The sequence below is a fragment of the Streptomyces bungoensis genome (assembly GCF_001514215.1).
GTDB lineage: Bacteria > Actinomycetota > Actinomycetes > Streptomycetales > Streptomycetaceae > Streptomyces > Streptomyces bungoensis.
Genome location: NZ_KQ948857.1, coordinates 84953 through 141153, shown reverse-complemented (window position 1 = coordinate 141153; position 56201 = coordinate 84953). Strand labels below are relative to the sequence as shown.

At 72.5% G+C, this 56201-nt stretch carries 51 protein-coding genes, 4 tRNA genes and 1 pseudogene (1 of these 56 cut by a window edge); 26 read left to right on the top strand and 30 right to left on the bottom strand.

The features are described 5' to 3' along the window. Both AQJ66_RS16790 and AQJ66_RS16785 read right to left on the bottom strand, forming a co-directional pair. Window positions 1–1438, bottom strand: partial view of an aminopeptidase P family protein gene (locus tag AQJ66_RS16790; RefSeq protein ID WP_061922023.1) — the 5' portion only. 47 nt of this gene lie to the left of the window's left edge; only the first 1438 of its 1485 coding nucleotides appear in the window; the start codon lies at window positions 1436–1438; its stop codon lies beyond the left edge, outside the window. A 159-nt stretch (window positions 1439–1597) separates the two neighbouring features. Then, window positions 1598–3127, bottom strand: coding sequence for a SpoIIE family protein phosphatase (locus tag AQJ66_RS16785; RefSeq protein WP_208611385.1), 1530 nt, complete (start codon window positions 3125–3127; stop codon window positions 1598–1600). A gap of 483 nt (window positions 3128–3610) precedes the next feature. On the opposite strand from AQJ66_RS16785, the gene AQJ66_RS16780 reads away from it, so the two are divergent. Both AQJ66_RS16780 and AQJ66_RS16775 read left to right on the top strand, forming a co-directional pair. After that, complete coding sequence (locus AQJ66_RS16780) at window positions 3611–4276, top strand: bifunctional DNA primase/polymerase (RefSeq protein WP_061922016.1); 666 nt, start codon at window positions 3611–3613, stop codon at window positions 4274–4276. Between the two features lie 56 nt (window positions 4277–4332). After that, window positions 4333–4941 carry a hypothetical protein gene (locus tag AQJ66_RS16775; RefSeq protein ID WP_244162843.1) on the top strand — a complete coding sequence of 203 codons (609 nt, stop codon included), beginning with the start codon at window positions 4333–4335 and terminating at the stop codon, window positions 4939–4941. 244 nt (window positions 4942–5185) lie between these two features. On the opposite strand, the gene AQJ66_RS16770 is transcribed toward AQJ66_RS16775, so the two are convergent. The 3 genes from AQJ66_RS16770 to AQJ66_RS16760 all read right to left on the bottom strand — a co-directional run bounded on the left by AQJ66_RS16770 (window position 5186) and on the right by AQJ66_RS16760 (window position 8040). Further along, a complete protein-coding gene (locus tag AQJ66_RS16770) occupies window positions 5186–6148 on the bottom strand; it encodes a DUF5926 family protein (RefSeq protein WP_061922014.1) in 963 nt (320 codons plus the stop codon). Between the two features lie 174 nt (window positions 6149–6322). After that, complete coding sequence (locus tag AQJ66_RS16765) at window positions 6323–6961, bottom strand: ATP-binding protein (RefSeq protein ID WP_061922557.1); 639 nt, start codon at window positions 6959–6961, stop codon at window positions 6323–6325. A 218-nt stretch (window positions 6962–7179) separates the two neighbouring features. Beyond that, window positions 7180–8040, bottom strand: coding sequence for a glycerophosphodiester phosphodiesterase (locus AQJ66_RS16760; protein WP_107118954.1), 861 nt, complete (start codon window positions 8038–8040; stop codon window positions 7180–7182). Between the two features lie 326 nt (window positions 8041–8366). Between AQJ66_RS16760 and AQJ66_RS16755 the strand changes: the two genes are divergently transcribed. Together AQJ66_RS16755 and AQJ66_RS16750 are read left to right on the top strand one after the other, a co-directional pair. Then, the gene (locus tag AQJ66_RS16755; RefSeq protein ID WP_061922012.1) at window positions 8367–9851 is read left to right on the top strand and encodes a trypsin-like peptidase domain-containing protein; all 1485 of its coding nucleotides are present in this window, start codon (window positions 8367–8369) and stop codon (window positions 9849–9851) included. A gap of 122 nt (window positions 9852–9973) precedes the next feature. After that, window positions 9974–10060, top strand: a tRNA-Ser gene (locus tag AQJ66_RS16750). 232 nt (window positions 10061–10292) lie between these two features. Here AQJ66_RS16750 and AQJ66_RS16745 read toward each other — a convergent pair. Then, complete coding sequence (locus AQJ66_RS16745; protein WP_208611378.1) at window positions 10293–10712, bottom strand: MerR family transcriptional regulator; 420 nt, start codon at window positions 10710–10712, stop codon at window positions 10293–10295. A gap of 394 nt (window positions 10713–11106) precedes the next feature. Between AQJ66_RS16745 and AQJ66_RS16740 the strand changes: the two genes are divergently transcribed. Continuing rightward, a complete protein-coding gene (locus AQJ66_RS16740) occupies window positions 11107–12612 on the top strand; it encodes a SulP family inorganic anion transporter (protein ID WP_061922010.1) in 1506 nt (501 codons plus the stop codon). 408 nt (window positions 12613–13020) lie between these two features. Here AQJ66_RS16740 and AQJ66_RS16735 read toward each other — a convergent pair whose 3' ends face one another. Both AQJ66_RS16735 and AQJ66_RS16730 read right to left on the bottom strand, forming a co-directional pair. Continuing rightward, window positions 13021–13218 carry a hypothetical protein gene (locus AQJ66_RS16735; protein ID WP_061922007.1) on the bottom strand — a complete coding sequence of 66 codons (198 nt, stop codon included), beginning with the start codon at window positions 13216–13218 and terminating at the stop codon, window positions 13021–13023. Window positions 13219–13336: 118 nt separating this feature from the next. After that, entirely contained in the window at window positions 13337–14335 is a 999-nt protein-coding gene (locus AQJ66_RS16730; RefSeq protein ID WP_079060266.1) for an IS481 family transposase, read from the bottom strand. A gap of 15 nt (window positions 14336–14350) precedes the next feature. Here AQJ66_RS16730 and AQJ66_RS16725 point away from each other — a divergent pair. The 4 genes and pseudogenes from AQJ66_RS16725 to AQJ66_RS16710 all read left to right on the top strand — a co-directional run. Beyond that, window positions 14351–15052 (top strand): annotated as a pseudogene (locus tag AQJ66_RS16725) (tyrosine-type recombinase/integrase); the annotation flags it as partial. A 624-nt stretch (window positions 15053–15676) separates the two neighbouring features. Then, window positions 15677–16900, top strand: a complete 1224-nt coding sequence (locus tag AQJ66_RS16720) for an ice-binding family protein (protein WP_061922005.1) — start codon at window positions 15677–15679, stop codon at window positions 16898–16900. A 192-nt stretch (window positions 16901–17092) separates the two neighbouring features. Further along, window positions 17093–17803, top strand: a complete 711-nt coding sequence (locus AQJ66_RS16715) for a DUF5819 family protein (protein WP_425264283.1) — start codon at window positions 17093–17095, stop codon at window positions 17801–17803. Between the two features lie 79 nt (window positions 17804–17882). Next, complete coding sequence (locus AQJ66_RS16710; protein ID WP_061922542.1) at window positions 17883–18941, top strand: HTTM domain-containing protein; 1059 nt, start codon at window positions 17883–17885, stop codon at window positions 18939–18941. Window positions 18942–19022: 81 nt separating this feature from the next. Here the strand turns inward: AQJ66_RS16710 and AQJ66_RS16705 are convergent, their stop codons facing one another. Next, a complete protein-coding gene (locus tag AQJ66_RS16705; protein ID WP_079060254.1) occupies window positions 19023–19964 on the bottom strand; it encodes a bifunctional DNA primase/polymerase in 942 nt (313 codons plus the stop codon). A gap of 536 nt (window positions 19965–20500) precedes the next feature. Between AQJ66_RS16705 and AQJ66_RS16700 the strand changes: the two genes are divergently transcribed. Continuing rightward, complete coding sequence (locus tag AQJ66_RS16700) at window positions 20501–21058, top strand: SigE family RNA polymerase sigma factor (RefSeq protein ID WP_061922002.1); 558 nt, start codon at window positions 20501–20503, stop codon at window positions 21056–21058. 179 nt (window positions 21059–21237) lie between these two features. Next, window positions 21238–22893 carry a long-chain fatty acid--CoA ligase gene (locus tag AQJ66_RS16695; RefSeq protein ID WP_061921999.1) on the top strand — a complete coding sequence of 552 codons (1656 nt, stop codon included), beginning with the start codon at window positions 21238–21240 and terminating at the stop codon, window positions 22891–22893. Between the two features lie 81 nt (window positions 22894–22974). On the opposite strand, the gene AQJ66_RS16690 is transcribed toward AQJ66_RS16695, so the two are convergent. Further along, complete coding sequence (locus AQJ66_RS16690) at window positions 22975–27387, bottom strand: response regulator (RefSeq protein ID WP_079060253.1); 4413 nt, start codon at window positions 27385–27387, stop codon at window positions 22975–22977. A gap of 231 nt (window positions 27388–27618) precedes the next feature. Further along, window positions 27619–28122 (bottom strand): SSI family serine proteinase inhibitor, encoded by a 504-nt coding sequence (locus AQJ66_RS16685; RefSeq protein ID WP_061921993.1) that lies wholly within the window; start codon window positions 28120–28122, stop codon window positions 27619–27621. A 202-nt stretch (window positions 28123–28324) separates the two neighbouring features. On the opposite strand from AQJ66_RS16685, the gene AQJ66_RS16680 reads away from it, so the two are divergent. The 10 genes from AQJ66_RS16680 to AQJ66_RS16635 all read left to right on the top strand — a co-directional run bounded on the left by AQJ66_RS16680 (window position 28325) and on the right by AQJ66_RS16635 (window position 38350). Then, window positions 28325–28415, top strand: a tRNA-Ser gene (locus AQJ66_RS16680). Window positions 28416–28605: 190 nt separating this feature from the next. After that, a tRNA-Arg gene (locus tag AQJ66_RS16675) sits at window positions 28606–28678 on the top strand. A gap of 245 nt (window positions 28679–28923) precedes the next feature. After that, window positions 28924–29145, top strand: coding sequence for a hypothetical protein (locus tag AQJ66_RS16670; protein WP_061921991.1), 222 nt, complete (start codon window positions 28924–28926; stop codon window positions 29143–29145). A 573-nt stretch (window positions 29146–29718) separates the two neighbouring features. Then, window positions 29719–30366 carry a serine hydrolase gene (locus AQJ66_RS37310; protein WP_079060252.1) on the top strand — a complete coding sequence of 216 codons (648 nt, stop codon included), beginning with the start codon at window positions 29719–29721 and terminating at the stop codon, window positions 30364–30366. A gap of 70 nt (window positions 30367–30436) precedes the next feature. Beyond that, entirely contained in the window at window positions 30437–31312 is an 876-nt protein-coding gene (locus AQJ66_RS16660; protein WP_061921989.1) for a DUF2797 domain-containing protein, read from the top strand. A 118-nt stretch (window positions 31313–31430) separates the two neighbouring features. Continuing rightward, window positions 31431–32171 (top strand): response regulator transcription factor, encoded by a 741-nt coding sequence (locus AQJ66_RS16655; protein ID WP_208611377.1) that lies wholly within the window; start codon window positions 31431–31433, stop codon window positions 32169–32171. Then, entirely contained in the window at window positions 32168–33799 is a 1632-nt protein-coding gene (locus AQJ66_RS16650; RefSeq protein WP_061921986.1) for a sensor histidine kinase, read from the top strand. The genes AQJ66_RS16655 and AQJ66_RS16650 overlap by 4 nt, the downstream gene beginning before the upstream one ends. Before the next feature lie 14 nt (window positions 33800–33813). Beyond that, the gene (locus AQJ66_RS16645) at window positions 33814–35250 is read left to right on the top strand and encodes a bifunctional glycosyltransferase family 2/GtrA family protein (RefSeq protein ID WP_061921983.1); all 1437 of its coding nucleotides are present in this window, start codon (window positions 33814–33816) and stop codon (window positions 35248–35250) included. After that, window positions 35247–37472, top strand: a complete 2226-nt coding sequence (locus AQJ66_RS16640; RefSeq protein WP_107118952.1) for an ArnT family glycosyltransferase — start codon at window positions 35247–35249, stop codon at window positions 37470–37472. Before AQJ66_RS16645 ends, AQJ66_RS16640 begins: the two co-directional genes overlap by 4 nt. A 128-nt stretch (window positions 37473–37600) precedes the next feature. After that, window positions 37601–38350: a TetR/AcrR family transcriptional regulator gene (locus AQJ66_RS16635; RefSeq protein WP_061921982.1), complete on the top strand. Its 750-nt coding sequence runs from the start codon at window positions 37601–37603 to the stop codon at window positions 38348–38350. Between the two features lie 6 nt (window positions 38351–38356). On the opposite strand, the gene AQJ66_RS16630 is transcribed toward AQJ66_RS16635, so the two are convergent. Further along, the gene (locus AQJ66_RS16630; RefSeq protein WP_061921979.1) at window positions 38357–38827 is read right to left on the bottom strand and encodes a PPOX class F420-dependent oxidoreductase; all 471 of its coding nucleotides are present in this window, start codon (window positions 38825–38827) and stop codon (window positions 38357–38359) included. Between the two features lie 230 nt (window positions 38828–39057). Here AQJ66_RS16630 and AQJ66_RS16625 point away from each other — a divergent pair, with 230 nt between their 5' ends. After that, window positions 39058–39720 carry a GAF and ANTAR domain-containing protein gene (locus AQJ66_RS16625; protein WP_061921976.1) on the top strand — a complete coding sequence of 221 codons (663 nt, stop codon included), beginning with the start codon at window positions 39058–39060 and terminating at the stop codon, window positions 39718–39720. On the opposite strand, the gene AQJ66_RS16620 is transcribed toward AQJ66_RS16625, so the two are convergent. The 3 genes from AQJ66_RS16620 to AQJ66_RS16610 form a co-directional block, all read right to left on the bottom strand. Further along, on the bottom strand, window positions 39721–40542 hold the full coding sequence (locus tag AQJ66_RS16620; RefSeq protein ID WP_061921973.1) for a YceI family protein: 822 nt from the start codon (window positions 40540–40542) through the stop codon (window positions 39721–39723). A gap of 94 nt (window positions 40543–40636) precedes the next feature. Further along, window positions 40637–43111 (bottom strand): MFS transporter, encoded by a 2475-nt coding sequence (locus AQJ66_RS16615; protein ID WP_061921970.1) that lies wholly within the window; start codon window positions 43109–43111, stop codon window positions 40637–40639. An 87-nt stretch (window positions 43112–43198) separates the two neighbouring features. Continuing rightward, the gene (locus AQJ66_RS16610; RefSeq protein ID WP_061921967.1) at window positions 43199–43702 is read right to left on the bottom strand and encodes a MarR family winged helix-turn-helix transcriptional regulator; all 504 of its coding nucleotides are present in this window, start codon (window positions 43700–43702) and stop codon (window positions 43199–43201) included. A gap of 205 nt (window positions 43703–43907) precedes the next feature. Here AQJ66_RS16610 and AQJ66_RS16605 point away from each other — a divergent pair, with 205 nt between their 5' ends. Then, window positions 43908–44105 carry a hypothetical protein gene (locus AQJ66_RS16605; RefSeq protein ID WP_061921964.1) on the top strand — a complete coding sequence of 66 codons (198 nt, stop codon included), beginning with the start codon at window positions 43908–43910 and terminating at the stop codon, window positions 44103–44105. On the opposite strand, the gene AQJ66_RS16600 is transcribed toward AQJ66_RS16605, so the two are convergent. The 9 genes from AQJ66_RS16600 to AQJ66_RS16560 form a co-directional block, all read right to left on the bottom strand. Beyond that, complete coding sequence (locus tag AQJ66_RS16600; protein ID WP_061921958.1) at window positions 44098–44394, bottom strand: hypothetical protein; 297 nt, start codon at window positions 44392–44394, stop codon at window positions 44098–44100. The genes AQJ66_RS16605 and AQJ66_RS16600 overlap by 8 nt on opposite strands. Window positions 44395–44894: 500 nt before the next feature. Next, window positions 44895–45830 carry an RNA polymerase sigma factor SigF gene (locus tag AQJ66_RS16595; protein ID WP_061921955.1) on the bottom strand — a complete coding sequence of 312 codons (936 nt, stop codon included), beginning with the start codon at window positions 45828–45830 and terminating at the stop codon, window positions 44895–44897. A gap of 311 nt (window positions 45831–46141) precedes the next feature. After that, window positions 46142–46981, bottom strand: a complete 840-nt coding sequence (locus tag AQJ66_RS16590) for an RNA polymerase sigma factor SigF (protein WP_079060264.1) — start codon at window positions 46979–46981, stop codon at window positions 46142–46144. A 168-nt stretch (window positions 46982–47149) separates the two neighbouring features. Beyond that, entirely contained in the window at window positions 47150–47443 is a 294-nt protein-coding gene (locus AQJ66_RS16585) for a Dabb family protein (protein WP_061921949.1), read from the bottom strand. 26 nt (window positions 47444–47469) lie between these two features. Then, window positions 47470–47649 (bottom strand): hypothetical protein, encoded by a 180-nt coding sequence (locus tag AQJ66_RS16580; RefSeq protein ID WP_061921946.1) that lies wholly within the window; start codon window positions 47647–47649, stop codon window positions 47470–47472. Between the two features lie 148 nt (window positions 47650–47797). After that, window positions 47798–47882 (bottom strand) — tRNA-Ser (locus tag AQJ66_RS16575). A 45-nt stretch (window positions 47883–47927) separates the two neighbouring features. After that, complete coding sequence (gene tadA / locus AQJ66_RS16570; RefSeq protein WP_061921943.1) at window positions 47928–48359, bottom strand: tRNA adenosine(34) deaminase TadA; 432 nt, start codon at window positions 48357–48359, stop codon at window positions 47928–47930. Window positions 48360–48418: 59 nt separating this feature from the next. Beyond that, window positions 48419–48955: a tRNA adenosine deaminase-associated protein gene (locus AQJ66_RS16565; RefSeq protein ID WP_061921940.1), complete on the bottom strand. Its 537-nt coding sequence runs from the start codon at window positions 48953–48955 to the stop codon at window positions 48419–48421. A gap of 313 nt (window positions 48956–49268) precedes the next feature. Beyond that, on the bottom strand, window positions 49269–49475 hold the full coding sequence (locus tag AQJ66_RS16560; RefSeq protein ID WP_061921937.1) for a hypothetical protein: 207 nt from the start codon (window positions 49473–49475) through the stop codon (window positions 49269–49271). Window positions 49476–49586: 111 nt separating this feature from the next. Here AQJ66_RS16560 and upp point away from each other — a divergent pair, with 111 nt between their 5' ends. After that, entirely contained in the window at window positions 49587–50222 is a 636-nt protein-coding gene (gene upp, locus AQJ66_RS16555) for a uracil phosphoribosyltransferase (RefSeq protein ID WP_061921934.1), read from the top strand. A gap of 12 nt (window positions 50223–50234) precedes the next feature. Here the strand turns inward: upp and AQJ66_RS16550 are convergent, their stop codons facing one another. Next, on the bottom strand, window positions 50235–50870 hold the full coding sequence (locus tag AQJ66_RS16550) for a LytR C-terminal domain-containing protein (protein WP_244162842.1): 636 nt from the start codon (window positions 50868–50870) through the stop codon (window positions 50235–50237). 99 nt (window positions 50871–50969) lie between these two features. Then, window positions 50970–51266 carry a type II toxin-antitoxin system VapB family antitoxin gene (locus AQJ66_RS16545; RefSeq protein WP_004943146.1) on the bottom strand — a complete coding sequence of 99 codons (297 nt, stop codon included), beginning with the start codon at window positions 51264–51266 and terminating at the stop codon, window positions 50970–50972. Between the two features lie 115 nt (window positions 51267–51381). Here AQJ66_RS16545 and AQJ66_RS16540 point away from each other — a divergent pair, with 115 nt between their 5' ends. Beyond that, a complete protein-coding gene (locus tag AQJ66_RS16540) occupies window positions 51382–52920 on the top strand; it encodes a helicase HerA-like domain-containing protein (RefSeq protein WP_061921929.1) in 1539 nt (512 codons plus the stop codon). A 20-nt stretch (window positions 52921–52940) separates the two neighbouring features. On the opposite strand, the gene AQJ66_RS40635 is transcribed toward AQJ66_RS16540, so the two are convergent. From AQJ66_RS40635 to AQJ66_RS16525, 4 genes are all read right to left on the bottom strand, one after another. Continuing rightward, window positions 52941–53066 (bottom strand): hypothetical protein, encoded by a 126-nt coding sequence (locus AQJ66_RS40635; protein ID WP_279617325.1) that lies wholly within the window; start codon window positions 53064–53066, stop codon window positions 52941–52943. Window positions 53067–53122: 56 nt separating this feature from the next. Further along, a complete protein-coding gene (locus AQJ66_RS39710; protein WP_063804048.1) occupies window positions 53123–53452 on the bottom strand; it encodes a hypothetical protein in 330 nt (109 codons plus the stop codon). A 94-nt stretch (window positions 53453–53546) separates the two neighbouring features. Next, window positions 53547–54215 carry an HdeD family acid-resistance protein gene (locus AQJ66_RS16530; protein WP_061921926.1) on the bottom strand — a complete coding sequence of 223 codons (669 nt, stop codon included), beginning with the start codon at window positions 54213–54215 and terminating at the stop codon, window positions 53547–53549. A 61-nt stretch (window positions 54216–54276) separates the two neighbouring features. Continuing rightward, a complete protein-coding gene (locus tag AQJ66_RS16525; RefSeq protein WP_061921923.1) occupies window positions 54277–54864 on the bottom strand; it encodes an HhH-GPD-type base excision DNA repair protein in 588 nt (195 codons plus the stop codon). 140 nt (window positions 54865–55004) lie between these two features. Between AQJ66_RS16525 and AQJ66_RS16520 the strand changes: the two genes are divergently transcribed. Then, a partial coding sequence (locus AQJ66_RS16520) for a copper resistance CopC/CopD family protein (protein ID WP_244162841.1) occupies window positions 55005–56201 on the top strand: 1197 nt, incomplete at its 3' end.

Genomic DNA, 56201 nt, shown 5'->3' with positions numbered 1-56201 from the left:
GCGGCAGGCCCGCCGAGAGGTTCCGGTTGCCGTCCTCGGTGACGAGGATGTCGTCCTCGATGCGGACGCCGATGCCCCGGTACTCCTCGGGGACCGTCAGGTCGTCGGCCTGGAAGTACAGGCCCGGCTCGACCGTGAGCACCATGCCCGGCTCCAGCGTGCCGTCCACGTACGTCTCCGTCCGGGCGGCCGCGCAGTCGTGGACGTCCAGGCCGAGCATGTGACCGGTGCCGTGGAGGGTCCAGCGGCGCTGCAGGCCCAGCTCCAGGACCCGCTCGACGGGGCCCTCGACCAGGCCCCAGGCGACGAGCCGCTCGGCGAGCACGCGCTGGGCGGCGTCGTGGAAGTCGCGGTACTTGGCGCCCGGCCTCACCGCCGCGATGCCGGCCTCCTGGGCGTCGTACACGGCGTCGTAGATCCTCTTCTGGATCTCGCTGTAGGTGCCGTTGATCGGCAGCGTGCGGGTGACGTCGGCGGTGTACAGGGTGTGCGTCTCCACGCCCGCGTCCAGCAGCAGCAGTTCGCCGGAGCGGACCGGGCCGTCGTTGCGCACCCAGTGCAGCGTGCACGCGTGCGGGCCGGCCGCGCAGATGGACCCGTAGCCGATGTCGTTGCCCTCCACGCGCGCGCGGAGGAAGAACGTGCCCTCGATGTAGCGCTCGCTCGTGGCCTCGGCCCTGTCGAGGACCTTCACCACGTCCTCGAAGCCGCGCACGGTGGAGTCGACGGCCTTCTGCAGCTCGCCGATCTCGAACGCGTCCTTGACCAGCCGCATCTCGGAGAGGAAGACGCGCAGCTCCTCGTCGCGCTCGCCGGTGACCTTGTCGGTCAGGGCGGCCTCGATGCCGGCGTCGTGGCCGCGCACGACCCGCACGGGGCCGGTGGCCTCGCGCAGGGCGTCCGGCAGTTCGCGCACGTCGGCGGCGGGGATGCCGTACAGCGTCTCGGACTCGGCGAGGGAGTGGCGGCGGCCGACCCACAGCTCGCCGTGGCCGGAGAGCCAGAACTCGCCGTTCTCCCGGTCGGAGCGGGGCAGGAGGTAGATCGTCTCCGTGTGGCCGTCCGCGGTGGGCTCCAGGACGAGGACGCCGTCCTCGGTCTGGTCGCCGGTGAGGTAGGCGTACTCGACGGAGGCGCGGAAGGGGTACTCCGTGTCGTTCGAACGGGTCTTCAGGTTGCCCGCGGGGACGACGAGCCGCTCGCCGGGGAAGCGGGCGGAGAGCGCCGCACGGCGGCGGGCGGTCTCGGCGGCCTGCGGGATCGGCGTCAGGTCGCGCAGCTCGGTGTCGGCCCAACCGGACTTCATGTTCTCGGCCAGCTCGTCGGAGACGCCCGGGTACAGGCCGTTCTTGCGCTGCTTGACGGTCTCCTCCGACTCGGTCTCGGGGCCCTCCGCGGTGGCGGAGTCGGGCACAGCCGGGTTGAGCTCGTCGGACACGTGATCCTCCTCGGTACGCAGGTGACATCTCCCCCGGGCCCGCGACGCTCCTGCTTGTGGCCGAGCGGGGACCTCCATCATCGTACGGTCGCACCGGATCCGGTCCGGGGCGGCGCCCGCTGTTATGCCCGGTCATGCCAGGTGCCGGCGCCGGTGCCCTCAGTCGAAGCGGGCCGCCAGCAGCACCACGTCCTCCGGGCCCTCCGCCGCGTCCAGGCCGTCCGGCAGGACGGTGCGCAGCACGTGGTCGGCGATCGCTCCCGGGTCGTGGCGCAGGGTGCGCGGGATGCTCGCGGCGGCCGCGTGCAGCCGGGCGAAGGCGCGGTCCAGCGGGTCGCCGGTGCGGTGCAGCAGCCCGTCGGTGTAGAGCAGGACCGTCTCGCCCGCCTCGGCCTGGATCTCCACGCTCGGCGCCTCCCAGCAGGCGAGCATCCCGAGCGGTGCGGAGACGGAGGTCTCGGCGAACTCGGTGCGCCGCTCGCCGATCAGCAGGGGCGGGCTGTGCCCGGCACCGGCCAGGGTGACCTTGCGCAGCGCGGGCTCGCAGTAGGCGAACAGGGCGGTGGCGGAGCGGGCCGGCTCGGTCAGCCGCAGCAGCAGCTCCAGGTCGGACAGGACGGCGACCGGGTCCTCGCCCTCCATCACCGCGTAGGCGCGCAGCGAGGCGCGCAGCCGGCCCATGGCGGCCACCGCGCTCGGCCCGGAGCCGGTGACCGAGCCGACGGACAGGCCGAGCGCGGCGTCGGGCAGGGGCAGCGCGTCGTACCAGTCGCCGCCGCCGCGCGGGCCGGTGCGGTGCCGGGCGGCGAGCTGGACGCCGGGCACCCGGGGCAGCCGGGACGGCAGCAGCTCCTCGGCGAGGGTCGCCGCACGCGCGCGCGTGCGCTCCACCTCCAGCAGCAGGGCGAGGTGTTCGGCGGCGTGGCGGACGTACAGGCCGGCGAGGTGGCGGCGGCGCTCGTCCGGCGCGGCGGGCTCGTCGTAGAGCCAGACGGCGGCTCCGAGGCGGCCGGCGGACTCGGTGCTCAGGGGGAGCGCGTAGCTGGCGGCGTAGCCGAGCCGGGCGGCCACCTCGCGGTGGCGGGGGTCGAGGCCGTCCTCGGCGAGCAGGTCGGGGTGGAGGATCTCGGCGGCCGCGCCCGGGTCGTAGGGCAGGGCGCCGCGTGGCACGGTCTCGAGGTGGCCGAGGTCGGCGCGGCCGAGGCCGAGGCCGGTGGTGGTGCGGGGGCCGAGCCCGTCGGCGGGTTCCAGGACCACCAGGCCGCGGCGGGCGCCGACGAGGGCGGACCCGGCGCGCAGCACCTCCTGCAGGGCGTTCTCCAGGCCGTGCGTGCAGGAGAGGCGCTCGGTGAGTTCGTGGAGGGTCGTGAGGTCCGAGACCCAGCCGGCCAGCCGGTCCTGGAGCAGGGCGCCGGGTGCGGGTCCGGTGGGGACGGGCGCGGCGGTGACGGGGGCGACGAGGCCCGGCGAGGGGCCGGCGCCCGGGACGGGGGAGGCGGGTGCGACAGTGTGGGCGGAAGGGGAAACCGAGGGATCGATTCCGGCCACTTTCGGGGGGTGCGGGGCGTTCATGGCGTCCGGCTTTCGGACCGGTGCGTATTGCTCAAAAGCATCGCAAACCCCCATGTCATTCTGCGCCGCCAGCAGTGTCTCCACATGTACACGCACTCGTGAGGGGATGTCCAGCATTGTCCTGCGGGGATTCCTGGTGTCCATGGGTCGCGTGTGGGTTTTTCCCGAAACCCTTGCCTTACTGCCAAGTTGGCTTGAAACTGCCTCGGGTAATGGTTCACTGCGGTCGACTGGCCTTGCTCCACGGAGCGTCACAGCGGTCGTGATGGGTACGTACTCGGTGAAGGCCAGGGGTGGTTGGGGGCCACCCGGAACCTGGCGACGGACCCGGGCGTCATAACCACCGACGGCCGAGCCCCATCCTCCCGTGGCGGAGGCGAAGAGAAATACGCGCGACGTAAAACGCCATACTTCGCCACCCCCACGCCGCACCCGTGCTTTTGACAGACGCACCAAGGACGCGGCCCACGCTCGACCCCCTGGGGTACCCCTTGCCGTACGCAGGGGTGTGATGCGCCAACAGGTACGCACAGTGAAGTGATCGACACATGATGTGATCCACGGTGTTGCCAGCGGTGCAACGGAAAGGAGCGAGCGCTGATGCGCGAGATCCTCGGAAGGCGACGCAGGCTCCTGTCCAAGCGGAACGACGGGAGGCCTGAGCTGATCAGCGCGGCCCTGACCTTCGCCACGGAATGGCAGTGGCCCGTACTCCCGGGCGTGGCCCCGGACCCGCAGGGGCGGGCCCGCTGCGCCTGCCCGGACCCGGAGTGCACGGTGCCCGGTGCCCACCCCTTCGACCCCGGCCTGCTCGCGGCCACCACCGATGCGCGCATGGTGCGCTGGTGGTGGACCAACCGGCCGGCCGCGCCCGTCGTGCTGGCCACCGGGGGCAGTGCGCCCTGCGCGGTCAGCCTGCCGGCGCCCGCCGCCGCCCGCGCCCTCGACCTGCTCGACCGGCGGGGCATGCGGCTCGGCCCGGTGATCGCCTCGCCGGAGCGCTGGGCGGTGCTCGTCAAGCCGTACTCCCTGGAGCAGCTCGGCGAACTGCTCTACGCCAAGGACCACGTGCCCGGCTCGCTCCGCTTCCACGGCGAGGGCGGCTATCTCGCCCTGCCCCCGTCCGAGACCGGCCAGGGCTCCGTCCGCTGGGAGCGCGCCCCGCTGCCCGGCTCGGCCGCCCCCTGGGTGCCCGACGTGGAGGCCGTGGTGGACGGCGTGGTCGACGCCCTCACTCGTACGGGTGTGAGCGCGCCCGAGTTGTAGGGCCGCCCGGCGCGGGGCCGGCCCGATGCCCGCTCACGGTCGTTATCTTCCGTGGCATGCTGCGCATCCCTGGCGGTCACCGCACCCGGACGTCGCACCGGGGCGCCCCGGACCCCGGACGGCTCCGCCTGCTCGCCCTGGTGAGTGTCGTGGCGGCCGCGGTCGCGCTGCCCTGGGCCGTGGCGTCCGCGGGGCAGGTCGGCGACTCCCCGGGGCTCGCCGAGAAGAACGGCCGGGGAACCGCCGGGGTGAAGCCGTCGGCCGCCCCGCCGTCCGGCGCCCGGCCCTCCGGCTCCCCGCTGCTGCTCGGCCTGGGCCTGGCCACCGCCGCCCGCTGCGGACCCGCCCTGTCCTCCCCGGACGGCGTCGAGGCGCAGACGTGTGTGATGGCCCAGGGCGAGGACACCTGGGCGCGCACCTACTACCGCAACGCCACCGGCGAGGCCGTGGACGCCGTGCTGAGCCTCATGGGAGCGGGCGGCCGGACCGTGCAGATCCACTGCCCCGCGGGCACCGACGACGAGCCGGCCACCTGCGAGACGCCCCGCGGGCACACCCGGGGCCCGATGGACGCCTACACGGCCGTCGCCGAGTTCTCCCGGCACGGCGGCGGGCCGCTGCTGCTGCACTCCGGCAGCAACTCCGCGCAAGAACAGGGGAGTTGACGCATCGCCTCGTCGCGTACACCGCGTCCGGGCATGGAAAGGCCCGGTTGCTGGCGACGGGGGATGCACCAGCAACCGGGCTACTGGAACGGTAACAAGAGATCGGCGGTTCGCAAATTCGATCTCGGCTATTCGGACACCGAATTCCCTGCCCCGGCGGGGAGTTGTGACAGGAGTCACCTGATTCGGGTGGATTCGTCGCGGCTGACCGACCGGTCAGCCGCGAGCCGCGCGCGAGCCTGCCTCAGCTGAGCGTGACCTGCCGGTTCGTCAGCCCGCCGCGCGCCCGGCGCTCCTCGGGCGTGAGCGGTTCGGTGACCGCGAGGGCGGCGGCGAGCCGCTCGGCGAACTCGGCGGCCGGCTTCTCCACCTCCTCGGCCGTGACCCCGCTCGGCAGGTCCCAGACCGGCACGGTGAGCCCGTGAGCACGGAAGGAACCCACCAGCCGGGTGCCCTCGCCGAGGCTGGACCGGCCCGCAGCGTGCAGCCGGGCGAGCGCGTCCAGAAGCCGCTCCTCCTCGTGCGGCATGACCCAGCGCAGGTGGTTCTTCTCCGGGGTCTCGCACCAGTACGCGGCGTCCACGCCCGACAGCTTCACCGTCGGGATGGCGGCGGCGTTGGCGCGCTCCAGGGAGGCGGTCACCTCCGGGGTGGCGTTCTCCGCGTCCGGCACCCAGAACTCGAAGCCGCTGTGCACAACTGGCTCGAAGGCGCCCTCCGGGTCGAGCAGGTCCTGCAGCCGCTGACCGTCGGCGGGGGCGCGGCGGCCCTGCACCGGCGTGCCGGGCTCGGCCGCGAGCGCGCGCCGCAGGGTGTCGGCGAGGTCGCGGCTGATGTCCCCGGAGGACGTGTCGTTCTGCAGGCCGAGCAGGACCGAGCCGTCGTCCCGGCGCAGCGCCGGCCAGGCCATCGGCAGCACCGTCGCGAGCGTGACCGAGGGAACCCCCTCCGGCAGACCGCCCTTGAGGGGCAGCTCCACCGTGGCGGCCGGCACCAGTTCGCGCAGCGCGACCCAGTCGCACTCGCCGGGCAGCCCCTCGAACGGGCGGTGCACCAGCTCGGCCACGGCCTGCGCGGCGGCCCGGCCGTGACACGCCTTGTAGCGCCGGCCGCTGCCGCAGGGGCAGGGTTCGCGGGCCCCGACGACCGGGATCTCCTCGCCGGGCTGCGGGCGCTTGGCCTTCGTCTGGGGTCGCTTCTTGGCCATCGTGGGGTCTCCCGGTTACGGCTCGTCTCGTACGGGCGGGAGCCTAGCCGCTCGTGCCACGAGCGACGGGAACCTGTGGACAACGGACACGCGGGGACGCCGGGGCGGTGCGCCGGGACGCCGGCCGGCGCGCGCACCCGCCCCGGGTCCCGCCCGGAAAGACTCGGCCGATCCTCAGCCCAGTTCGTCCAGCACGTCCGCGAGGTCCAGTCCGGCCAGGGCCGGGACCGCGGCGGACGTGACGCGCGTAGCGAAACCCCCGCGGTGACGCCCGGCATCCGGATCATGAACGTCCTCGTGGACCACGACCCAGACCGTCACCTCGCCCTGGACGTCGTCCCGCACGCCCCAGTCGTCGGCGAGCGCCGTGATGATGTTCAGCCCCCGGCCGCCGTGCGCGGTGACCGAGGGAGTGGCCGGAGCCGGGCGGGTCGGGCCGCCGCCGTCCGTCACCTCCACGACGAGCCGCCCGCGCGGGTCCACCCGCCATGCGGCCCGCACGTCGCCGTCCCCGGCCGGAGCGTCGCCCAGGGGTCGCCCGTGTTTGCAGGCATTGCTCAAAAGTTCGGAAAGGATCAGTACGGCATCGTCGATGACCGTTTCCGACACCCCACCGCTGCGCAGTTGCGCCCGCATGCGGTGCCTCGCCTTCCCCACGCCCGCAGGGCCATGGGGTACGGCCATGCACGACGACGTGGGCACCTCCTGTGCCACCACCAACGCCACCCCCGAGACCTCCTTCGCCCCACGCCACGGTGTGGATGCCCCAACGGCCTGTACCGGAAACCGGCCAATCCCCTTCCGCTGGCGCAGGGGCAACGACCGCGTACGGAGCGAACGCGCCGGAGCACTCCCTGTGACGGGCCGGTCACTGGTCTGTCATCGTGTGGCTGGATTTCGTTGGTGTGGCCGCAAGGAGGATGCGGGAACCCGGCGCCGGGGGTCAAGAGGGGCGACACGGTCCTTACGCGCCTCTTCCCGTCGGTCGCGCTGTCGACTGCTCCCCTTCCGTCCCCCTGGCGTCCCTCGTGTCAGTCCACGCGGCCGAGCTGCCGCAGTACCGCGCGCGGCCGGTTGGTGATGATGGCGTCGACGCCCAGGCCGACGCAGAGGGCGACGTCCTCGGGCTCGTTCACGGTCCAGACGTGGACCTGGTGACCGGCGTCTTTCAGCCGTTCCACATATGCCGGGTGGTTGCGCACGATGCGGATCGAGGGCCCCGCGATCCGCACGCCCGCCGGCAGCCGCCCGTCGCGCAGCCGGGGCGAGGCGAACTGCGTCAGGTGGACCGTCGGCAGCGCGGGCGCGGCCGCGTGCACGCGCTGCAGCGAGCGCGCCGAGAAGCTCATGATCCGCACCGGCGAATCGGCCGCCGACCCGGGCGCGGCCAGGCCGAAGCGCTGCAGCAGGAGCAGCAGCCGCTCCTCGACCTGCCCGGCCCAGCGCGTGGGGTGCTTGGTCTCGATGGCCAGCTCCACCCGCCGCCCGGCGTCCGCGACCAGGGACAGCAGCCGCTCCAGGGTGAGCACCGAGGTGGCCGCCGGGTCCTCCGGCGGGTGCTCCCAGTCGGGCTCCTCATCGCGTCCGCGCCAGGCCTCGCGCGTCTTCCACGACCCGAAGTCCAGGGCGGCGAGGTCGGCCAGCTCCAGGGCGGAGACCGCTCCGCGGCCGTTGGAGGTACGGTTCACACGGCGGTCGTGGACGCAGACCAGATGGCCGTCGGCGGTCAGCCGTACGTCACACTCGAGGGCGTCCGCGCCGTCCTCGATCGCCTTCCGGTACGCGGCGAGCGTGTGCTCGGGGGCGTCCTCCGAGGCTCCCCGGTGGGCGACGACCTGGAGGGCGTGCTCGGCCTGGATGGGGTGCTGTGGTGCGTGGGTCACCCACGTCATGGTGCCACCGTCGACGGGTACCCGGGGCGCCGCGGGGCGTCCGTGCGGCGGGCGGGGTACCCGTGCTGTTCCTTCGGGTAACGTTTGTCAGAAAGATCCTATATAAAGAATGGTCCCGGACCCACAGCCACCGCTTATGGTGCTCTGACGGCCCGTGGGAAAAGCTGACTGCATACAACAGGAACACCGAAACCATGCACAGCTGTACCGCGCGGGGCCCACGCCGCACGGGCGACGAACTGCACGCCGTGACGAGCGTGAGCGAGCATGAGCGAGTGTGACCGAGTGCGATCGAGGACAACAGCCGTGGATCGAGGAGAAGAGCTGTGAGCACCGAGAACGAGGGCAACGCGGTACCCCCGGCCCCGTCCGCACCTCCCGTGCCGGTGGACTCTCCCACTGCCTCCCCGCAGGGACCGGCGCCCGACGGGAGCGCGCCGACGGCACAGCTCCCGCCGGTGCCCTCCACCCCGGACCAGGGCCCGGCGCCCGCGGCGCAGGCCTCCGGCCCGGCCGGCGCGCACCAGCCCTACGGCGGGTCCGCCCCCGAGGGGCACCAGCCGTACGGCGGCCCGGCTCCCGACGGCTCCTGGCCGCCTCCGCCCCCGGGAACGGCGTCCTACGGTGACGGCGCCGGCGGCGCGGGCGGCGGCTGGGGTGCCGCGTACCAGCAGCCCGCCCCCAAGCCGCGCAACGGGCGCGGCGGGCTGGTCGCCGCCGTGCTGGTGGCCGCGCTGGTCGCGGGCGGCCTGGGCGGCGGCCTCGGCTACACGCTGGCCAAGGACAACGACAGCAGCGGCTCCACCACCGTCTCCGCCTCCGACAGCGGCGCCTCCCAGGTCAAGCGCGACCCGGGCACGATCGCCAACGTGGCCGCCCGCTCGCTGCCCAGCACGGTCACCATCGAGGCGGAGAGCACCAGCGGCGAGGGCGGCACGGGCACCGGGTTCGTCTTCGACACCCAGGGCCACATCGTCACCAACAACCACGTGGTGGCCGACGCGGTCGACGGCGGCAAGCTCACGGCCACCTTCCCAAACGGCAAGAAGTACGACGCCGAGATCGTCGGCCACGCGCAGGGCTACGACGTCGCCGTCATCAAGCTCAAGAACGCCCCGTCGGACCTCAAGCCGCTCGCCCTCGGCGACTCCGACAAGGTGGCCGTGGGTGACGAGACGATCGCCATCGGCGCCCCCTTCGGGCTGTCCAACACCGTCACCACGGGCATCATCAGCGCCAAGAACCGTCCCGTGGCCTCCAGCGACGGCAGCTCCAGCAGCAAGGCGTCCTACATGAGCGCCCTGCAGACCGACGCGTCGATCAACCCCGGCAACTCGGGCGGCCCGCTGCTGGACGCCGCCGGCGCGGTGATCGGCATCAACTCGGCGATCCAGTCCACCGGCAGCGGCGGCTTCGGCTCGGGCCAGTCCGGGTCGATCGGCCTCGGCTTCGCCATCCCGATCAACCAGGCGAAGTACGTCGCCCAGCAGCTGATCAAGACGGGCAAGCCGGTGTACGCCAAGATCGGGGCGTCCGTCTCGCTGGAGGACACCACCTCGGGCGCCAAGATCACCGACACGGGCGCGGCCGGCGCCTCCGCGGTCGAGTCGGGCGGCCCGGCCGACAAGGCGGGCCTCAAGCCCGGCGACGTCATCACCAAGCTCGACGACTCGGTGATCGACAGCGGGCCCACCCTGATCGGTGAGATCTGGACCCACAAGCCCGGCGACAAGGTCACGATCACCTACAAGCGCGGCGGCCAGGAGCACACGGTCACCCTCACCCTGGGCGCCCGCGCGGGCGACAGCTGACCGGCACACCCACGGCAAGGGGTGCCTCCGGCGGGGGCACCCCCGACGGCCGGACCGCGCCCCACGACCGGGCACCGTCCCGGTAATGTGTACGCGCGCCGCCCCTCTCGGGCGGGCAGCGGGGAGGCGTGCCCGAGCGGCCTAAGGGAACGGTCTTGAAAACCGTCGTGGCAGCGATGTCACCGTGGGTTCAAATCCCACCGCCTCCGCGTGGTGAGCAGTGAGAACGGCCCCTGACCCGGGTGTTGGTCGGGGGTCGTTTCGCTTGCCCGGACTCCTGGACTTCCCGCCGTTCTCCGCGGTTCCCCGCTTGATCGGGCACGGATAGGGCACGGTCGCGGCGACGATTGGAGCAACCACCCCTGGAGTGTCTTGCCTGTAGTACGTAAGTCGGGAGAGGCGCCCAAGGAGAACACAGAAGCGCTCTGAACTGCCGCTTTCTCACCTCGCCGGGCTAGAGGTGGTCACTTTCCCCTCCAGTCGGGCGCCCAGGGTGGCAGCGAAGTCCTCGGCGCGGGCCAGCTGTCCCCTCAGCTTCTCCACTTGCTCGGCAGCAGCTTGCTGGTAGGTCCGCACGCACTCCAGGAGGGCTTCGCGCTCGTCGGCGTCGAGCGCGTCGTCGCCGTCGAGGCGGTCGGTGGCGTCCAGCAGGTCGCGCATCTGTTCCAGGGTGAAGCCCAGCGGCTTCATTCGGCGGATCACCATGAGCCGGGCGACGTCGCTCTCGGTGTAGAGGCGAAAGCCGCCCTGGGAGCGGGCGGAGGGGATGACCAGACCGGTTTCCTCGTAGTGCCGGATGGTGCGCAGGGACAGTTCCGTCCGCGCGGCGACCTCGCCGATCTGCATGTGCTTGTCGTCCACGCCCTTGCTCCTGACACTTCCCGTCGTGGCGAGCCGCGTCCCGTGCGACCACACCGACCACTACTCTAACGTTAGGGTAGAGTTCAGAGAGGTGAGGGTGGTTCGACTGCCCCGCCACTGCCGTTCCGGGGCCGATGACGCCCCCGGCGAAGATCCGATTCTTGCAGGAGTAGAGCGTGCGCGAGCCCTTGACGCCGATCGCCGCCGCCTGCCCGCCGTGACTCTTCGCCCCCGGATGTGAGCCGTCCGGCCGTCAGTGCGCGCCCATCCGCCTCGCGTCCCCTTTCGACTTCCGGCCCGCTCTTGGGCTATCCGCGGGGAGCCGACTTGGCCCCTGCGCGTCCTCTCCGCACGCCCCGAGGGGTGTGCCCGAGCACGACAGGTACGCATCTCCTTGTCTTCTGCTGCTGTCACTCCCGCCGTGCGGCTGCGCGGTCTCAAGCCTGACTGGATCTCCGACCCGAAGGTCTGGCGCACCGAGGTCCTGGCCGGCCTCGTCGTCGCCCTGGCCCTGATCCCTGAGGCGATCTCGTTTTCGATCATCGCCGGGGTCGACCCGGCGGTCGGCCTGTTCGCCTCGTTCACCATGGCCGTGACGATCTCGATCGTCGGCGGCCGCCGCGCCATGATCTCCGCCGCGACCGGAGCGGTCGCCCTCGTGATCGCGCCCCTGAACCGGGAGCATGGCTTCGGCTACCTGGTCGCCGCCGTCATCCTGGCCGGCGTCTTCCAGGTCGTCCTCGGCGCGGTCGGGGTGGCCAAGCTGATGCGGTTTGTGCCGCGCTCGGTGATGGTCGGCTTCGTCAACGCCCTGGCGGTTCTCATCTTCATGGCCCAGGTGCCGGAGATGCATGATGTGCCCTGGGCCGTCTATCCGCTGATCCTCGGCGGCCTGGCGCTGATGGTGCTCTTCCCGAAGGTCACCACGGTGATCCCGGCCCCGCTCGTCTCGATCATCATCCTCACCGTCATCACGGTGGCCGCCGGCATCGCGGTGCCGACCGTGGGCGACAAGGGCAAGCTGCCGTCCTCGCTGCCGGTGCCGGGTCTGCCGGACGTACCGTTCACCCTGGACACCCTGACCACCATCGCCCCCTACGCCCTGGCGATGGCGCTGGTCGGCCTGATGGAGTCCCTGATGACGGCCAAACTGGTCGACGACATCACCGACACCCACTCGTCCAAGAGCCGTGAGTCCATCGGGCAGGGCATCGCCAACATCGTCACCGGCTTCTTCGGCGGCATGGGTGGCTGCGCCATGATCGGTCAGACGATGATCAACGTGAGGGTCTCCGGTGCCCGCACCCGCCTCTCCACGTTCCTCGCCGGCACGTTCCTCATGGTGCTGTGCGTCGTCTTCGGCCCGGTCGTCTCCGACATTCCCATGGCCGCCCTGGTCGCCGTCATGGTCATGGTCGCCTTCGGCACCTTCGACTGGCACTCCATCGCCCCCAAGACCCTCAAGCGGATGCCCGCCGGGGAGATCACCGTCATGGTCATCACCGTGATCGTCGTGGTCGCCACCTCCAACCTGGCCATCGGCGTCGTCGTCGGCTCCCTCACCGCCATGGTCATCTTCGCCAAGCGCGTCGCCCACCTCGCCCACGTCACCGCCGTCACCGACCCCGACGGCACCAGCGTGGTGTACTCCGTGACCGGCGAACTGTTCTTCGCCTCCTCCAACGACCTCGTCGGCCAGTTCAACTACGCCACCGACCCGGACAAGGTCGTCATCGACATGTCCGCCGCGCACATCTGGGACGCCTCCTCCGTGGCTGCCCTGGACGCCATCGAGACCAAGTACGGCCAGCGCGGCAAGACGGTCGAGATAATCGGACTGAACAACCCCAGTGCCGACCTCCACGGCAAGCTCAGCGGCGAACTCGCCGGCAGCCACTGACGCGCGTCTCAGACGCCTACGAGGACCCCGGCACCGACTGCCGGGGTCCTCCATCGTTTAGGGCGACACTCCGTCGGCGTGACTGGCTTGAGCCTCATCCTTATCAGGTCGATCACAGGGGATTGGAGTTCTCGGTCAACCGGCCGTGGTCCGCGAGGGATCGTCCGCCGGGGTTCGGCGCTGACCGCCCGTGTACGGGGCTGTTGGTGTCAGGCGTGGGTGTCAGGAAAAGGGGCGGACTTGACAAGTTCGCCGTCGCCGCTCGAACGGTCGCATGCCCCCGACTCTGTGGCTGCCCGGTGTTCCCCGTGGCTTACCGCTCGGTCGGGCACGGCTGGGGCACGGGGGCTGATCCGTAGCTCTACACAGATCGGTCTCATCAGCCAGTCAAAGCGGGTTCCGCTGCACTCAGGGCTGCTTAGGTGGCAACGACTTATCCGGCGTCGAGGAACGATTCGCCGTCCCCTTGAAGCACCCGTAAAAACAGCCGTAGGCAAACAGCGCCAGCACCGCGGCCGAGGGCGCGTAGGTGAGGCCCATGCCGAACAGGCAGGCCAAAGACAGGCTGCTCAACACCAAGCCGAGCAGGCCCAAGAACACCCTCAACAGTTCGCTCCTTCCGGCCAGCGCGAGGGTAGCGCTGGCCTCGGGCGGGCGGAAGACCCAAGAGAGCGGATCAGAACCCTGAACCTGCCCACCCACCTGTGCCACTGACGAAGATCGATTACGTCTGGGTCGTGGTCTTCTGCTTGAGCCGTTCGTAGGGTGTCTGGCCGCCGAGGCCGCCGTGGGGGCGATGGTAGTTGTAGTAGTCCTCCCACTCACGCAGCTTGTCGTTGAAGACCTCGGCGTCGTCGATGACGACGCCGTCCAGGAGCCGGTAGAACTCCTCGGCGTCGATGCGGTGGGAGCGTTCGACCTTCCCGTTCAGCCGCGGCGTGCGGGGCTTGATGTAGGTGTGGGCGATGCCCTTGTCGAGCACGTGCCAGTGGAAGGCGGACTGGAACTCGGCGCCGTTGTCGGTCTGGATGACTTCGACCTGGAACGGCAGGCGTTGGATGACGTAGTCGAGGAACTGGATGGCGGTGTTCTGGTTCAGCGTCGGGTAGATGCGCAGGACCCGCAGCCGGGTGCAGTCGTCGATGGCGGTGAACTGGTAGTACTTGTTGCGGCCGCCGCGGCGGCCCTGTGGCATCGAGGCGAGGGGCTCTATGAACTTCACGTCGATCTGCACCCGGTGGCCGGGCAGCTGCTTCTCGTACCGTTTCCATCTGCGGTCGTGGCGCTTGTAGTGCTGGGAGGCCGGCAGGCGGCCCATGTCCAAGCGATCGAGGATGCGCCACACGCCCGACTTGCTGATGGTGACGTCGTGGTACCGCTTGAGGTACATGGCGATCTTCTCGGGGCCGAAGTGGTAGTTCTGCCGCAGGTAGATGATCTTCCCGACCACTTCGACGTGGGTCGCGTTCGGGGACGTCTTCGGGGCCTTGGAGCGGGTGCGCAGGCCCTCGATGCCCTCGGCCTGGTAGCGGCGGTACCAGGTGTAGTACGCCTGCCGGCTGATCCCGAAGTACCGGCAGGACATCGCGACGTTCCCGCTGACCTCTTCGACGTGGCGTATGACGGCCAGGCGCCGCTTGGCCTCACGGTCAAGCGGCGGGGCGGTGGGGGGGACTTCGGCATGGGCATCTCCGTAGTGATCGGAGACCCAGGTGTCAACGATGATCGTCAGTTTTAGACTCCGTGCCGTGGCGTGCGGCTGCCGCGTATGCCGCAGACTGAGCCGCACATCGTCACGCCGCTCGAAGCCTCGCGCATCGTGGGGCATGCCGAGAAGCCGCACGACCTGCTGACTGCGCTGCTTGCCTTCGCAGGCCTCCGTGTCGGCGAAGCGTTTGCCCTGCGGCGCTCCGACGTCGACTTGGCCGGCTGCTTGCTCCTGGTGGACGAGAACCTGGCCGAAGCGAACGGCGCCCTGGTCTTCGACACCCCGAAGTCGCACCAGAAGCGAGTCTTGCGGCTGGCACCCTCGCTGGCCAAGAGGCTCGGGGCCTACCTCGACCAGCTGCCCGGTGGGGACGACGCGCTGTTGTTCACCATGGCCGCGGGCAAGCCGCTGCGCTACAACCAGTGGCGCAAGGCCTTCTTCGACCCTGCGGTCTCTGTGGCCGGGCTCACCGACGTGACGCCGCACGACCTTCGGGCCTCGCACGGAACGTGGGTCGCCGACCGGTACGGCGTCATGACCGCCGCACACCGGCTCGGGCACTCGAACGCGAGCGTGACGACCCTGCACTACGCCCGCCCGGTCGCCGGCCGCGACGCCCAGGTGGCCGAGGCCTCCGACGCATGGTTCAGCGGGCACGACGACGCCCCTGGGGCACGTAGGGGGCACGATGACGACGGTGACGGCTCGGTGGGCGCGGTCGTAAGCGTCTGACCTGCGGCGGAACGGCTGACGTCCGCGACCGCAGAAAGGTCTTGAAAACCGTCGTGGCAGCGATGTCACCGTGGGTTCAAATCCCACCGCCTCCGCAGGTCATGACGTGCTGGTCGGAAGGGGTGCCCCTCAGCGAGGGGCACCCCTTCCGCCTGAGTGGGGGTGCCTCACCCCGATGATCGAGGCCAAGGCGGCACAGGGACGACCGTAGCCGGGCGGCGTTGCGGTACCGGTCCGACGCCGTCGCGGAGCAGGCGTCCCTGACGCGGGTGTGCGCCGTATCAGGCTCCCAGCGCGTTCCCTCCTGAATACGAGGGATTCCCGCTCCTCTTCGGCATCTTTCCGAGAAGCTGAGTGCCGCTGGAACCGAAGACGCCTCTCCCGGAGCCCGGTCCTCTTTGGTGATGTGGTTCTCACCCGTCCGGGCGGGCAATTGACGCCATCCGGCCCACTAAGCATTTCTATGATTTCCGCGATTCGCTCGTCAGGTGCGGCGAAACCACTCAAATGAACCGTAACCCGATCCGTGGTTCTGATTAATATTCCAGCGACAGAAACCCGGCGATTCTGTGCGGCTGAGAACCGCCGAATACGTCACCACCCCTCACAGGAGTTGGCCCCTCCATGACGCTGAATATTCCTGTCGCGCCGCTACGACGCACGTTGACGGTCTGGATCGCGGCGGTACTGACCGTGGTGATCGCCGCCGTCGTAGTCGCTGTGACGCCGACGCAGGCAAACGCCATCGCCACACCTGTGCCTCTGGGTACGGCGGACAGCTTTGCGGTACTGGCCGGTTCGGCCGTCACCAACACCGGTCCCTCGGTGGTCACCGGTGATCTCGGAGTGAGTCCGGGGACGTCCATCACCGGCTTCCCACCCGGCCTGGTGAACGGGGCGCAGCATTCTGCGGACGCCGTGGCCGCCCAGGCCCAGACCGACCTGGTCACGGCGTACAACGACGCTGCCGGACAGGCCACCAACGGTGCCCTTCCTGCGGACGCTGGTGGCCTGACGCTGGTTCCGGGCGTCTACACCGCTTCCTCCGCTCTCGGGCTCACCGGCACCCTCACCCTGGACGCCCAGGGGGACCCCAACGCCGTCTGGGTGTTCCAGGTCGGTTCGGGCCTGACGACGGCGTCTGCCAGCCGGGTGCTCCTCGTCAACGGTGCCTCGCCGTGCAATGTGTTCTGGAAGATCGGCAGTTCGGCCACCCTCGGCACCGACTCCACCTTCGTGGGAAACATCCTGGCCCTGACGTCGATCACTGCCACGACGGGCGCGACCATCGACGGGCGGGCGTTGGCCCGTAACGGTGCCGTGACGCTGGACACCAACACGATCACCCGGCCGCAGTGCGCGGGAGGCACCACTGGTGGGACTACCGGTGGCACCACGACGGCCGGGACCACGGGAACCACGACGGCCGGGACGACCGGCGGGACCACGGGTACCACGACCGCCGGCACCACGGGTGGGACCACGGGTACCACGACCGCCGGCACCACGGGTGGGACCACGGGTACCACGACCGCCGGGACGACCGGTGGGACCACGGGCACCACGACCGCCGGCACCACGGGCGGGACCACGGGTACCACGACCGCCGGGACGACCGGTGGGACTACGGGTACCACGACCGCCGGCACCACGGGCGGGACTACGGGTACCACGACCGCCGGCACCACCGGTGGGACCACGACCGGTGGCACCACTGGTGGCAACGGCCATGGCTGCAAGCCCGGTAAGCCTGGCAAGCCCGGCGACTACGGCGACCAGTCCGGCAAGCCCGGCGACTACGGCGACCAGTCCGGCACGGGCTACGGCTACGACTGTGATCTTTCCTAGCGCGATCGTCAGCGCGGCCCGCAGCGATTCCCGCGCGTCCTCGGGAATTGCGACGCCGTAGTAGGACGGATGACGTGCGGCGCCGATCGTCACTGATTTCGCCGCACGTCGCCGGCCGGACCTCAGGAGAACCAGGTGAGAGAACTCGGGCCGAAAGAGCCGGATCGGACCGTGCGGGGTGCCGTCGCATCAGTGGATTCCGACGAATTCGACCGGACCGGTGCTGGGAGAGCGGCACAGAACGGGTGCGGCAGATTCCTTTCCGGCGCAGCACCTTCGGGGCCGCCGGTCGCCGTGAAGGCCGGTGTGCAAGTCGCCGTGGTCCTGTGCCTGGCGACGGTCCTGGTGCACGTGCTCCTGGTATTCCTTGAGGTGGCACCCCCCAATCCCATTTCCCGGCAGTACAGCCGGCAGGTCAACGCCTGGGTCTTTCCCTTGTTCGAGCAGAACTGGCGGCTCTTCGCTCCGGACCCGGAGTCGGTCAACCGGCAGATCTCGGCGCGGACCATGCACACCGCTGCGGACGGCACCGTCCAGGTCAGCGGCTGGTTCGACCTGACCGCCGTCGACACGGCCGCGGTGAGACACGAGCCCTTCCCGAGCCACACAGCGCAGAACATGCTGCGCCGGGCTTGGACTTCCTACCTTGAGACGCACGGCGGTGACGACCGGCAGCGCTCGCAGCGCGCTCTGATGATCCAGCGGTATCTGCGCAACATCGCGGTGGATCGTGTCGCCGCCCGTCGCCACGGCGCATTCGAGTCCATCCAGCTTCGAGTGATCACCCTGCCCATCGCCGCGCCGCCCGCAGCGGACGGCCCCGGTCACGTCGCGGCCGCACCGAGGTCCGCCGACACCCGGTACCTGCCCTGGTGGAAGGTGGCCCGCCGTGCATCGGACTGAGCAGACATCGGTGGCGGCGGCCACGCCGCCGGGGCCGGGGCACGGCACCGAGCGGGCGAGCGCACGCACGTCGCAGCACATGCCCGCCCGCGTCTCCGCGCTGCTCACCCTCCTGCTGGAGCAGCCGGTCTCCCTGTACGCCGCGGCGGTCCTGCGCATCGGGTACGGGTTCCTCTACCTCGCCTTCCTGCTGCGCGAATTTCCCCACCGCGACGAGATCTGGGGTCCCGATTCGCCGTGGACGCCGGCACTGGCCAGGCAGCTCTTCGACCAGACCGGCTGGGCCAGCGTCCTCACCCTGTCCGACAGCCGCGCCTACTTCGAGGTCTGCTACGCCGCCGCGCTGATCACCTCCGCACTGTTCATGCTGGGCTGGCGGACCAGAGCGGTGTCCGTGCTCTTCGCGGTCGTAGTGACGTCGTTCCATGCCAGGGCGATCTTCATGACGGACGGAGGGGACAACCTCATCCTCCTCATGGCCCTCTACCTCGTCGTCACCGCATGCGGCCGGCGCTGGTCCCTCGACGCGCGCAGAACCCGGATCCGAGCCTCAGCCGGCGGGACTCCCCGGTTTCCGCTGGACCGGCCATCCCGCGAGCTGCGACGCCACCTCCGCGACGCGCGTCTGACAGTGATCACCGTGCTGCACAACTGCGGCATGCTCGCCATCGCCGCCCAGGTCTGCTTCCTCTACGGATCCGCGGGCCTGTACAAGGTGCAGGGCGCCACCTGGGGCAACGGAACCGCCCTGCACTACGCCCTGAGCCTCGACCTGTTCCGGCCCTGGCCCGAACTCTCCCGTGCGGCGGACGGACACGAGGTACTGATCGCCCTCGCCTGCTATCTGACGGTACTGCTGCAGGTGGCCTTCCCGTTCGTCCTGTTCGGCAGGCTCAAGTACCCCGTCCTGGGGATGCTGCTGGGCATGCATCTGGGTATCGCCGTGTTCCTGGGACTGCCGCTCTTCTCCGGCGCCATGATTGCCGCGGACGCCGTGTTCCTTCCGGACCGCTTCTACCGGTTCCTCGGACAGCTGTGGCGGGGCACCATCCGGCGGACAGACGTTCGTCAGGCGGGGACCGCATCCTGCGGAGAGCCGGCACTCGTGCCCCCGCAGCACACACCGTCGAGCCCGTGAGGGGGCCCGTTCTGCGGGGGTGACGGTCAGCGGATGACCAGTGTCCGGGGTACCGGAGCCGGGCAACGGTTGCCAGGATGGTCAAGCCTCGGCGTCGGGCGCTTCGACCGGCCGGGTCGGCGGCGGGCCGTTCCGGTTGCGCCGTCCGCCCGACGGCCGTGTCCCCGTCATCCTGGCCGCCGAGGCGATCGTCGCGCGGGCCTCGTGTTCGGTCAGGCCGGTGCTGCGGGCCGCCTCGACGAGGGGGGTGAGGAGGGCGGGGCCGATGCCGTTCTCGTAGGCGCGGCAGGCCGCCCAGAACAGGCGGGTGTTGCGCTGGCCCTCGTGCGCGGTGAGGACGAAGTGGACCAGGCCGCGGCCGTGTTCCCCGTGCGGCGGCGGGGCCGGGTGCGCGCTGGGCGGTGGGGGGAGCAGGAGGCGCAGGAGGGCCGGCGGGCAGGCGGCCGGCGGGAGGTGGGCGGTGCCGGGTGCGGTCGCGTAGACGCCGTGGTCGGTGCGGGAGCCGGGCCCCACCAGGTAGCCGCCGGCCCCGCGGATGTCGATGCCGGGGGCGAGCCGGCTCGCCGAGTTGGGCACGACCACGTCCGGCGGGCCGGTCAGCCACAGGTGGCGCCCGCCGCTCGGGGTGAGGACGACGACCGTCTCGGGGATCGTGAACAGGTGCCGTAAGGCCAGTTCGCGCAGTGCGGCCGGGGAGTCGGTGCCGGACTTGGTGTCGAGGTCGACGCCGATGAGGTGGTGCGGGGACAGGCCGCAGGCGATGCCGTAACCGGTGGCCCAGGGGGCGGCGGCGAACAGCTCACGGATGCGGGCCGGGTCGGTGGAGGCGTCGTACACGCCGTGGCCGGGGCGCCCGCACGCGCCGTGGCAGGGCGGTCCGGCCGGGGCGGGGTCGTCGCGGTGCGGGGAGCGCAGGGCCGGGAGCTTGGTCCGGGACAGGGGGATGACGGCCAGACCGCGTTCGGCGGCTGACAGGGCGTGCGCGAGGGCCAGCGTGGTGGCCTGCCGGTCGGTGGTGGCCATGCCTCTATGTTCGTACGCCTGTTCGAAAAAGGGAAGGGTGTCCGGCCGCGACACCCGCCTGGGAAGGGGTTTATCTACATGTCGTCACGCTTGCGTGCGAATCGGTCCTTCCGGGGTGGTTCGCCGGGGATTCGGTGGGCAACTTGGAGGTGCGACGCCGTTGGACGACGGCAGCCGAGGTGGCCGGCCAACCGCCTCGGTCCGCAAGCGCTCGGGTTTCGGAGGGAAGGGACGACATGGGAGATCTGTGGTGAGCCGGAACCGGGGCCCCTCGTGACGAGGGTCCCCGGGGGGTGTGCTTCGGGGTCATGACACGCCCGCGCGGCGGTGCTTCGGTACCGCCGCGCGGACGTGTGTCCGGGGTGGCCCGCGCAGGGGGCGCCGACGGCCGACCTCGGGGGCGAACCCGCAGGCGGAGTCGTCCTCCGGTCCACCTACAGGAGGTGGAGCCCGCACCACCCCTACAACCTGAGGGGGACACGCCATCGGGACCTGGGGCCGATCCGCCGCGGCGGACGCGCTCCTAGCGTGGAGCCATGACCACTCCCGTCTGCACCAGCGCCTCCGAGGCCGCCGCACCGCCGGCGCGGACCCCGGCGCACCCGTCGTTCTCGTCGTACGTGCGGGCGCGCCGGCCGGTCCTGCTGCGCACCGCGCGCTCGCTGACCGCGGACCCCAGCGACGCCGAGGACCTGCTGCAGACCGCGCTGGCCAAGACCTACGTGGCCTGGGAGCGGATCGAGGACCACCGGGCGGTCGACGGCTACGTGCGCCGGGCACTGGTGAACACGCGGACCTCGCAGTGGCGCCGGCGCAGGGTCGACGAGTACGTGTGCGACGAGCTGCCCGAGCCGGAGGCCGCCCCTCAGGACGCGGATCCGGCCGAGCGGCAGGCGCTGCACGACGCCATGTGGCGGGCGATCACCCGGCTGCCCGCGCGGCAGCGGGCGATGGTCGTCCTGCGCTACTACGAGGACCTCAGCGAGGCCCAGACCGCCGAGGTGCTCGGCGTCTCGGTGGGCACGGTGAAGTCGGCGGTCTCCCGCGCCCTGGGCAAGCTGCGCGAGGACCCGGGGCTGGAGCTGGTGCGCTAGGCCTGCCGGGTCCGCACCCGGTGCGCCAGTTCTCCCTGGCCCGCACCCGGTGCGCCGGGTCTCCCGCTTCTGGTGACCCGGGCCTCGTTTTTCCGCAGGCTAGTGACATACCGCGCGGTATGTGCGCAGAATCAGCGCAACCTCTACTCCCGCGTAGGCAATGTCGCCAGGAGGACCCCGTGCTGAGCACCATGCAGGACGTACCGCTGACCGTCACCCGCATCCTCGAGCACGGTGTGCGGGTGCACGGGCGGTCCCAGATCATCACCTGGACCGGCGAGCCCGAGCCGACGCGGCGCAGCTTCGCCGAGGCGGGAACGCGCACGGTGCAGCTGGCGAACGCCCTGCGGGACGAGCTCGGCGTCCGGGCCGACGACCGGGTCGCGACCCTGATGTGGAACAACGCCGAGCACGTGGAGGCCTACTTCGCCATCCCGTCCATGGGCGCGGTGCTGCACACCCTCAACCTGCGGCTGCCCGTCGAGCAGCTGGTGTGGATCGTCAACCACGCGGCCGACAAGGTCGTCATCGTCAACGGCAGCCTGATCCCGCTGATCGCGCCGCTGCTGCCGCAGCTGCCGACGGTGGAGCACATCGTCGTCTCCGGGCCCGGCGACCGTTCCCCGCTCGCCGGCGCGACCGCGCGGGTGCACGAGTACGAGGAGCTGATCGCGGGCCGGCCGACCACGTACGACTGGCCGGAGCTGGACGAGCGCCAGGCCGCCGCCATGTGCTACACCTCCGGCACCACCGGCGACCCCAAGGGCGTGGTGTACAGCCACCGTTCGATCTACCTGCACTCCATGCAGGTCAACATGACCCAGTCGATGGGCCTGACCGACCAGGACACCTCGCTGGTCGTCGTCCCCCAGTTCCACGTCAACGCCTGGGGCCTGCCGCACGCCACCTTCATGACCGGTGTGAACCTGCTGATGCCGGACCGCTTCCTGCAGCCCGCGCCGCTCGCCGAGATGATCGAGCGGGAGCGGCCGACGCACGCGGCCGCCGTCCCGACCATCTGGCAGGGCCTGCTCGGCGAGCTGACCGCGCGCCCCCGGGACGTGTCCTCCCTGACCCAGGTCACCATCGGCGGCTCGGCCTGTCCGCCCTCCCTCATGGAGGCCTTCGACCGGCTCGGCATGCGCGTCTGCCACGCCTGGGGCATGACGGAGACCTCCCCGCTCGGCACGGTCGCCCGTCCCCCGGCGCACGCGATCGGCACCGACCAGGAGTTCGCCTACCGCCTCACCCAGGGCCGCTTCCCGGCCGGCGTCGAGGCCCGCCTCAGCGGCCCCGGCGGCGAACGCCTCCCGTGGGACGGCGAGTCGGCGGGCGAGCTGGAGGTGCGCGGCAACTGGATCGCCGGCGCCTACTACAACGGCCCCGACGCCGAACCGCTGCGCCCCGCCGACAAGTTCAGCGAGGACGGCTGGCTGAAGACCGGTGACGTCGGCACCATCTCCCCCGACGGCTTCCTCACCCTGACCGACCGCGCCAAGGACGTCATCAAGTCCGGCGGCGAGTGGATCTCCTCGGTCGAGCTGGAGAACGCGCTGATGTCCCACCCGGACGTCGCCGAGGCCGCCGTGGTCGCCGTACCCGACGACAAGTGGGGCGAGCGCCCGCTGGCCACGGTCGTCCTCAAGGAGGGCGCCAGCACCGACTTCGAGACCCTGCGCGCCTTCCTCGCCGAGGAGGGCCGGATCGCCAAGTGGCAGCTCCCCGAGCGCTGGACGGTGATCGAGTCGGTGCCGAAGACGAGCGTGGGCAAGTTCGACAAGAAGGTGCTGCGGCGGCGGTACGCGGACGGGGACCTGGACGTCACCAGCCTCTGAGGCTTCAGAGGCCTCCACAGCCCTGACCGTGCCGTCCGGTACGCGGGCCGCCCCCTCGGGAGGGCGGCCCGCAGCCGTTTCTCAGTTCGTGCCGATCCGGGCCAGCAGGTCCACGATCCGCGCCTGCACCTCGGCGCTGGTGGACCGCTCAGCGAGGAACAGCACCGTCTCGCCGGACGCCAGCCGCGGCAGGTCGGCCTGGTCCACGGCGGCCGTGTAGACCACCAGCGGGGTGCGGTTGAGCTGCCCGTTCGCCCGCAGCCAGTCGATGATCCCGGTGACCCCGGCCCGCCGGTGCACCTGCAGCAGGTCCATCACCACGAGGTTCGGCCGGAACTGACCCGCCAGCGTCACCGCGTCGTCGTCGTTCGCGGCCCGCGCGACCTGCATGCCTCGCCGCTCCAGCGTCGCGGTCAGCGCCAGCGCGATCTCCGCGTGCTCCTCGATGAGCAGCACCCGCGGCGGATGCTGCTCGCTGTCGCGCGGCGCGAGCGCCTTCAGCAGGACGGCGGGGTCGGCGCCGTACGCCGCCTCGCGCGTCGCCTGCCCGAGCCCGGCCGTGACCATGACCGGCACCTCGGCCGCGACCGCCGCCTGGCGCAGCGACTGCAGCGCCGTACGGGTGATCGGCCCGGTCAGCGGGTCCACGAACAGCGCCGCCGGGAAGGCCGCGATCTGTGCGTCGACCTCCTCGCGGGAGTGCACGATGACGGGCCGGTAGCCGCGGTCGCTCAGCGCCTGCTGGGTCGTGACGTCCGGCGCGGGCCACACCAGCAGCCGGCGCGGGTTGTCCAGCGGCTCCGGCGGCAGTTCGTCGTCCATCGGCTGCGGACGCGGGGTGTCGGCGACCTCGACGGCCCCGCCGGGACCGTCCAGCGGCTCCGGCCCCTCGGCCGCGTTCGCGTCCGGCGCGCCTATGGCGTACGAGCGGCCGGCGCCCTCGGTGCCCGGGGCGAGCCGGGTCTGGCCGGCGAGCGAGGGGTGCGGTACGGCCGCCTGCCCGGGCAGGGGCGTCTGCGGGGGTGCCTGACCGGGCACCTGACCCGGCGTCTGCCCGGCGAGCGACGGCTGTACGGGGGCCTGCTCGGCCGGCGGATGCGGGCGGGCCGCCTGTTCCGGCTGCGCCTCCTGGCGAGCCGCCGGGTCGGGGGGCGTGCCGAGCTTGCGCCGCCGGCCGCCGCCGCCCGGGGCGTGCGGCGGCGGGGTCGCGGTCGGCTGCTGCACCTGCGCGGCCTGCCGCGCGAACGGCACGCCCTGCCCGAGCGTGCGGACGCTGATGGCCCGGCCCTGCGTGGAGTTGGGGTCGATCGGGGCTCCTGCGGCCCCCGGGGCCACCGGAGGCACCGGGGTCTCGGCGGGCAGGGGGAGCGCGGGGCCGGGGGCGGGCTGGGCCACCTGGGGAGCCTGAACCGGGGCCTGGGGGTGGGCCGGCGCCTGCGGCGGGACTGGAGCCTGGGCCTGGGCGGGAACGCCGGCGCCGGTGGTGTCGTCGGTGCCGGGCCACTGCTGCGGGACGGTGGCCATGGGGGTGCCGGCGGCCGGGGCCGCCGGGGGGACGGCCTGTGCCGCCGGGACGGGTGCGGCGGGCGGCTGCTGGGCGTGGGGCACCTGGGCGGGGATGGACACCCCGGTCGCCGGACCCTCCGGACCGGGGACACCCTGCACGGGCACGGGAGCGCCGGGGACAGGGGCGGGCTGAGCGGCCGCCACACCGGGCTGTCCGGCGGGAGCGGCGGCCGGCGCGGCAGCCGTACCCTGCGCGGGAACGACGCCCTGCCCGGGCACCGGCGAACCCTGCGGCACCTGCCCGGGCTGCACCGGCTGCCCGTTCTGCACCGGCACGGGAACGGCCTGCTCCGGAGTCACCTGAGCGGGCACCTGGACCGGCACACCGGGCTCGGCGGGAGCACCCTGCGCCACGTCCGCGACCTGCGGCTGCGGCGGAGCCACGACCCGCCGGCGGCGGCCCGTCGGCGCGCTCGTGGGATGCGGCTGGGGCGGGGTGTGGTCCGCGGCCTCGCCGAGCGGCACGGCGTCATGCCGCCCCTCGTCGCCCACGGCCCCCTGGCCGACCGCGCCGGGCACCGGCGCCTGGCCGGGGATCCCGGCCGGGGGCTGCGCCTCCGGAGGCGCGCCGGACGCGCGATCGGCCTCGGCCGGGGGCAGCGCGAACACCGTACGGCCCCCCGCCTCCTGCGCGGCGGCCCGCTCCGCGGCGGCGGCCAGCGCCCGCCGGCGCCGTCCGGTCGGCTGCCCGTCCTCGGCCGGAACGGGCCCGGCCGCCTCGGGACCGGCCGCGGGCAGCGCGGGCGGCAGGGCGGCCTGCGGCTCGCCGGAGTCATGCCGGGCGCGCCGGCCCGCGGGTACGGGCACACCCTGCGGGGGCACGGTGCCACCGAGGCCGCTGCCCACGGCGGCGGTCCCCGCGGCGTGCTCGGCCGCGGTCATCACGGCGCCCTCCGCGACATCCGCACCGGCACCCGGACCTGCGCCGGGATCGGCGGGCCGTCCGCGCCGGCGCCCGGTACCACCGGACGGCGGGGTCTCCGTGTCCTCGGCCGGCACGGCCGGCACGCCCGCCTCGACGGCGGCCGCCGCGCGCCTGCGGCGCCGCCCGGTCGGCGCGGGCGCCTCCGCGTCGTCACCGTCACCGGACCCGTCCGCGGCCGCGCCCGGGACGTCGCTCTCCAGGAAGGCGTCCGTGGAGCCCCGCCGGGCCCGCCGCCGTCCGCCGGCGCCACCCTGCTCCACGGCGAGGGGACCCCCGGCCGGCCCGGCGCCTGCGGCGGGGACGTCCTCGGTGCCGTCCGGCACCTGCGCGGCGACCGCTCCGGCCCCGCCGCCGAGCGGCACCTCGAGCACGTACGCGCTGCCGCTCATGCCCGGCACCTCGTGCGTCTGCAGCACTCCGCCGTGCGCGCGCACGATCCCGCGCACGATCGGCTCGTGCACCGGGTCCCCGCCCGCGTACGGCCCGCGCACCTCGATCCGCGCGACCTCGCCGCGCTGCGCGGCCGCCACCACGACGGTGCTGTCCATGTAACCGCCCGCCGAGACGGGCGCGTTGCCGGTGGCGTCGACGCCGGCCACGTCCGCGACGAGATGCGCGAGGGCGGTGGCGAGCCGCTGCGGGTCGACCTCGGCCTCGATGGGCGGCGCGTGCACGGCGAACTGCACCCGGCCCGGCCCGATCAGCTCGACGGCCCCGTCCACGCCGGCGGCGACGACGGCGTCCAGCATCACCTTCGTGCGGGTGATGTCCTCCGCGCCCGTGTCCAGCCGCTGGTAGCCGAGCACGTTGTCGATCAGGGTGGTGATCCGGGAGTAACCGGCCGAGAGGTGGTGGAGCACCTGGTTGGCCTCGGGCCACAGCTGCCCGGCGTCGTCGGCGGCCAGGGCCGACAGCTCACGGCGCAGCTCGTCCAGCGGGCCGCGCAGCGACCGCCCGAGCAGGGTGAGCAGCTGCTCGTGCCGCCCGGCGAGCGCCTCGTACCGGTCCTTCTCCCGCTCGCCGAGCGCGGCGTACCGCTCCTCGCCGGCCGCGAGCTCCTCCTCGTGCCGTTCGCGCAGCTCCTCGACCTCGGTGACGTGCTGCTGGCGCAGTGCGGTCAGGTCGGAGGCATGCTCCTCGGAGAGCCGCTCGAGCTCGTCGGCGTGCGCCTTCTCCAGCGCCTCCTTCTCCGCGGCGAGGGCGTCGTAGGACCGCCGGTCGGTGAAGGTCATGACGGCGCCGACGAGCTGGTCGCCGTCGCGGACGGGCGCGGTGGTGAGGTCGACGGAGACCTTCTCCTCCGCCTTGGACCACAGCACCTGCCCGCGCACCCGGTGCTTGCGCCCGGAGCGCAGGGTGTCGGCGAGCGGCGACTCGTCGTACGGGAACGGGGAGCCGTCGGCGCGCGAGTGCAGCACCAGCGTGTGCAGCTCCTTGCCGCCGAGTTCACCGGCCCGGTATCCCAGTATCTGGGCGGCGGCCGGGTTGACGAGCACGATCCGCCCGTCGGTGTCGGTCCCGACGACGCCCTCGGACGCGGCCCGCAGGATCATCTCGGTCTGCCGCTGCGAGCGCGCCAGCTCCGCCTCGGTGTCCACGGTGCCGGACAGGTCCCGGACGACGAGCATGAGCAGCTCGTCGCCGGTGTAGCCGTAACCGTCGTACGCCTGCTGGCCGTTCTCCAGGTTCGCGCTCGTGACCTCGACCGGGAACGCGCTGCCGTCGGTGCGCCGCGCCATCATCCGCGTCGGCTTGGTCCGCCCGCGCGGGTCCATGTGGTCGGGCCGGCGCATGGAGCCGGGGATCAGCCTGGAGTCGAAGTCCGGCAGCAGGTCGAGCAGCCCGCGCCCCACCAGGGCCGTCCCCGGGGTCTCGAAGGCCTCCAGGGCGATGGTGTTGGCGTTGACGACCGTTCCGTTGGCGTTGACCAGCACCAACGCGTCGGGCAGCGCGTCGAGTATGGCTGCGAGGCGAGCAGCGCCTCGGGATGGCCTGCTGCTCACGAGACGCTTCCTCCCTGTTACCGCACCTTGCCGACCGCTCGGGCCATCTTGCCAACCGTCCCGCGGCGTGTCACGCGAGGGAGTCTAAGGGCTCGGGTTGCGCTCGCGACGCCGGATGAGAGGGAGGTCGCACGAGGAAGTGACGGCGAACATGTGACCGGACGGTTCCGCTCCGCGAGACCTTCGCCGGACCTTTACGGCCCCATTACTCCCCATTGCGGCGTCGGCGGCTCAGCCGGGGAACTCCGGTGCGGGTCCCCCGACGCGGGGCAGCAGCGGCACCATCCGGTTCCACCGCCCGATCTCGCATCCGTCGCGGCGGTCGAACCTGGCGTCGACCGGCCGCCCGGCCCAGGTGCCGGTGACGCGGGCGGTGGCCGGCCCGCCGTGGACCATGGCGCAGGTGGTGCCGGGGGCCACCGGGGTGAACGCGTCCCGCCCCCACCGCGTGCGCGCGTCCAGCATCCGGCAGGTCCCCGCCACGTCCGGGTGCCGCCCGCCCTCGGGACGGCAGAACACCTCGTACCTGCCGTTACGCCCGCCCGCGGCGTGGCGCACCACGACGGTGAGGTGATCACCGCCCCGGCCGTCGGGCCGCACCGGCAGGGGTGCGACGGCGGCAGGCACGGCGGGCGCGGCGGCGGCCGGTACGGCGGTGAGGGCGGCCAGGGACGGCACGGCGGCGAGGGACACCGCGAGGACGCCCCGCGGGACGAAGGACAGCACGGAAACCATGCCCTGCCCAACGCGCCGGCGCCCCGTACGTTGCGCAGGACATCCGCAGCACATCAGCGGGACTCCCTGCCACGCCCCGCCGGGGAAGCCCTTTGCCCTGCGGCCCTCGTGCCTAGTACCGTGGGGGGCGATTGGTGACACCGCGCTCGACTGTGTCATCATCTGCACGCACCAGTCGCGCGCTTGCGCGAGTGGCTGTGCGGGAGGCGTCGCCTAGTCCGGTCTATGGCGCCGCACTGCTAATGCGGTTTGGGCCTTAAAGCCCATCGAGGGTTCAAATCCCTCCGCCTCCGCACCTCATCCGAAGCCCCGGTCCCAGTGGACCGGGGCTTCGTCGTCGTACCCCGCCTCCAGGGCGTTTTCGCAGCTCACAAGGGGTGTGCGGATCGGATTTCACATGACGGCGGCAGTCATGTAATGTTCTTCCTGTCGCCGCGAGCGGGCCGGAAGGCCAAGGAAGCGAAGACAAAAACTGAAAAACAGGCACTCGTAGCTTAACGGATAGAGCATCTGACTACGGATCAGAAGGTTGCAGGTTCGAATCCTGCCGAGTGCACACAGATCAGAGGCCCCGCCGGTTCACCGGCGGGGCCTCTGACATCAGCGGGTGACATCAACGCCCCCGCACGGTCCCGATCAGGCGGCCGGCTCGTCGCCCTCGTCGCCCTGCTCGTCGTCCAGCCCCAGTTTCGCTCTCCCCGGTTTCGAAACCACAGGTCAGGGGCATGAGGGGGCGGTCCTCTTCTGGATCTGTGCCGACGGACACAGCGAAAGGGGCCCGATGTAGGCGCATACTGAGTCATGACCAAGCCTGCTGCGCCGAAGCGTCACCTGCCCACCAGCCCCTTCAAGGCCCCGGTCACACCGGCTCCCAAGCACTTCGACGTGGGGGACCAGGTCACCCACGACATGTACGGCCTCGGCCGGGTGATCGGCATCGAGGCCGGAGTCGCGGCACTCGTGGACTTCGGCTCCGCGCAGGTGCGCGTCCTGAGCCCGTACGCCAAGATGACCAAGCTGTAGTACCGCTGTGCCCGGTCGCGGCACACCAGGCCCCGTCAGGGACCTGTCACGAAAGAGAGTCCCCCCATCGAACTGACATCGCTGTTCTCCGCCCCGGAAGGGCAACCCCGCGGCTCGGCCACGGCATCGCCGCCTCCGGCGACCAACCCCTTCCAGGCCCCCGACTTCGGGGACGACGAGACCTGGCCGCTCGAGGACCCGCAGGAGCCCGCCCCGGGCACCCGCGGGGCGCGGCACAGGGCGGCGTGACCCCCGCAGAAGGACGCAGGCCGGCAACCTGCCGAGTGCGCACAGGACAGAGGCCCCGGATCACTCCGGGGCCTCTGGCGTTCTCCGGCCGCAACCGCGATCGGCCCGCCGCGCCGGAGGCACCGGGTGGGCCACCCGGGTGGCCCCGGACCGCTCTCCGGGTGAGCCCGCAGGTGGCAGGAGCGGGGCGAGCCCCATGCTGGCTCGGGGAGTTCGCCGACGTCACGGTTCCTCAGCAGGCGGACACCTTCAACCGTCGCGGCACGGACGGCCGCACGGACGGTTCCGGGCGCCTCCCGACGAGGCCGCCACGAAGGGATTCCGATGCACCGACCACCGCTGCTCACCGCAGTCCTCCGCGCGCTCGCCCTCGTGCTCGGCCTCGGGCTGCTCGTCACCCCGGCCTCGGCCGCCGGCCGCGACGACGGCGCGGCACGCCGCCCCGGGGACGGCAGCAGCGCCCTCCTCGGCGTCCTCCAGGACGCCGTCCGGCAGGGCTCGCCCGGCGCGCTCGCCCAGTCGCGCACCGGCCGCCGCGTCCGCGACCTGGCGGCCGGCGTCGCCGACACCGCGTCGGCCGGGCCGCGGATCGAGGAAGCCACGGACTACAACCCCTCCTTCGCCGCGGGCAACGGCGACATGGTCTCCACGGTCGGCGACCTCGACCGGTTCGACTCCGCGCTGCTCGGCGGGAAGCTGCTCCCGGCCCGGCTGCTGCGCGCGATGCTGACCCCGACCCCGGGCTCGTTCCCGAACACCGACGTCCTCCGCTACGGCCTCGGCGTGGTGATCGCGCGGACGCCCTGCGGTGTCACCGTCTACGGCAACGCCGGCTCGATCCAGGGCTACGAGACGTGGATGAGCGCCACCCCCGACGGCCGGCACACCATGTCCTTCGTCCTCAACCAGGACTGGCTCGACCCGACCGACATCATCGTCCAGGCGATCACGGCGGAGTTCTGCCCCCGCTGAGCGGCGGACGGCAGCACTCGGGAGCGGGTCGACGGGGCGTTGTCGGTGCCACCGCCTACGCTCGTGAGTGATGGCACGGACGTGGAGATGCTCGGGACTGCGCTGGACCCCGCAGGGGCCCGTGCTGGTCTGGGACGGGGGGCGGCCCAGCGCGCTGCCGTGGGGGAAGCGGGTCGCGTTCGCCGTGGCGGCGGACGCGGTCCGCGGGTGCGTGGGCGCGCGGGGGCACGCCTGTCCGGTGCGCGCCGCGGTGCCGGGGCGGAGCACGGGGGCCCGGTGCGAGGAATGCGCGCGGCTGGACCGGGCGCACTCCGTGGCCGCCGACACGATCGCCGACGACCCCCGGCCGTACCACGTGTACCTGGCCTGGTTCGGGCCCGGCATGGTCAAGGTCGGCATCACGGCGGTCGAACGGGGGCCGGCCAGGCTGCTGGAGCAGGGCGCCGTCTGCTTCAGCTGGCTCGGCTCCGGCCCGCTGATGGCCGCCCGGCGCACCGAGGAACTGCTGCGGGCCGCCCTCCAGGTCCCGGACCGGATCCCGTACGCCGCGAAACGGGCGGTGCGGTCGTCGCTGCCCGCCTCGGTGGACGAACGGGCCGCCGAGGTGAGCGCGTTGCACGCGCGGGCCGTCGTACTGGACGCATGGCCGGAGTCGTTGGCCCCGGAGCCGTGCCGACCCGTGGACCACGCCGAGTCGTTCGGTCTCTGCGATGGGCCGGCGGTCGTCGTCGGTGACGTGGCCGAGCTCGTGCCGGGCGGGCAGGTCAGCGGTGAACTGGTCGCCGCCGCCGGGCCGGACCTGCACCTGGCCGTCGCCGGCCGCGGCGTCGTCGTACTGGACACGCGGCTGATGACCGGGTGGGAGCTGGCGCCGCCGTCGTCCCCGGCCGGCGGGTTCACCGTCCCCGTCAGGGAGTTGAGGAGGGAGCAGGAAGGGCTCTTCTAGGCGGGCGCCGGCCCGTGTGCCCTTCCCAGGCGCCGCCTGAGCGGAGCCTGTGCGTTTCTCAGGGAAATCACAGACTCCGAAAAGCCTGCTCTCAGAGGGCCCCGACAGGGTGTCCACCATGACCACGATCTCGCCCCAGGGGCGCACCGAACTGCTGAGGCCGGACGGGAGCCCCGTCCGCGTGCTTGTGGTGGACGACGAGCTGTCGATCACCGAACTGCTGAGCATGGCCCTTCGTTACGAGGGCTGGCAGATCAGGAGCGCGGGGGACGGGCAGGGCGCCCTGCAGGCGGCCCGCGAGTTCCGGCCCGACGCCGTCGTGCTCGACATGATGCTGCCCGACATGGACGGGCTGGCCGTCCTCGGGCGGCTGCGCCGCGAGCTGCCCGACGTGCCCGTCCTCTTCCTGACCGCCAAGGACGCCGTCGAGGACCGCATCGCCGGGCTCACCGCCGGCGGCGACGACTACGTCACCAAGCCGTTCAGCCTGGAAGAGGTCGTCGCCCGGCTGCGCGGGCTCATCCGGCGGTCCGGGGCCGCCGACCGGCGCTCCGACTCCGTCCTCGTCGTCGGCGACCTCACCCTGGACGAGGACAGCCACGAGGTGTCGCGGGCCGGGGACTCCATCCACCTCACCGCCACCGAGTTCGAACTGCTGCGCTTCCTCATGCGCAACCCGCGGCGCGTGCTCAGCAAGGCGCAGATCCTCGACCGGGTCTGGTCCTACGACTTCGGCGGACAGGCCAACGTCGTCGAGCTGTACATCTCCTACCTGCGGCGGAAGATCGACGCGGGACGCGAGCCGATGATCCACACCCGGCGGGGGGCCGGCTACCTGATCAAGCCCGCGGTGTCATGAGCGGACGACGACGGCCGCGTCCGGGGAAGCGACCCGGACGGCCGCGCACCCTGCGGACCCGGCTCGTCGTCGCGTCCGTGGTGCTGATCGCCGTGGTGTGCGCGGTGATCGGCACGGTGACGACCCTGGCCCTGCGGTCGCACCTGTACGACCAGCTGAACGACCAGCTCGACGAGGTCGCCTCGCGCGCGTCGGGCTCCTTCGAGCCGCCGGGCGGGCAGCCCGGGGACGGCACGGTACCGGGCGGGCACAAGCTCCGGGTGCACCCGATGAGCGCCGCCGACTTCGTCACCAAGGGCCCGCAGTCCCCGGGCACCATCGTGGCCAAGGTCGAGAAGGGGGTCATCACCGACGCCAGTCGCGGGGAGAAGTCCACCAGCGACTTCTCGATGACCCCGAGGGACCTGACGAGTGCGCAGCTGGCCGCCCTCGCGGCCGTCCCGCGCGAGAACCGCGGGCAGTACACCGTCGGCATCCCCGGCGAGGGCGACTACCGGGTCGAGTACAAGTCCGGCGACAACGGCTCCTACTACGTCGCCGTACCGACCTCCTCCGTCGACAGCACGATCAGCACCCTGGTCCTCGTCGAGATCAGCGTCACCGCCGCCGGTCTGGCCGCCGCCGTCATCGCCGGGTACGTGCTCGTCGGCGTCGCCACCCGCCCCCTGCGCAGGGTCGCCGCCACCGCCACCCGGGTCTCCGAACTCCCGCTCCACACCGGCGAGGTGAACCTCAGCGAACGCGTGCCGGAGGCGGAGTGCGACCCGCACACCGAGGTCGGGCAGGTCGGTGCCGCGCTCAACCGGATGCTCGACCACGTGCACGGCGCCCTGCACGCGCGGCAGCAGAGCGAGACGCGGGTACGGCAGTTCGTCGCCGACGCCAGCCACGAGCTGCGCACCCCGCTCGCCTCCATCCGCGGCTACGCCGAACTCACCAGACGCGGGCGCGAGCAGGTCGGGCCCGACACCCGGCACGCCCTCGGGCGGATCGAGTCCGAGGCCGGGCGGATGACCCTGCTGGTGGAGGACCTGCTGCTGCTCGCCCGGCTCGACGCCGGGCGGCCGCTGCAGTTCGGGCAGACCGACCTCGTCCCGCTGGTCGTGGACACCATCAGCGACGCCCGCGCGGCCGGCATGGACCACAACTGGCGGCTCGACCTGCCGGACGAGCCCGCGCTCGTGTCGGCGGACGCGGCCCGGCTGCAGCAGGTCCTCGTCAACCTGCTGGGCAACGCCCGCAACCACACCCCGCCCGGGACGACCGTCACCGCGCGCGTGCAGCGGCGCGGACCCTGGACGTGCGTCGACGTCGAGGACAACGGGCAGGGCATCCCGCCGGACCTGCTGCCGCACGTCTTCGAGCGCTTCGCCCGCGGCGACTCGGCGCGCTCGCGCGCCACGGGATCCACCGGGCTCGGCCTGGCCATCGTGCAGGCCGTCGCCGCCGCGCACGGCGGCGCGGTCACCGTGGACAGCGTGCCCGGGCGGACGGTGTTCACCGTGCACCTGCCGGCCCTGGGCCCCGCCGTCGCCCCGGCCGCGCCGCGGCCGGTCCCGGCAGGCGATCGGCGGTCGCACTCACAGGCACAGCACAGCACCACCACATGGGCGCGACAGGGCACTTGAGAAGAGTCGGTGCCATGCGAACCGACTCTTCTCCCGGCACCCTGCCGGCGCGGGAGCACCTCCCGGCCGCGGATGCCGGAACGCCTGTCCTGGACGTAGTGATCCCCGTCTACAACGAGGAGAAGGACCTCCGGCCGTGCGTCCGCAGACTGCACGAGCACCTCACCCGCACCTTCCCGTACGCGTTCCGCATCACGATCGCGGACAACGCCTCCACCGACACCACCCCGCTGGCGGCGGCGGGGCTGGAGACGGAGATCCCCGAGGTCACCAGCGTCCGCCTGGAGCAGAAGGGCCGCGGGCGCGCCCTCAGGACCGTGTGGTCCGCCTCCGACGCGCCGGTCCTCGCCTACATGGACGTCGACCTGTCGACCGACCTCAACGCCCTGCTGCCGCTGGTGGCGCCGCTGATCTCCGGCCACTCGGACCTCGCGATCGGCTCCCGGCTCGCCCGCAGCTCCCGGGTCGTGCGCGGCCCCAAGCGGGAGTTCATCAGCCGGGCCTACAACCTGATCCTGCGCGGCTCGCTCCAGGCCCGCTTCTCCGACGCCCAGTGCGGGTTCAAGGCCATCCGGCGGGACGTGGCGCAGGTGCTGCTGCCCCTCGTCGAGGACACCGGCTGGTTCTTCGACACCGAGATGCTGGTGCTCGCCGAGCGCGCGGGGCTGCGCATCCACGAGGTGCCGGTCGACTGGGTCGACGACCCCGACTCGACCGTGCACATCGTGCGGACGGCCACCGACGACCTCAGGGGCGTGTGGCGCGTCGGCAGGGCCCTGGCCACCGGTTCGCTGCCGCTGGACCGGCTGGCCCGGCCCTTCGGCGACGACCCGCGCGACCGCGAGATCCAGGACGTGCCCACGGGGCTGGCCCGCCAGCTCGTCGGGTTCTGCGTGGTCGGCGGCCTGTCCACCCTGTTCTACCTGCTGCTGTACAGCGTCTTCCGGCAGTTCTCCGGCTCCCAGACCGCCAACGCGCTCGCCCTGCTCGTCTCCGCGGTCGCCAACACGGCCGCCAACCGCCGGCTCACCTTCGGGGTGCGCGGCCGGGGCGGCGCCGTACGGCACCAGGCGCAGGGGCTGGTCGTGTTCGGCATCGGACTCGCCCTGACCAGCGGCTCGCTGGCCGCCCTGAACGCGGCCAACGGCCACCCGGCGCACTCCACCGAACTGGCGGTGCTCATCGCCGCCAACCTCGCGGCGACCGTGCTGCGGTTCCTGCTCTTCCGGGCCTGGGTGTTCCCGGACCGGGACGAGGCCGGGCCCGGGTCCGGCCTCGCCCCGGCGGTGCGCGAAGCGCCGTACGCGCAGGCGTACGCGGTCCCGCACCCGCACCCGTACCAGGCGACCCAGGTCCGCGCCGGTGACGCCGCGGACGGCACCTGGAGGGACGCCACCCCGCGCCTGCAGCCGGCGCGCCCGCACGACACCGATCCGGGGGACCTCCGATGACCACGCACTTCGAACAGCCGGCGCAGCACGACGGGCAGCAGGGCGGCCGGCAGGGCGGCGGGGCGGCCGTCTGGGGGCCGCCGACCACCGCTCCCCGGGGAGCACCCGAGGCCGGCGAGCCCCGCCGGCCCCGCCCCCGCGGGCCGCTGCGCGGCCGGCCCGAGGACCCCCGCTGGGCGCGCCCGGCCCTCCTCGGCCTGCTGGCCGCCACCCTCCTGCTCTACCTGTACGACCTCAGCGCCTCCGGCTACGCCAACTCCTTCTACTCGGCGGCCGTGCAGGCGGGCAGCAGGTCATGGAAGGCGTTCTTCTTCGGTTCGCTCGACGCGGGCAACGCCATCACCGTCGACAAGCCCCCGGCCTCCCTGTGGCCGATGGAGCTGTCGGTGCGGCTCTTCGGCCTCAACTCGTGGGCGATCCTCGTCCCCGAGGCGCTGATGGGCGTGGGCGCCGTCGCCGTCGTCCACGCCGCCGTGCGCCGCCGGTTCAGCCCCGCGGCCGGCCTGATCGCGGGCGCTGTGCTCGCGCTCACCCCCGTCGCGGCGCTGATGTTCCGGTTCAACAACCCGGACGCCATGCTGGCGCTGCTGATGTCCGCGGCCTGCTACCTCGTCGTCCGGGCCCTGGAGGACGGCCGCACGAAGTGGCTGGTGTGGGCCGGTGCCGTGATCGGCTTCGCGTTCCTCGCCAAGACGCTGCAGGCGTTCCTGATCCTGCCGGTCCTCGCCCTGGTCTACGCGATCTGCGCGCCGGTGTCGCCGCGGAAGCGGTTCGGGCAGCTGGCGGCGGCGACGCTGGCGCTGGTCGTCTCCGGCGGCTGGTGGGTCGCGATCGTCGAGCTGTGGCCGGCCTCCTCCCGCCCCTACGTCGGCGGCTCGCAGAACAACAGCTTCCTGGAACTGACCTTCGGCTACAACGGCCTCGGCCGGCTCAGCGGCGACGAGACCGGCAGCGTCGGCGGCGGTGGTGGCGGCGGTGGCGGCACCGGGATGTGGGGTGAGACCGGCTGGGACCGGATGTTCGGCTCCGAGGTCGGCGGCCAGATCTCCTGGCTGCTGCCGGCCGCGCTGGTCCTGCTCGTCGCCGGGCTCGTGGCCACCCGAGGGCGCGGGCGCACGTCCGTCACCCGGGCCTCGTTCCTGGTCTGGGGCGGCTCCCTGCTGATCACCGCGGTCGTCTTCAGCTACATGGCCGGCATCTTCCACCAGTACTACACCGTGGCCCTCGCCCCCTACGTCGCGGCCGTCACGGGCATGGGCGCCGGGCTGCTGTGGGAGAAGCGGCGGGAGACGTGGGCGTCGATCGCGCTCGCCGCCTCCGTGGCCGCGGCGGCGGCCTGGGGGTACGTGCTGCTCAACCGCACCCCCGACTACCTGCCCTGGTTGAAGTGGCTGGTGCTCGTCGGGGGCCTGGGCGCGGCGCTCGGCCTGGTCTTCGCCGGCCGGCTCCCCCGGCGGGCCGCCCTCGGGGTGGCGGCGGTGGGCCTCGTGGCCGCGCTGGCGGGACCGACCGCGTACACCCTCAGCACGGTGCGGCAGGGCCACACCGGATCGATCGTCACGGCGGGCCCGGCGGGCGCGAGCATGATGGGCGGCCGGGGCGGCGGTCCCGGCGGTATGCGCGGCGGCCCCGACGGCGGCATGCCGGGGCAGCAGGGCCGGGTGAACGGCAACGGCTTCCCCGGGGGCGGCATGCCGGGCCGGCAGAACGGCAACGGCAACGGCTTCCCGGGCGGAGGCATGCCGGGCCAGAACGGCGGCACGCAAGGCCGGCAGGGCCAACCGGGTCAGCCGAACGGCAACGGTTTCCCGGGCGGCGGCCGGACGGGCGAGGGCGTCATGGGCCGCATGGGCGGTGGCCCCGGCGGCCTGCTGAACGGTGCGAACGTCGGCTCGGCCGCCAGGAGGCTGCTGGAGAAGGACGCGGGCGAGTACACCTGGGTCGCCGCGTCCATCGGCTCCCAGAACGCGGCGAGCTACCAGCTGGCCACCGGTGACCCGGTGATGGCGGTCGGCGGCTTCAACGGCACCGACCCGTCCCCCACACTGGCGCAGTTCAAGAAGTACGTGGCGGACGGCAGGATCCACTACTTCATCGCCGGCGGCGGCATGGGCGGCGGCGACAGCGGCGCCGCGTCCGGGATCACCTCATGGGTCGAGAGCACCTTCAAGAAGGTGACGGCCGGTTCGGCCACCTTCTACGACCTGACGCAGCGCACCTGACGGAAGGACACCGCGCGGGGCCGGCCGACCCGGCCCCGCGCTCCTGCCGCGTACTCCGGCCGCGTACTCCGGCCCGGTTCCCGTTCTGGCATCGTGACCAGGTACCGGAGTGCGAGAGGGGTGCGCCGATGGGCAGGGCAGCCGCGCGGGGCAGTGTCTGGCTGGAGGGCAGGGCCCGGCGCGGCCGGCGCGGGGGACAGCCCTCGGGGCTGGACCGGGAGCGGATCACCGCCGCCAGCGTACGGCTGCTGGACGCCGAGGGGCTGGCGAGGTTCTCCATGCGGCGGCTGGCCGGTGAGCTGGACGTCACCGCGATGTCCCTGTACTGGTACGTCGACACCAAGGACGACCTGCTCGAACTCGCCCTGGACGCGGCCCTCGGGGAACTGCGGCTGCCGGCCCCCGAGGAGGACGGGGCCGACTGGCGCGCGCAGCTGCGGGACCTGGCCGCCCAGTACCGGGCGCTGCTGGTGCGCCACCCCTGGCTGTCGCCGCTGGCCGGCCGGTACCTCAACATCGGGCCGAACGCGCTGTCGTTCGCCCGCGGCGTGCGGTGCGTGATCCGCCGCGCCGGGCTGCCCGCGCACCGGGTGACCAGCGCCGTATCGGCCGTGTTCCAGTACGTGTACGGCTACGGCACCTTCGAGGGCCAGTTCCTGTCCCGGGTCGCCGACTCGGGCCTCACCCCGGACGCCTTCTACGAGCAGGCCATGAGCGAGGTCCGGCGCAGCCCCCGCGCCGCGGACCACCTCCGGGAGTCCGGGGAGAGGGGGGAGGCCGGCGGTGGGGACACGGTCGCCGAGATGATGGACCGGGAGTTCGCCTACGCCCTGGACCTCCTGGTGGCCGGCATCGAGGCGATGGCCGAACGGGACTGAGCGGCTCTAGTCCCCCTCCACCAGCCGCGCCGGGAACCCGCCGGTCGCCACCGGACCCCACCGTTCGGGCGTCACCCGGATGATCGACTTTCCCTGCTTCAGCATCGCCTGCCGGTACTCGTCCCAGTCGGGGTGCTCCCCGGCGATGTTGCGGTAGTACTCCACCAGCGGCTCGACGGAGTCGGGGGTGTCGACGACCTCGGCGGTGCCGTCGATCTGGACCCAGGGGCCGTTCCAGTCGTCGCTCAGGACGATCAGGCTGACCCGGGGGTCCCGTTTGGCGTTGCGGGTCTTGGCGCGGTCGGGGTAGGTCGAGACGACGATCCGGCCGGAGTCGTCGACCCCGCACGTCAGCGGGGAACCCTGCGGGCCGCCGTCGGCGCGGCGGGTGAGCAGGATCGCGCGGTGGCGCGGCCGTACGAAGTCCAGCAGTTCGTCGAGCGAGACTCGGGTGTTCGTCGCGATGTTCGGTGCCATGGCCGCAGCCTAGGCCGAGCACGGCCCGTTCAGCCTGACCCTGCGGGGCTCAGGCTCCGGATCGGCACGCCCGGCGGAGCCCGGCCGGACATCACTTCACCACAATGGAGCAGCTAAAGTGCAGGTGTCCTGTGCTCGCAGTCGGGAATGTGCTGCGGAGCTCTCCTGAGCATGGCCGTACGGCCGTGCTGTCCGAGAGGTTCGTGGTGGCTACATCTGATTTCTCCGATGTGACGCGTTTCCCGGTGGGCCTCGATCTCGCCGAGGCGATCACGGTGGCGGCCCGTCAGCTGCACGAGAGCGGCAGCCCGCACGCCACGCTGCGCACCGCCGTCCAGCTGGCCGTGGACCTGCTGCCCGGCGCCGAGCACGCAGACATCTCCGAGCTGGAACGCGGCGAGAACCTGCGCATGGTGGCCTGGAGCGACGACCTGGTGCGCGACGCCAAGGCGCCGCACCTGCCGCACTGGGAGCGGCTGTGGACCTCGCCGGTGGTGCGGGTGGCGGACGACAGCGGGGTGAGCCAGGAGAGCCCGCTGTCCGGCACGGGGCTGCGCTCGGTGCTGTCGATGCGGCTGCGCGCGGACCGCCGCCGGCTGACCGTGCTGACGGCCTACTCCCGTGATCCGCACGCCTTCGACGAGTCCGCCACGCGGCTCGGCCGCATCCTGACCACCCACGTCAGCATCGCCCTGAACTCGGTGACCGTCCGGGAGCAGCTCACCGAGGCCATGCGCACCCGGGACCTGATCGGCCAGGCCACCGGCGTCCTCATGGAGCGCCTGGACATCGACGCGGCGGCGGCCTTCGAAAGCCTGGTCCGCGCCTCCCAGCGGGAGAACGTCAAACTGCGCGACCTGGCCCGGCGGATCGTGGGAGCGACCGACGCCTAGCTAGGCGGTGGGCAGTGAGTCGCCCTGCACCGCCTGGATGTCCAGTTCGACGCGCAGGGTCGTGCCGATGGCGGCGATGCCCGCCTGGAGGACCTGGTTGTAGTTCATCGCGAAGTCCTCGCGGTGCAGTTCGGCGGTCGCGCGGAACGCGGCGCGGGTGCCGCCCCACGGGTCGGCGCCGGTGCCGAGGTAGGCCAGGTCCAGGTCGACCGGGCGGACCACGCCGTGCATGGCCAGCTCGCCGTGCACGGTCCAGCGGTCCGGGCCGGCCTGGGTCAGTGCGCCGCTCCTGTAGGTGATCTCCGGGTACCGCTCGACGTCGAGGAAGTCCCCGGACTTCAGGTGCGTGTCGCGCATCCCGTTGCCGGTGTCGACGGACGCGGCCCGGATCACCGCCTCCACCCGGGACTTGGCGACGTCGTCGGGGGCGATCTCGATCGTCCCGCCGAACTCGGTGAACCGGCCGTGCACGCTGGAGATCCCCAGGTGCTGGGCGACGGCGGCGACGGAGGAGTGCGCCGGGTCGATGGTCCACGGCCCGGGCGGCGGCAGCTCGGTGCCTCCCTGCCGGGCCAGTGTCACCGTGCCCACCTCGGCCCGCCCGCTGGCGGTGACGATCGCGCTGGAGGCGGCGGGCGCGTACCCCACGGCGGTCACGATCACCGTGTACGCGCCCGGCGTCAGCTCGGTGGTGTCCCGCACGGCGCCCTCGGCGTCCGCCTCGGCCCGCAGCACCTGGGTCCCCGTCATGTCGGTCACCGTGACGACCGCGTGCGACACGGCCCATCCGTCCCGGGTGCGGATCCTCGCGGTCAGTCCCATCCCGTTTTCTCCCTGGAAAGCACTAAAAATCGGTCGTAAGGAGTCCGGCCCGTGGCGCGCGCACGAAGGGCGCGCGCCACGGGCCGGGGCCCTGCTACTCGCCGGGGTGGGCGAGCTCGATGTCGTGGCCGTCCACGCCGGTGCCGGAGACGGTCAGCGCGGTGGCGGCCGGCGGGTAGCCCGTCGCGATGACGGTGTACTCGCCGCTGTCCAGGTCGGTGAAGGCGTACGCCCCGTCCGACCCGGTGGTGGCGGTGCCGACCACGTTGCCCGCCTGGTCGACCAGCGTGACCCGGGCGTCGGCCAGCGGCCCGTGCGGTGCCCGGACGACACCCTGCAGCCGGGCGCCGGCGTCCAGGTCGACCTCGATCCGGGTGATGCCGGTGGTGGCCACCTCGACCGGCAGTGCGCGCGGCCGGAACCCGCTCGCGTTGACCGCGACGGTCACGGCGCCCGGCACCAGGTCGGTGAAGGAGAACTCGCCCTGCTCGCCGGTGGACGCGGTGGCCAGCAGGTCCCCGCGCACGTCGGTGACGATCACCATGGCGTCCTTGACCGGCAGCGCGCCCCCGGTCGCCCGGACGACGCCGGTGAGCCCGCTGGTGCCGCTGAGCAGGATGTCGTACGCCAGCGGTTCCTCGCCGACCACGACGGTGGAGGCCTGCGGCTGGTAGCCGTCGGCGGAGGCGATCAGCACGTAGGAGCCCGTGCCCGGGGCGCTGAGGCCGTAGGAGCCGTCGGCCTGGGCGACCGAGCGGCCCAGCTGGCGGCCGGAGAGCGAGATCAGGGTGACCGCGGCCCGCGGGACCGGGACGCCCTCGGCGCCGCGGACGAAGCCGTGCACCGGGGTGCCGCCGGCGGCGCCGGGCTCGGCGGCCGAGGCGAGGGCGGTCAGCTGCCGGGTGGCGGTGGCCGTGGCCGTGCCGGTGTGCTCCGCGGGAGCGGTGGCGGTGGTGGCGGCGGCCGGGACCTGGGCCTCGGCGGCCGGGGCCTGCGCCTCGGCGACGGCGGGGGCGGCGGCCGGGTCGACGACCGGGGCCTCGCCGTCGGCGGCCTGGGCGAGCGCGCCCTTGGTCTTCAGGGGGACCTCCTTGATGAACAGCGTGATCAGGAAGGCGATGGCGGCGAGGCCGCCGGCGATGAGGAAGACGTCGGCGATGCCGTGGCCGTAGGCGCTCTCCAGCAGCGTCCGGATCGGCTTCGGCAGCGCGTTCATGTCCGGGATGCTGTCGGTGGAGCCGGAACCGCCGGCCAGGGCCTTCTGGTACTTCGGGCTCAGGGTGGAGATGCCGTCGGTGACGTAGTGGGTGATCCGGCGGGCCATCACCGCGCCGAGGGCCGAGACGCCGACCGCACCGCCGAGGGAGCGGAAGAAGGTGACCGTGGAGCTGGCCGAGCCGAGGTCGGAGGGGGCCACCTGGTTCTGCGTGGCGAGGACCAGGTTCTGCATCATCATGCCGATGCCGAGACCCAGCAGGCCCATGAAGACGGCCATCTTCCAGTACGCGGTGTCGTACCGGATGCCGCCGAGCAGCACCAGGCCGGCCGTCACGAGCACACCACCGCTGACCAGCCAGGCCTTCCAGCGGCCGGTGCGGGTGATGAACTGCCCCGAGACGGTGGAGGAGACGAACAGGCCGCCGATCATCGGGATGGTCATGACGCCCGACATCGTCGGGGACTTGTCGCGGGCCAGCTGGAAGTACTGGCTGAAGAACACGGTGCCGGCGAACATCGCGACACCGACGAACAGCGAGGCGAGCGAGGCCAGCGTGATGGTGCGGTTGCGGAACAGGCGCAGCGGGATGATCGGCTCGGTGGCCTTGGCCTCGACCAGGACGAACAGCGCGCCGAGGACGACCGAGCCGCCCACCATCGCGTACGTCTGCCAGGACACCCAGTCGTACTTGTCACCGGCGAAGGTGACCCAGATCAGCAGCAGGGAGACGGCGGCGGAGATGAGGGTCGCGCCGCCCCAGTCGACCTTGACCTCCCGCTTGACCACGGGCAGGTGCAGGGTCTTCTGCAGCACGATCAGCGCGATGACGGCGAACGGGACACCGACGTAGAAGCACCAGCGCCAGCCCAGCCAGGAGGTGTCGGTGATGACACCGCCGAGCAGCGGGCCGCCGACGGTGGCGACGGCGAAGGTCGCACCCAGGTAGCCGGAGTAACGGCCGCGCTCACGCGGGGAGATCATCGCCGCCATGACGATCTGGGCCAGGGCCGACAGACCGCCGACGCCTATGCCCTGGAACACCCGGAAGGTGATGAGCATGCCGGGGTTCTGCGACAGGCCGGCCGCCATCGACGCGACGACGTAGATGATCAGCGCTACCTGGACGAGCGCCTTCTTGCTGTACAGGTCGGCGAGCTTGCCCCACAGGGGAGTGGCCGCGGTCATCGACAGCAGGGCGGCGGTGACCACCCAGGTGTAGGCGGACTGACCGCCGCCGAGGTCGCTGATGATGTGCGGCAGGGCGTTGGAGACGATCGTGGACGACAGGATCGCCACGAACATGCCGAGCAGGAGCCCGGACAGGGCCTCCATGATCTGCCGGTGCGTCATCGGGGCCTGACCTTGGCCTCCCCCGTGCTTGGCGTGAGCCCGCACACCGGCTGGTGTGGTCGTTGCCATGGGTGTGGCTTCCTTTTCTTACGTGCTTGCGGGTGTACGGGTGGTCTCTTCGAATACGGGGGCGGCCGCGGCGGCGTGCCGGGCCGGTACGGACCGGCAGTCGCCGAAGCTGGCGCGCAGGCGTGTCATCAGCCGGATGAGCTGGCCGACCTCGTCGTCGGTCCAGTCGCTCAGCCGCTCGGCGAGCAGGCGGCTCGTCCGCAGGGACAGCTCCTCGAGCTCCGTCAGGCCCGCGGGCGTCAGGCGCAGGATGCGCGAGCGCTTGTCCGCGGGGTCCGGGTGCCGCTCGATCCAGCCGCGCGCGGCGACGTGGGCGACATGGCGGCTGGTGACGGACATGTCCACGGAGAGCAGCTCGGCGAGCTTGCTCATGCGCATGTCGCCGTGGCGGCCGAGCAGGGTCAGCACGGCGGCCGAGCCGGCCGGGCAGTCGGGCGGCAGGATCCGCCCCATGTCCCGTTTCACGGCCCCGACGGCGCTGAGCTGGCGTGCCAGCTCCTCGTATTGCGCCTGCTCGGCCATCACACCTCCCGTATCAGTTGCTTGGGGCAACCATAAGTGCGGTTGGTTGCTGCAGGCAAACAAATCGGGGGTGGGTGGCGCAAAAAGTTGGCAAAGGCAAGTATTGCGACCGTAAACACGCTGGTCGTAGTGGCCGTCCGCACCCCGTCTGCCCCGGTGGACCCCCACTTGGGTCCCACCCCTGGATTCGCTAGGGTCTCGGGCCATGGCTAACACCCAGGGCCCCCAGGGCAATTACGACCCCGCAGGCAGCACCCAGATGTTCCGCGCGTTCGTCGAGGAGACGCCCCAGGGGCGGCAGCAGCAGGCAGCGGCCTCCTCCGGGCCCCGCATCGGCCTGATCGTCGGCATCGTCGTGGCCGTGGCGGTCGTCGCGGCGGTGGCCTGGCTGGCGCTCAAGTAGGCGCCCGGCAGGCGACTGCTCCCACCCGCCGTTCGTCCACGCGGACCGTCCAGGCGGGCTGCTCACGCGCGCCCGGCGGGATCGGCGCCGGCAGGTCCACGGCCGGCTCGGCCGTCTCCCGGTCGACGCCGAGCGCGCCGAAGGCGTACGTCCCGAAGGCCAGCGTGCCCGAACACGCCGCCGTACCGCCGGAGTCGTGGAAGCCGACGGGCACCGGCTCGCACCAGCGCCGGTCCGCGGGCTCGCCGGCGGGGGTGCCGCAGATAGGCGCGGCGGGTGCGGGGGGCATGGTCCGGGAGGGGCCGGTGCGAACGCCGGCTTCCCGGAGCCACCGCCCGCCGGGCTGATCGTCCCCGACCGCATCCTTCAGGAGTGGGGGACTCGCCCGCCGCTGTCTCCTCCGAGCCGTCGCCGCGGGCCGGACCGGCGCCGCTCGCCGACGGGTCGCCGCCCTGCCCGGTGAGGAACCGCCGCACCGGGCCGTACCGCCGCGTCCCGTGAGCGCGCTCGGGCCGTCACCCCGCGCCCCGTCGAGCGGTACCGGCGTCACCGGTGCCGCCGGTCCGACCGCCACGTAACCGCTGCCCGCGCACGCGGCCGTCACCCCGTCCAGGCGGACGACGGCCGCCGAAGCTGCCTCGACGGCGCCCCGGCGGCCACGGGTCCGGACCGGACCTGTCGTCGGTGTTCCCTTGTGCGGTTCCGCTCGCCCTCGCCGCCCCTGTCGCCCGCAACATCGGGCGAGTGCGGCTGTCGCTCCGTCAGGAGAGAACGGGCGGGACCGTACCGTCAGTCCGAGATGAGCCCCTCGCGCAGCTGGGCCAGGGTCCGGGTCAGCAGACGGGAGACGTGCATCTGGGAGATGCCGACCTCCTCGCCGATCTGCGACTGGGTCATGTTGGCGAAGAAGCGCAGCATGATGATCCGGCGCTCCCGGGGCGGGAGTTTGGCCAGCAGCGGCTTCAGGGACTCGCGGTACTCCACGCCCTCCAGCGCGGTGTCCTCGTAGCCGAGGCGGTCGGCCAGGGAGCCCTCGCCGCCGTCGTCCTCGGGGGCCGGGGAGTCGAGCGAGGAGGCGGTGTAGGCGTTGCCGACCGCGAGGCCGTCGACCACGTCCTCCTCGGAGACGCCGAGGACCGCGGCCAGCTCCGTCACCGTCGGGGAGCGGTCCAGCTTCTGGGACAGCTCGTCGCTGGCCTTGGTGAGGGCCAGGCGCAGCTCCTGCAGCCGTCGCGGGACGCGCACCGACCACGAGGTGTCGCGGAAGAACCGCTTGATCTCGCCCACGACCGTCGGCATCGCGAACGTCGGGAACTCCACGCCCCGTTCGCAGTCGAAGCGGTCGATCGCCTTGATCAGGCCGATGGTGCCGACCTGGACGATGTCCTCCATCGGCTCGTTGCGGGAGCGGAAGCGCGCCGCCGCGTACCGCACGAGCGGGAGGTTCAGCTCGATCAGGGTGTCCCGTACGTAGGCACGCTCGGGGCTGTCCTCGCCGAGTGCGGCCAGCCGCAGGAACAGGGAGCGGGACAGGGTGCGGGTGTCGATGTCCGCCGCGGCCGGCAGGGCCGGGGCAGCAGCGGCGGCCGGGTCGGCCGGGGACGGCACGGCGTCGAGGGCCGTGACGCCCTCGATGCCGTCGAGGACGTCGAGAGCGTCGAGCTCCCTGGGCGCTGCCTCGCTCGTGGGCGTGAGCACCTTCGAGCTGCCCTGGTCTGCGGACATGCCACCCCCTTTGGGTCGCGGGACGGTACGGCGACGCTGCCTTTCGAGCAACGCAGCCTCCACCTGAATACCGGTGCCGGAGGCCCGGCAAACGCTCTTCCCGCAGAATGTCACATGTCGGCAACACGCTGTAGTGACATGTCGACACGTGAGACGCGAATCGGCCCTGGAAAGAAGGGGTCTGACGGTATTTCGGGGCACAACTGTCGGTAAGAGCGCAGGTGCGCGATTCGCTCGCGACGGTTATGGCTCGATCGTGTATGCGAACGGCTGTGATCTGCTGTGTTCGGGAACGTGCTCCCGTGCGCCGGTCATGCCTCGATCCGATTCGCGGAACGCAGTCGCTGGAAGCTGCGCGCGAGCAGCCGGGAGACGTGCATCTGGGACACACCGAGTTCCGCGCTGATCTGGGACTGGGTGAGATTGCTGTAGTAGCGCAGCAGAAGGATTCTCTGTTCGCGTTCGGGGAGCTGGACGAGGAGATGGCGGACCAGGTCGCGGTGTTCCACCCCGTCCAGGGCCGGATCCTCGTAGCCGATCCGGTCCAGCAGGCCCGGCAGCCCGTCGCCCTCCTGCGCGGCCTCCAGGGAGGTGGCGTGGTACGACCGGCCCGCCTCGATGCAGGACAGGACCTCCTCCTCGCTGATCCGGAGCCGCTCGGCGATCTCCGCGGTCGAGGGGGAGCGCCCGAAGGCCGTGGTGAGGTCCTCGGTCGCGCTGTTGACCTGCACCCACAGCTCGTGCAGCCGGCGCGGCACGTGGACCGTGCGGACGTTGTCCCGGAAGTAGCGCTTGATCTCGCCGACGACGGTCGGCATCGCGAAGGTCGGGAACTGCACGCCCCGGTCGGGGTCGAAGCGGTCGATGGCGTTGATCAGACCGATGGTGCCGACCTGGACCACGTCCTCCATCGGCTCGTTGCGGGAGCGGAACCGGGCGGCCGCGTAGCGCACGAGGGGGAGATTGGCCTCGATCAGGGCCCCGCGCACCCGGTGGTGCTCCGGGGTGCCGGGGGTGAGTTCCTTCAGCTGGGCGAAGAGCACCTGGGTCAGGGCGCGGGTGTCGGCACCGCGTCGCTTCTCGGGAGCGGGTGCCTCCTCCTGGGGCGGCGCAGTACTGGCCGACACGGTCAACGCCACCTCTTCATCGATCAATCATCCGTCAAAAGCGGTCATAGCATCACAAGACATGTGCACTGTGTGCAAGCACCGCATAACCCCGTGTTGTCGTAAAACAGCGACAAGTTGAGGTCTGAGACGCAGGAAAGCCCCCCGCCGTTTCGGCGGAGGGCTCCCGGGGCGAGTGGCGCGGAAAGAGAATCAGAACGGGTAGTCGGCGATCACCCACGTGGCGAACTCCCGCCACATCGCGACACCGGCCTGATGGGCCGGATGCTCGAGGTAGCGCTTCAGGGCGTCCTCGTCCTCGACCGCCGAGTTGATGGCGAAGTCGTAGGCGATGGGCCGGTCGCTGACGTTCCAGCCGCACTCCCAGAAGCGCAGCTCCTCGATCTGGCCGCCGAGCGCCCGGAAGGCCTCGGCGCCCGCGACGACCCGCGGATCGTCGCGCTCGACCCCCTCGTCGAGGCGGAACAGGACCAGGTGGCGGATCATGGGCGTTCCCTCAGCTCTTCGCGCGGTCAGTTCTTCGCGCCGTCGACGATCCAGGTCATGAAGTCGCCGATCGCCTTGGCCGCGTCCGATATGCCCTCGAAGCCTATCTGCACGTAGTCGGCCGCTTTGGCCGGGTCCGTGATGATCACGTACAGCGCGAAGACCACGAGCGCGTACACGGCGATCTTCTTGGCGTTCACCGCCACCGCGGCCTCCCCTGTCCCTGTGCCCCCTGGGGCCCCTGCTGCCGGCGCGAGTGTAGCCGTTTCGTCTTCTTGTGCGACCGCCGGCCGGCTCCGGACCCTTCCCCTGAACGCCAGAAGGGCCCCGTCGCGTGACGGGGCCCTTCTTCAGCGGTAGCGGAGGGATTTGAACCCTCGGTGACTTGCGCCACACTCGCTTTCGAGGCGAGCTCCTTCGGCCGCTCGGACACGCTACCGAGGGAGACCTTACAGCACGGCGGGGCATGCTCAGAAATCGGTATTCAGCGGTCCCGGAAAAAGTCCGTGAGCAGCCGGGCGCAGTCCTCGGCGAGGACGTCCCCGACGACCTCCGGCCGGTGGTTGAGCCGCCGGTCCCGCACGACGTCCCACAGGGAGCCGGCCGCGCCCGCCTTGTCGTCCCGGGCGCCGTAGACCACCCGGTCCACCCGGGACTGCACGAGCGCGCCCGCGCACATCGTGCAGGGCTCCAGGGTGACCACCAGCGTGCAGCCGGTCAGCCGCCACCGGCCGAGCCGGGCCGCGGCCCGCCGGATCGCCAGCACCTCGGCGTGGGCCGTGGGGTCGCCGGTGGCCTCGCGCTCGTTGTGCCCGGCCGCGAGCAGCGTCGTACCGTCCGGCGCCAGCACGACGGCGCCGACGGGCACGTCGCCGCCCCGGAGGGCCAGTGCGGCCTCGTCCAGGGCGAGACGCATCGCGGGCCGCCAGCGCTCGCGGACCGGATCCGGTGGCCCCTGCGTCCTCTGCGGCGCGGTCAGCGGACGGTCTCCAGCACCTCCGAGGCGCCCAGGGCCTCGGCGATCGCGCTGAGGGCGTCGTCGGCGTCCAGGGAGCGCAGCTCCTTCTCGCCGATGCCCAGGTCGTCGAGGATCTCGCTGTCGCCGACCGGGCTGTGCGGCACCGCGTCGGCGGCGGAGCCGTCCTCGTCCTCGTCGTCGTCCTCGGACTCCCCGTCCTCGGTGCCGTCGAGGTCGAGGGCGTCCAGGTCCGGGCCGTCGTCGGCGCCGGGCTCCCGGCCCAGCAGCTCGTCGGTGAGCAGCAGCTCGCCGTACGCGCTGCGGGCGGCGGCGGCCGCGTCCGAGACGTAGATGCGAGGGTCGTCCTCGCCGTCCACGCGGACGACGCCGAACCAGGCGTCCTCCTGCTCGATCAGGACGAGCACCGTGTCCTCGTCGGGAGAGGCTTCCCGGGCCAGGTCGGCCAGATCCGACAGGGTCTCCACATCGTCCAGCTCCGTGTCGCTCGCTTCCCACCCGTCTTCGGTGCGCGCGAGCAGTGCGGCGAAGTACACCGTGACTCTCCCACTGGTCTGAGGCGTGCCGGTTGGGGGTTCCCCCGGCGGAGGTTCTCGGGTGGAGTCGGCTGAGGGCTCCGAGCCCCACCCACTCGGAATCGTGGCAGAAACAAGGCGTTCAGGGGACGTCTTCGGCTCCCTGTGTCCGGCCTTTTCGATCGTTCGTCCATGACCGAGCCACCAGCGCGCTCGTTGCCGCCACCTGCGGATCGTACGCGGGTTTTCCCCGCGCTCACGCATGCCCCACCCCCTCGGCGCGGGGCGGGGGCCGCCCGGTCCCGCCGGCCGCGTCGGCGGGCCGGTCCGCGCGCTACCAGCGGAAGGTTCGCATCCGCATGGCGTGGCGCAGCCGGGCCGCCTTGGCGCGCCGGGGCTGGACGCGCTCGCGCAGCGCCCGTGCCTCGGCGAGTTCACGCAGGAACCGGGCGCGGCGGCGCCGCCGCTCGGCTTCCGTCTCCGGCTGCTCGGGCCGCTTCGGCGTCGCGGCCCCGCCGTCATGGTCAGGCAGGTCAGGCACAGGTCACACCACCAGGTCACACCGCCCCGGGTTCGTCGTCCTCCCGCCTTCCCCGTACGGGCGGTTTGACGCGGGGGTGAGCCGTGCGCGGACGCGGTTACTGTTGAGGACATGCGTCTCCACGTCGTCGACCACCCCCTGGTCGCCCACAAGCTCACCACGCTGCGCGACCAGCGCACCGACTCCGCGACCTTCCGCCGGCTGGCCGACGAGCTGGTCACCCTGCTCGCCTACGAGGCCACGCGCGACGTGCGCACCGAGGCCGTCGACATCCGGACGCCGGTCGCGCGGACCACCGGCGTCAAGCTGGCCCGCCCCCGCCCGCTGGTCGTGCCGATCCTGCGGGCCGGTCTCGGCATGCTGGACGGCATGGTCCGGCTGCTGCCGACCGCCGAGGTGGGCTTCCTGGGCATGGTCCGCAACGAGGAGACGCTGCAGGCCTCCACGTACGCCTCGCGCATGCCGGAGGACCTCTCGGGCCGTCAGGTCTACGTGCTGGACCCGATGCTGGCCACGGGCGGCACGCTGGTCGCGGCCATCCAGGAGCTGATCAAGCGCGGTGCCGACGACGTGACCGCCGTGGTGCTGCTCGCCGCCCCGGAGGGCGTCGAGGTCATGGAGCGCGAGCTGGCCGGCACGCCGGTGACGGTGGTGACGGCGGCGGTCGACGACCGCCTCAACGAGAACGGCTACATCGTCCCCGGCCTCGGGGACGCGGGGGACCGGCTGTACGGCGCGGCGGAGTAACGCCTCCGGCGCTCAGCAGTCCTTCTTCGTCGTGGCGGCCGTCGGCTGCGGCGCGGTGAGTTTCGCCAGCGCCCGGTCGGCGGCCGCCTGCTGCGCCAGGTTCTTGAAGCCGTCGCCCAGGATCAGGTCGAGGTCGCCGCCCTTGCGGCCGTCGGTGCGCCGCTCGGCGCCGTCCAGCTGGGTGGCGAGCACCGGCAGCGAGGTGTTCAGCGCGGCGGCGGGGCCGAGGAGCAGCCCGGTGCCCTTCACCTTCTTGTCGTACTGCTTGGACGCGTTGCCCACGCTGCCGATCTTGAAGCCGCGCTTCTTCAGCGCGTCCGCGGTGCTCTTGGCGAGCCCGCCGCGCGTGGTGGCGTTGTAGACGTTCACGGTGATCAGGCCCGGCTTGGGCAGGGCCTCGTGCCGTACGGCGGTGCTCTCCTTCGTCCGGCAGTCCTTCTTGGACCCGGCCGCCGAGGTCTTCCCGCCGCCGCCGGTGAAGACGTCGACGAGCTGCAGCGTGCCCCAGCCGATCAGGCCGAGCGCGGCGACGGAGGCCACCGCGGCGACGGCGAGCCTGCCGCGCCGCCGGGGCGGGCGCATCCGGGGGTATTTGTCCCCCGTGATCCGGTACTTGCCGCCCATGCCCGGGGGAGTCAGCATGCTCATGTGCGCAGCGTAATGCGCCGGGGCGGCGATGCCTATCGGATGATCAGTTGATGCCCCTCAGGGGGGTCCGAAAGGGGCAAACGGCCCTGGCGTGCCGGGTCAGTCGAGCTCGAGCACGCGCGCGTGCAGCACCTGGCGCTGCTGGAGGGCGGCGCGGACCGCACGGTGGAGGCCGTCCTCCAGGTACAGGTCGCCCTGCCACTTCACGACGTGCGCGAAGAGGTCGCCGTAGAACGTCGAGTCCTCGGCCAGCAGGGTCTCCAGGTCGAGCTGCTGCTTGGTGGTCACGAGCTGATCGAGGCGGACCGGGCGCGGTGCGACGTCCGCCCACTGCCGGGTGCTCTCCCGGCCGTGGTCGGGGTACGGCCGGCCGTTTCCGATGCGCTTGAAGATCACACGGAAAGCCTACCGGTCGAGACGTTCCGGGCGCAGCCATGGCGCCGTAGTGCGACGCTGGAAAAGCCGTGGCGAATGGGTGGATACCCGGATCAAGCAGGGGCAGGGACCGAAGATGAGTGACAGCGAGACGCTCCCCGCCGGGGCCCGGGACATCGCCGCCGGGTACGCCTTCACCGGCCCCGCCCTCGAGCTCGGCGCCCTGCTCTGGGACGGCGAGTGCCACGCGGACGCCCCGGTCCGCATCCCGCTGTCCGTGCTCAACCGGCACGGCCTGGTCGCGGGCGCCACCGGTACCGGCAAGACCAAGACCCTGCAGCTGATCGCCGAGCAGCTCTCCGCGCAGGGCGTGCCGGTGTTCCTCGCGGACGTCAAGGGCGACCTGTCCGGCGTCGCGCGGCCCGGGCAGCCGGGCGACCGGGTCCGGCGGCGCGCCGGCGAGGTGGGGCAGCGGTGGGCGCCGGTCGGCTTCCCGGCCGAGTTCCTGGCCCTCGGCGGCCTCGGCCACGGCATCCCGGTCCGGGCCACCGTCACCAGCTTCGGCCCGGTGCTGCTGGCCAAGGTGCTCGAGCTGAACCGCACCCAGGAGCAGTCCCTCGGCCTGGTGTTCCACTACGCCGACACCAAGGGCCTGGAGCTGGTCGACCTCAAGGACCTCCGGGCCGTCGTCGCCTTCCTCACCTCCGACGAGGGAAAGGAGGAGCTGCGCGGCATCGGGGGGCTGTCCGCCGCCACGGCCGGGGTGATCCTGCGGTCCCTGACCGCGTTCGAGGCCCAGGGCATGGCGGACTTCTTCGGCGAGCCGGAGTTCGACACGGCCGACCTGCTGCGCACGGCGACCGACGGGCGCGGCGTCGTCTCGGTGCTCGAACTCCCCGCCGTCCAGGACAGACCGCGGCTGTTCTCGACCTTCCTGATGTGGCTGCTGGCCGACCTCTTCCACGACCTGCCCGAGATCGGCGACGTCGACAAGCCCCGCCTGGTGTTCTTCTTCGACGAGGCGCACCTGCTGTTCGACGACGCATCCAAGGCCTTCCTGGAGGCCGTCACGCAGACCGTGCGGCTCATTCGCTCGAAAGGAGTCGGGGTCTTCTTCGTGACGCAGAGCCCGAAGGACGTACCGTCCGACGTGCTCGGCCAGCTCGGCAACCGCGTGCAGCACGCCCTGCGGGCCTTCACCCCGGACGACCACAAGGCCCTGAAGGCCACGGTGAAGACCTTCCCGGACTCCGCCTACGACCTCGAGGAACTGCTCACCCGCCTGGGCACCGGGGAGGCCGTGGTGACCGTGCTCGGCGAGGAGGGCGCCCCGACCCCGGTCGCCGCGACCCGGCTGCGGGCGCCCGGGTCGCTGATGGGCCCGGTGGACGCGGACGGGCTGGAGCAGGCCGTGCGCGGCTCGGCGCTCTTCGGGCGTTATGCACAGGCTGTGGACCGCGAGTCGGCGTACGAGAAGCTGAGCGCCGCCCCGCGGCAGTCGCACGAGGAGGCCCCGCGAGCGGCCGGCGCGGGCGGCCGGCCGGAGGAGGAGCCCTCCCTGGTCGAACAGGTCGTCGGCAGCGGGGTGTTCAAGTCGCTGGCCCGCTCGGTCGGCACCCAGCTCGGCCGCGAGATCACCCGCTCCCTGTTCGGCACGGCCCGGCGGAGGCGGTAGCCGCCCCCGCCGGGCCCCGGTCAGCGGTCCCGCTCCTGCTCGGGCCGCTGCTGCTCCGGTTTCCGGTTCTCGGGTTCCTGCGTCGCGCCGCGCCGGGCCTCCGCGCGCAGCAGGGCGCGCAGGACGGCGTACGGGTCTGAGGGCATGGCTGTGTGTTCCTTGCGCTCGGGTACCGACTGGGCCGTACGGAAGCGGGCCGCTGTCAGCAGCGCAGGACCACCGTGCGCAGCAGCGGCACGGCATGCGGCGGCCGCGGCGGAGCGGGACACGGGCGCCCGGCCGGACGCCCGGGCGCCGGGCCGGGCAGGGGCGCGGGGCGCCGGGGTGGGTCCCCGCGGGGGGCGGCGTGCACGGCCGGCCAGGCGACCGCACCGGGAACCTCGTGCTCGTGCTCGGCCGCCCCGGCGGCGAAGGCCGGCACGGGCGCCGCCTGGGCCTGCACGTGGGCCCCGGGCACCAGCAGGGCGAGCAGCAGCACGAGCAGCCGGGGCCAGGCGCGGTGGCGCGGCGGGCGGCGCGGTGCGGTGCTCACGCCGGTCCCCTCCCCGCACCGGGCGCCGTACGCACCGTGCCGCCCGGCGAAACCGCCCGCTCGGCGTACCGCGGGGGCGGGGAGTGGACGCCGGTCACACCGTGTGCGGGACCTGCCGGGCACGGCCCCGGATGCCGAACGCCGTGACGATCTCGACGACGCCGACCACCACCAGCCACCAGCCGCCGACCAGCGTCAGCACGCCGATCGACGTGAACGGCGCGTCGATCAGCACGATCCCGGCGACTAACGTGACGATCCCGAGGAAGATCTGCCAGCCCCGCGCGGGCATCCGGGCGTCGTGCACGGCGGCCAGGGTCTGGGTGATGCCGCGGATCAGCCAGCCGATGCCGATCCACAGGGCCAGCAGCAGGATCGACTGCAAGGGCCCGCGGAAGCAGAACAGGCCCAGCAGGATCGACAGGGCGCCGCTGACGAACGCGAGCACGCGCAGCGAGGTCGCCCGGTGCGTGCCGAAGGCGGAGACCAGCTGGAAGACGCCGCTGACGACGAGATAGACGCCGAACAGGACGCCGGCGACGAGCAGGGAGGGGCCCGGCCAGACCAGCACCAGGACGCCCAGGACCAGGGACGCGAGACCGGTGCACAGGACGGCCTGCCAGGCGGCCCGGGACAGCGCGTGCAGCGGACCCTCGAACGGCGGTTCGGGCTCGTGGTGTCCCTGGGCCGGGTGGCCCGCGTGGACGCTCCGGTCGTCGTACTCGCGGCCCCAGGAGGGGCCGCCGCTGGGTGCCTCGGTCATGGTCCATGCTGGGAACGGACGCGCGGCGCCCGCCACCCGGGCGGGCCACCCGGCGTACGCGTCACCCGCCCTTGGCCGCCTTCGCCGCCGCCTTCGCCTCCTGCTTGTACGCGCGCACCCTGGCCAGCGACTCGGGTCCGGTGATGTCGGCGACCGAACGGAACGACTTCTCCTCGCCGTAGGCCCCGGCGGCCTCCCGCCACCCCTCGGGACGCACGCCGAGCTGCTTGCCGAGCAGCGCGAGGAAGATCTGCGCCTTCTGCTTGCCGAACCCCGGCAGGTCCTGCAGCCGCCTCAGCAGCTCCCGCCCGTCGCCGGCGTCCTTCCAGACCCGTTCGGCGTCGCCGTCGTAGTGCTCGGCCAGGTACTGGCACAGCTGCTGGATCCGCCGGGCCATCGAGCCCGGGTAGCGGTGCACGGCCGGCTTCTCGGAGAGCAGCGCGGCGAACGCCTCCGGGTCCATCGCCGCGATCTGCCCCGCGTCCAGGTCGTCGGCGCCCATCCGCCGGGCGATGGTCGCCGGCCCCTTGAACGCCCACTCCATCGGGATCTGCTGGTCCAGCAGCATCCCGGTCAGCGCGGCGAGCGGACTGCGCCCGAGCAGCGCGTCGGCCTCGGGGTCCTGGGCGAGGTGCAGGGTGACGTCCATACGGCCATGATCGCGCCACCGGGTGGCGGACGCAGCCGGGGCGCGGCCGCGGGCGGCGCGGGTCACCCGCGGAAGTGAGCGGCGCGGCCGATCCCCGCGTACGTATACGAGGAGCGGTGCGGCAGGGACGGAGGGGTGAGGTGCGCGACGACACCAGGTGGCTGCGGCGGACGGCCGTCCTGTGCGCGGGCCTGCTCCTGCTCCTGCTCGGCACGGCGGTCCCCGCCTCGGCCCACGCGGCCCTGCGCGGGACGGACCCGGCGGACGGCAGCGTCCTGCGGACGGCCCCCCGCCAGATCAGCCTGACCTTCACGGAGCCGGTCAGCCTGCTGACCGACTCGCTGCGCGTGTACGACCCCGGGAACCGCCGCCTGCGCACCGGCGGGGCCGGCCACGCCCCGGGCCGGTCCGACACCGTCCGCGTCCGGCTGCCGCACCGGCTCGGCACCGGCACGTACACCGTGGCCTGGCGGGTGGTCTCGGCGGACAGCCACCCGGTGTCCGGAGCGATCACCTTCTCGGTGGGCGAGCGCTCGGCGACGACGGTCGGCGCGACCCCGGACCGCACGGAGAACCCGGCCACCACGAGCCTCTACGGCATCGCCCGCTACCTCGCCTACCTGGCCGCCGCCCTCCTCCTCGGCACGGCCGTGTTCGTGGCGTACTGCCGCCCGCCCACCCGCGCCCACCTGCGCCGGCCGGCTCTGGCCGCCTGGTGGGCCCTGCTCGCCTCGACGGTCGTCCTCTTCCTTCTGCGCGCCCCGTACGAGGAGGGCACGTCGCCCGCGCAGGGCCTCGGGCTCTCCGTCCTCGGCCGCACGGCGACGACCCGCCCCGGCGCACTCCTCCTCGCCCGCCTGGCGCTGCTGGTCCTGCCGGTGGTCTGCGCACCGGTGCTGCGCCGATGGCACCGGCGCGTCCCCCGCGGTGCCGTCCGCACCGCCGCCGCGGCCCTCGCCACGGCGCTGGCGCTCACCTGGGCGGCCTCGGAACACGCCTCGGCGGGCCTCCAGGTCCCCCTGGCGATCGCCTCGACCGTCCTCCACCTGCTGGCGATGTCCGCCTGGCTCGGCGGCCTCGCCGCCCTGCTGACGACCCTGCGCCACGCGCCGGAGGGCCTGGCCGGCACGGTGACCCGCTTCTCCCGCCTGGCCTTCGCCTCGGTGACGGTCCTGGTGGTGACCGGCGTCTACCAGTCCTGGCGGGGCCTCGGCTCCTGGCAGGCGCTCACCGGCACGACGTACGGCCGCCTCCTGCTGGCCAAGCTGGCAGCGGTGACCCTGCTCCTCGCGGTGGCGTCCCGCTCCCGCCACTGGACGGCCCGCCTGGCGAGTCCC

Bases quoted from the DNA above. Each gene is read 5' to 3' on its own strand.
- AQJ66_RS16645 (WP_061921983.1), top strand. From the start codon at position 33,814: ATGCGAACCGACTCTTCTCCCGGCACCCTGCCGGCGCGGGAGCACCTC.
- AQJ66_RS40635 (WP_279617325.1), bottom strand. From the start codon at position 53,066: ATGCCCTCAGACCCGTACGCCGTCCTGCGCGCCCTGCTGCGCGCGGAG.
- AQJ66_RS16710 (WP_061922542.1), top strand. From the start codon at position 17,883: ATGCCCGCCCGCGTCTCCGCGCTGCTCACCCTCCTGCTGGAGCAGCCG.
- AQJ66_RS16640 (WP_107118952.1), top strand. From the start codon at position 35,247: ATGACCACGCACTTCGAACAGCCGGCGCAGCACGACGGGCAGCAGGGC.
- AQJ66_RS16530 (WP_061921926.1), bottom strand. From the start codon at position 54,215: ATGACCGAGGCACCCAGCGGCGGCCCCTCCTGGGGCCGCGAGTACGAC.
- AQJ66_RS16585 (WP_061921949.1), bottom strand. From the start codon at position 47,443: ATGATCCGCCACCTGGTCCTGTTCCGCCTCGACGAGGGGGTCGAGCGC.
- AQJ66_RS16650 (WP_061921986.1), top strand. From the start codon at position 32,168: ATGAGCGGACGACGACGGCCGCGTCCGGGGAAGCGACCCGGACGGCCG.
- AQJ66_RS16635 (WP_061921982.1), top strand. From the start codon at position 37,601: ATGGGCAGGGCAGCCGCGCGGGGCAGTGTCTGGCTGGAGGGCAGGGCC.
- AQJ66_RS16600 (WP_061921958.1), bottom strand. From the start codon at position 44,394: ATGCCCCCCGCACCCGCCGCGCCTATCTGCGGCACCCCCGCCGGCGAG.
- AQJ66_RS16550 (WP_244162842.1), bottom strand. From the start codon at position 50,870: ATGAGCATGCTGACTCCCCCGGGCATGGGCGGCAAGTACCGGATCACG.
- AQJ66_RS16720 (WP_061922005.1), top strand. From the start codon at position 15,677: ATGACGCTGAATATTCCTGTCGCGCCGCTACGACGCACGTTGACGGTC.
- AQJ66_RS37310 (WP_079060252.1), top strand. From the start codon at position 29,719: ATGCACCGACCACCGCTGCTCACCGCAGTCCTCCGCGCGCTCGCCCTC.
- upp (WP_061921934.1), top strand. From the start codon at position 49,587: ATGCGTCTCCACGTCGTCGACCACCCCCTGGTCGCCCACAAGCTCACC.
- AQJ66_RS16615 (WP_061921970.1), bottom strand. From the start codon at position 43,111: ATGACGCACCGGCAGATCATGGAGGCCCTGTCCGGGCTCCTGCTCGGC.
- AQJ66_RS16700 (WP_061922002.1), top strand. From the start codon at position 20,501: ATGACCACTCCCGTCTGCACCAGCGCCTCCGAGGCCGCCGCACCGCCG.
- AQJ66_RS16770 (WP_061922014.1), bottom strand. From the start codon at position 6,148: ATGGCCAAGAAGCGACCCCAGACGAAGGCCAAGCGCCCGCAGCCCGGC.
- AQJ66_RS16785 (WP_208611385.1), bottom strand. From the start codon at position 3,127: ATGCTGGACATCCCCTCACGAGTGCGTGTACATGTGGAGACACTGCTG.
- AQJ66_RS16620 (WP_061921973.1), bottom strand. From the start codon at position 40,542: ATGGGACTGACCGCGAGGATCCGCACCCGGGACGGATGGGCCGTGTCG.
- AQJ66_RS16760 (WP_107118954.1), bottom strand. From the start codon at position 8,040: ATGACGTGGGTGACCCACGCACCACAGCACCCCATCCAGGCCGAGCAC.
- AQJ66_RS16595 (WP_061921955.1), bottom strand. From the start codon at position 45,830: ATGTCCGCAGACCAGGGCAGCTCGAAGGTGCTCACGCCCACGAGCGAG.
- AQJ66_RS16610 (WP_061921967.1), bottom strand. From the start codon at position 43,702: ATGGCCGAGCAGGCGCAATACGAGGAGCTGGCACGCCAGCTCAGCGCC.
- AQJ66_RS16775 (WP_244162843.1), top strand. From the start codon at position 4,333: ATGCTGCGCATCCCTGGCGGTCACCGCACCCGGACGTCGCACCGGGGC.
- AQJ66_RS16660 (WP_061921989.1), top strand. From the start codon at position 30,437: ATGGCACGGACGTGGAGATGCTCGGGACTGCGCTGGACCCCGCAGGGG.
- AQJ66_RS16780 (WP_061922016.1), top strand. From the start codon at position 3,611: ATGCGCGAGATCCTCGGAAGGCGACGCAGGCTCCTGTCCAAGCGGAAC.
- AQJ66_RS16525 (WP_061921923.1), bottom strand. From the start codon at position 54,864: ATGGACGTCACCCTGCACCTCGCCCAGGACCCCGAGGCCGACGCGCTG.
- AQJ66_RS16670 (WP_061921991.1), top strand. From the start codon at position 28,924: ATGACCAAGCCTGCTGCGCCGAAGCGTCACCTGCCCACCAGCCCCTTC.
- tadA (WP_061921943.1), bottom strand. From the start codon at position 48,359: ATGCGTCTCGCCCTGGACGAGGCCGCACTGGCCCTCCGGGGCGGCGAC.
- AQJ66_RS16705 (WP_079060254.1), bottom strand. From the start codon at position 19,964: ATGGCCACCACCGACCGGCAGGCCACCACGCTGGCCCTCGCGCACGCC.
- AQJ66_RS16685 (WP_061921993.1), bottom strand. From the start codon at position 28,122: ATGGTTTCCGTGCTGTCCTTCGTCCCGCGGGGCGTCCTCGCGGTGTCC.
- AQJ66_RS16540 (WP_061921929.1), top strand. From the start codon at position 51,382: ATGAGTGACAGCGAGACGCTCCCCGCCGGGGCCCGGGACATCGCCGCC.
- AQJ66_RS16605 (WP_061921964.1), top strand. From the start codon at position 43,908: ATGGCTAACACCCAGGGCCCCCAGGGCAATTACGACCCCGCAGGCAGC.
- AQJ66_RS16655 (WP_208611377.1), top strand. From the start codon at position 31,431: ATGACCACGATCTCGCCCCAGGGGCGCACCGAACTGCTGAGGCCGGAC.
- AQJ66_RS16630 (WP_061921979.1), bottom strand. From the start codon at position 38,827: ATGGCACCGAACATCGCGACGAACACCCGAGTCTCGCTCGACGAACTG.